This is a genomic window from Sphingomonas sp. 2378 (assembly GCF_038084995.1).
Taxonomy (GTDB): Bacteria; Pseudomonadota; Alphaproteobacteria; order Sphingomonadales; family Sphingomonadaceae; genus Sphingomonas.
In genome coordinates this window covers 1-57671 of the sequence record NZ_JAXCMJ010000015.1, presented here as the reverse complement: position 1 = coordinate 57671, position 57671 = coordinate 1, and the positions used below count along the sequence as shown (strand labels likewise).

At 66.7% G+C, this 57671-nt stretch carries 48 protein-coding genes and 1 pseudogene (1 of these 49 running past the window's edge); 24 read left to right on the top strand and 25 right to left on the bottom strand.

Annotated features, from left to right (window positions below; all coding sequences use genetic code 11):
- A protein-coding gene (locus SM191_RS09765) for a hypothetical protein (protein WP_307000294.1) crosses the window boundary here: on the bottom strand, positions 1–231 show its 5' portion. The gene continues 66 nt to the left of window position 1, outside the view; 231 of the gene's 297 nt are visible here — the first part of the coding sequence; it begins with the start codon at positions 229–231; its stop codon lies beyond the left edge, outside the window.
- A 176-nt stretch (positions 232–407) separates the two neighbouring features.
- Between SM191_RS09765 and SM191_RS09760 the strand changes: the two genes are divergently transcribed.
- From SM191_RS09760 to SM191_RS09750, 3 genes and pseudogenes are all read left to right on the top strand, one after another.
- The gene (locus tag SM191_RS09760; protein ID WP_307000292.1) at positions 408–998 is read left to right on the top strand and encodes a polysaccharide biosynthesis/export family protein; all 591 of its coding nucleotides are present in this window, start codon (positions 408–410) and stop codon (positions 996–998) included.
- Between the two features lie 14 nt (positions 999–1012).
- On the top strand, positions 1013–2557 hold the full coding sequence (locus tag SM191_RS09755; RefSeq protein WP_341506028.1) for an outer membrane beta-barrel protein: 1545 nt from the start codon (positions 1013–1015) through the stop codon (positions 2555–2557).
- Between the two features lie 48 nt (positions 2558–2605).
- Positions 2606–3718: pseudogene (locus tag SM191_RS09750) on the top strand (O-antigen ligase family protein); the annotation flags it as partial.
- Positions 3719–3789: 71 nt separating this feature from the next.
- Here SM191_RS09750 and SM191_RS09745 read toward each other — a convergent pair.
- From SM191_RS09745 to SM191_RS09725, 5 genes are all read right to left on the bottom strand, one after another.
- Positions 3790–5922, bottom strand: coding sequence for an acyltransferase family protein (locus SM191_RS09745; RefSeq protein ID WP_341506027.1), 2133 nt, complete (start codon positions 5920–5922; stop codon positions 3790–3792).
- 278 nt (positions 5923–6200) lie between these two features.
- Positions 6201–8189: a right-handed parallel beta-helix repeat-containing protein gene (locus SM191_RS09740; RefSeq protein WP_341506026.1), complete on the bottom strand. Its 1989-nt coding sequence runs from the start codon at positions 8187–8189 to the stop codon at positions 6201–6203.
- Between the two features lie 302 nt (positions 8190–8491).
- Entirely contained in the window at positions 8492–9232 is a 741-nt protein-coding gene (locus tag SM191_RS09735) for an Ig-like domain-containing protein (RefSeq protein WP_307000280.1), read from the bottom strand.
- Positions 9233–9926: 694 nt separating this feature from the next.
- Positions 9927–11501: a hypothetical protein gene (locus tag SM191_RS09730; protein WP_341506025.1), complete on the bottom strand. Its 1575-nt coding sequence runs from the start codon at positions 11499–11501 to the stop codon at positions 9927–9929.
- Positions 11498–11758, bottom strand: a complete 261-nt coding sequence (locus SM191_RS09725; protein WP_307000276.1) for a spike base protein, RCAP_Rcc01079 family — start codon at positions 11756–11758, stop codon at positions 11498–11500. The genes SM191_RS09730 and SM191_RS09725 overlap by 4 nt, the downstream gene beginning before the upstream one ends.
- A 175-nt stretch (positions 11759–11933) precedes the next feature.
- Here SM191_RS09725 and SM191_RS09720 point away from each other — a divergent pair, with 175 nt between their 5' ends.
- The 5 genes from SM191_RS09720 (at position 11934) to SM191_RS09700 (ending at position 19231) form a co-directional block, all read left to right on the top strand.
- Positions 11934–13424 (top strand): lipopolysaccharide biosynthesis protein, encoded by a 1491-nt coding sequence (locus SM191_RS09720; protein ID WP_341506024.1) that lies wholly within the window; start codon positions 11934–11936, stop codon positions 13422–13424.
- Between the two features lie 267 nt (positions 13425–13691).
- Positions 13692–15404: a type I secretion system permease/ATPase gene (locus SM191_RS09715; RefSeq protein WP_341506023.1), complete on the top strand. Its 1713-nt coding sequence runs from the start codon at positions 13692–13694 to the stop codon at positions 15402–15404.
- Positions 15401–16756, top strand: a complete 1356-nt coding sequence (locus tag SM191_RS09710; protein ID WP_307000271.1) for an HlyD family type I secretion periplasmic adaptor subunit — start codon at positions 15401–15403, stop codon at positions 16754–16756. The genes SM191_RS09715 and SM191_RS09710 overlap by 4 nt, the downstream gene beginning before the upstream one ends.
- A 16-nt stretch (positions 16757–16772) precedes the next feature.
- Positions 16773–18434: a TolC family protein gene (locus SM191_RS09705; RefSeq protein ID WP_341506022.1), complete on the top strand. Its 1662-nt coding sequence runs from the start codon at positions 16773–16775 to the stop codon at positions 18432–18434.
- 41 nt (positions 18435–18475) lie between these two features.
- Positions 18476–19231 carry a glycosyltransferase family 25 protein gene (locus SM191_RS09700; RefSeq protein ID WP_341506021.1) on the top strand — a complete coding sequence of 252 codons (756 nt, stop codon included), beginning with the start codon at positions 18476–18478 and terminating at the stop codon, positions 19229–19231.
- Between the two features lie 6 nt (positions 19232–19237).
- On the opposite strand, the gene SM191_RS09695 is transcribed toward SM191_RS09700, so the two are convergent.
- Positions 19238–20197: an endonuclease/exonuclease/phosphatase family protein gene (locus SM191_RS09695; protein WP_341506020.1), complete on the bottom strand. Its 960-nt coding sequence runs from the start codon at positions 20195–20197 to the stop codon at positions 19238–19240.
- 141 nt (positions 20198–20338) lie between these two features.
- Here SM191_RS09695 and SM191_RS09690 point away from each other — a divergent pair, with 141 nt between their 5' ends.
- The gene (locus tag SM191_RS09690; RefSeq protein ID WP_341506019.1) at positions 20339–22063 is read left to right on the top strand and encodes an ATP-binding cassette domain-containing protein; all 1725 of its coding nucleotides are present in this window, start codon (positions 20339–20341) and stop codon (positions 22061–22063) included.
- Positions 22064–22115: 52 nt separating this feature from the next.
- On the opposite strand, the gene SM191_RS09685 is transcribed toward SM191_RS09690, so the two are convergent.
- Together SM191_RS09685 and SM191_RS09680 are read right to left on the bottom strand one after the other, a co-directional pair.
- On the bottom strand, positions 22116–22556 hold the full coding sequence (locus tag SM191_RS09685; protein ID WP_307000261.1) for a DNA polymerase III subunit chi: 441 nt from the start codon (positions 22554–22556) through the stop codon (positions 22116–22118).
- Positions 22557–22576: 20 nt separating this feature from the next.
- Positions 22577–24043, bottom strand: coding sequence for a leucyl aminopeptidase (locus tag SM191_RS09680; RefSeq protein ID WP_341506018.1), 1467 nt, complete (start codon positions 24041–24043; stop codon positions 22577–22579).
- 183 nt (positions 24044–24226) lie between these two features.
- Here SM191_RS09680 and SM191_RS09675 point away from each other — a divergent pair, with 183 nt between their 5' ends.
- The 4 genes from SM191_RS09675 to rsmA are packed head-to-tail and all read left to right on the top strand — an operon-like array spanning position 24227 to position 29743.
- The gene (locus tag SM191_RS09675) at positions 24227–26467 is read left to right on the top strand and encodes an LPS-assembly protein LptD (RefSeq protein ID WP_341506017.1); all 2241 of its coding nucleotides are present in this window, start codon (positions 24227–24229) and stop codon (positions 26465–26467) included.
- 58 nt (positions 26468–26525) lie between these two features.
- Positions 26526–27908, top strand: a complete 1383-nt coding sequence (locus SM191_RS09670; protein WP_307000254.1) for a peptidylprolyl isomerase — start codon at positions 26526–26528, stop codon at positions 27906–27908.
- A gap of 13 nt (positions 27909–27921) precedes the next feature.
- Positions 27922–28917: a 4-hydroxythreonine-4-phosphate dehydrogenase PdxA gene (pdxA, locus tag SM191_RS09665; protein ID WP_341506016.1), complete on the top strand. Its 996-nt coding sequence runs from the start codon at positions 27922–27924 to the stop codon at positions 28915–28917.
- Between the two features lies 1 nt (position 28918).
- Positions 28919–29743 carry a 16S rRNA (adenine(1518)-N(6)/adenine(1519)-N(6))-dimethyltransferase RsmA gene (gene rsmA, locus SM191_RS09660; RefSeq protein WP_341506015.1) on the top strand — a complete coding sequence of 275 codons (825 nt, stop codon included), beginning with the start codon at positions 28919–28921 and terminating at the stop codon, positions 29741–29743.
- Positions 29744–29879: 136 nt separating this feature from the next.
- Here rsmA and SM191_RS09655 read toward each other — a convergent pair whose 3' ends face one another.
- Genes SM191_RS09655 through guaB form a run of 3 tightly spaced genes read right to left on the bottom strand, consistent with a single transcriptional unit; the run spans position 29880 to position 33079 of the window.
- Positions 29880–30383 carry a tetratricopeptide repeat protein gene (locus SM191_RS09655; protein ID WP_341506014.1) on the bottom strand — a complete coding sequence of 168 codons (504 nt, stop codon included), beginning with the start codon at positions 30381–30383 and terminating at the stop codon, positions 29880–29882.
- Positions 30384–30415: 32 nt separating this feature from the next.
- Positions 30416–31603, bottom strand: a complete 1188-nt coding sequence (locus SM191_RS09650) for an RsmB/NOP family class I SAM-dependent RNA methyltransferase (RefSeq protein ID WP_341506012.1) — start codon at positions 31601–31603, stop codon at positions 30416–30418.
- 18 nt (positions 31604–31621) lie between these two features.
- Entirely contained in the window at positions 31622–33079 is a 1458-nt protein-coding gene (guaB, locus tag SM191_RS09645; RefSeq protein WP_307000243.1) for an IMP dehydrogenase, read from the bottom strand.
- A gap of 124 nt (positions 33080–33203) precedes the next feature.
- On the opposite strand from guaB, the gene SM191_RS09640 reads away from it, so the two are divergent.
- On the top strand, positions 33204–34178 hold the full coding sequence (locus SM191_RS09640) for an SPFH domain-containing protein (protein WP_307000241.1): 975 nt from the start codon (positions 33204–33206) through the stop codon (positions 34176–34178).
- Positions 34175–34621: an NfeD family protein gene (locus tag SM191_RS09635; RefSeq protein WP_341506010.1), complete on the top strand. Its 447-nt coding sequence runs from the start codon at positions 34175–34177 to the stop codon at positions 34619–34621. Before SM191_RS09640 ends, SM191_RS09635 begins: the two co-directional genes overlap by 4 nt.
- A 56-nt stretch (positions 34622–34677) precedes the next feature.
- On the opposite strand, the gene SM191_RS09630 is transcribed toward SM191_RS09635, so the two are convergent.
- On the bottom strand, positions 34678–36285 hold the full coding sequence (locus SM191_RS09630) for a phosphoenolpyruvate carboxykinase (protein WP_341506009.1): 1608 nt from the start codon (positions 36283–36285) through the stop codon (positions 34678–34680).
- A gap of 211 nt (positions 36286–36496) precedes the next feature.
- On the opposite strand from SM191_RS09630, the gene SM191_RS09625 reads away from it, so the two are divergent.
- Genes SM191_RS09625 through SM191_RS09595 form a run of 7 tightly spaced genes read left to right on the top strand, consistent with a single transcriptional unit; the run spans position 36497 to position 41602 of the window.
- A complete protein-coding gene (locus tag SM191_RS09625) occupies positions 36497–37204 on the top strand; it encodes a response regulator transcription factor (RefSeq protein ID WP_341506008.1) in 708 nt (235 codons plus the stop codon).
- Positions 37173–38738 carry a sensor histidine kinase gene (locus tag SM191_RS09620; RefSeq protein WP_341506007.1) on the top strand — a complete coding sequence of 522 codons (1566 nt, stop codon included), beginning with the start codon at positions 37173–37175 and terminating at the stop codon, positions 38736–38738. Before SM191_RS09625 ends, SM191_RS09620 begins: the two co-directional genes overlap by 32 nt.
- The gene (locus tag SM191_RS09615) at positions 38735–39184 is read left to right on the top strand and encodes an HPr kinase/phosphorylase (RefSeq protein ID WP_341506006.1); all 450 of its coding nucleotides are present in this window, start codon (positions 38735–38737) and stop codon (positions 39182–39184) included. Before SM191_RS09620 ends, SM191_RS09615 begins: the two co-directional genes overlap by 4 nt.
- On the top strand, positions 39184–40095 hold the full coding sequence (gene rapZ / locus SM191_RS09610; protein ID WP_341506048.1) for an RNase adapter RapZ: 912 nt from the start codon (positions 39184–39186) through the stop codon (positions 40093–40095). Before SM191_RS09615 ends, rapZ begins: the two co-directional genes overlap by 1 nt.
- A gap of 18 nt (positions 40096–40113) precedes the next feature.
- Positions 40114–40521, top strand: a complete 408-nt coding sequence (locus SM191_RS09605) for a PTS sugar transporter subunit IIA (protein ID WP_267432723.1) — start codon at positions 40114–40116, stop codon at positions 40519–40521.
- Entirely contained in the window at positions 40518–40790 is a 273-nt protein-coding gene (locus tag SM191_RS09600) for an HPr family phosphocarrier protein (RefSeq protein ID WP_341506004.1), read from the top strand. Before SM191_RS09605 ends, SM191_RS09600 begins: the two co-directional genes overlap by 4 nt.
- On the top strand, positions 40790–41602 hold the full coding sequence (locus SM191_RS09595) for a TrmH family RNA methyltransferase (RefSeq protein ID WP_341506002.1): 813 nt from the start codon (positions 40790–40792) through the stop codon (positions 41600–41602). Before SM191_RS09600 ends, SM191_RS09595 begins: the two co-directional genes overlap by 1 nt.
- 309 nt (positions 41603–41911) lie before the next feature.
- Here the strand turns inward: SM191_RS09595 and rmuC are convergent, their stop codons facing one another.
- The 3 genes from rmuC to recR all read right to left on the bottom strand — a co-directional run bounded on the left by rmuC (position 41912) and on the right by recR (position 44641).
- Positions 41912–43378, bottom strand: a complete 1467-nt coding sequence (rmuC, locus tag SM191_RS09590) for a DNA recombination protein RmuC (protein ID WP_341506047.1) — start codon at positions 43376–43378, stop codon at positions 41912–41914.
- A gap of 99 nt (positions 43379–43477) precedes the next feature.
- On the bottom strand, positions 43478–43999 hold the full coding sequence (gene def, locus SM191_RS09585; protein ID WP_307000223.1) for a peptide deformylase: 522 nt from the start codon (positions 43997–43999) through the stop codon (positions 43478–43480).
- Positions 44000–44044: 45 nt separating this feature from the next.
- Positions 44045–44641, bottom strand: a complete 597-nt coding sequence (gene recR / locus SM191_RS09580) for a recombination mediator RecR (protein WP_307000221.1) — start codon at positions 44639–44641, stop codon at positions 44045–44047.
- 54 nt (positions 44642–44695) lie between these two features.
- Here recR and fmt point away from each other — a divergent pair, with 54 nt between their 5' ends.
- The gene (gene fmt, locus SM191_RS09575; protein ID WP_341505999.1) at positions 44696–45601 is read left to right on the top strand and encodes a methionyl-tRNA formyltransferase; all 906 of its coding nucleotides are present in this window, start codon (positions 44696–44698) and stop codon (positions 45599–45601) included.
- Positions 45598–46347, top strand: coding sequence for a tRNA pseudouridine(38-40) synthase TruA (truA, locus tag SM191_RS09570; RefSeq protein ID WP_341505997.1), 750 nt, complete (start codon positions 45598–45600; stop codon positions 46345–46347). The genes fmt and truA overlap by 4 nt, the downstream gene beginning before the upstream one ends.
- Here truA and SM191_RS09565 read toward each other — a convergent pair.
- The 9 genes from SM191_RS09565 to smpB form a co-directional block, all read right to left on the bottom strand.
- Positions 46329–47525, bottom strand: coding sequence for a class I SAM-dependent RNA methyltransferase (locus SM191_RS09565; RefSeq protein WP_341505996.1), 1197 nt, complete (start codon positions 47523–47525; stop codon positions 46329–46331). The genes truA and SM191_RS09565 overlap by 19 nt on opposite strands.
- A gap of 4 nt (positions 47526–47529) precedes the next feature.
- The gene (locus tag SM191_RS09560; protein WP_341505995.1) at positions 47530–48912 is read right to left on the bottom strand and encodes an NAD(P)H-hydrate dehydratase; all 1383 of its coding nucleotides are present in this window, start codon (positions 48910–48912) and stop codon (positions 47530–47532) included.
- Positions 48909–49286: a hypothetical protein gene (locus SM191_RS09555; RefSeq protein WP_341505994.1), complete on the bottom strand. Its 378-nt coding sequence runs from the start codon at positions 49284–49286 to the stop codon at positions 48909–48911. Before SM191_RS09555 ends, SM191_RS09560 begins: the two co-directional genes overlap by 4 nt.
- Positions 49273–50994: a dihydroxy-acid dehydratase gene (ilvD, locus tag SM191_RS09550; protein ID WP_341505993.1), complete on the bottom strand. Its 1722-nt coding sequence runs from the start codon at positions 50992–50994 to the stop codon at positions 49273–49275. Before ilvD ends, SM191_RS09555 begins: the two co-directional genes overlap by 14 nt.
- A gap of 199 nt (positions 50995–51193) precedes the next feature.
- Positions 51194–51556 (bottom strand): response regulator, encoded by a 363-nt coding sequence (locus SM191_RS09545; RefSeq protein WP_445949839.1) that lies wholly within the window; start codon positions 51554–51556, stop codon positions 51194–51196.
- Between the two features lie 31 nt (positions 51557–51587).
- Positions 51588–53993: a hybrid sensor histidine kinase/response regulator gene (locus SM191_RS09540; protein WP_341505992.1), complete on the bottom strand. Its 2406-nt coding sequence runs from the start codon at positions 53991–53993 to the stop codon at positions 51588–51590.
- Positions 53994–54068: 75 nt separating this feature from the next.
- Positions 54069–56126: a M13 family metallopeptidase gene (locus SM191_RS09535; RefSeq protein ID WP_341505991.1), complete on the bottom strand. Its 2058-nt coding sequence runs from the start codon at positions 56124–56126 to the stop codon at positions 54069–54071.
- A 95-nt stretch (positions 56127–56221) separates the two neighbouring features.
- Positions 56222–56797, bottom strand: a complete 576-nt coding sequence (locus SM191_RS09530) for a DUF2062 domain-containing protein (RefSeq protein ID WP_445949838.1) — start codon at positions 56795–56797, stop codon at positions 56222–56224.
- Complete coding sequence (smpB, locus tag SM191_RS09525; protein WP_007403364.1) at positions 56797–57276, bottom strand: SsrA-binding protein SmpB; 480 nt, start codon at positions 57274–57276, stop codon at positions 56797–56799. Before smpB ends, SM191_RS09530 begins: the two co-directional genes overlap by 1 nt.
- Positions 57277–57671: the final 395 nt, after the last annotated feature.

Here is a 57671-nt window from a genome sequence, read left to right as displayed (position 1 = left end):
CAGCGCCGGGGTCATCATCCAGCGGATGCGCGAGGGGGCCACCGCCTGCTTCGCGCTGAAGCTGTCGAAGACCGCCTGCTCGCGCTCGCTATCGAACTCGTTCCACAGCCTTTCCTGCAAGCTATGGACCGGCGAACCCGCAGCCGGACCCTGCCATGCGTCGACGGACGCGCCCGCCTTGGTCGCGGTCGCGGCATCGCCCTTGTTCTTGTAAGCCAGGTTGTTTCGCATGTGGGTTCCCATACGGTACAGTGCACCGAAGACCGATTTACCCCTTGGCGCTTAGATGAGACTTAATCCCGCTGGTTAACGCAAAATTAGGCACGAAAAGGCTCATCCCACAGCGCCTTGTCGAGCCATGGTCTTCTATGCCATTTGCGGATCGGAAACGGATCAAGGGGGATACCATGTCGACCTTTCAGCGGCTTACCCGCCTGCGCCCGGCAATGATCGCGCTGTTGACCGCCAGCGTCGCCCTGTCCGGCTGCGCCTCGACCAACGCACCGCCCCTGCCCGCATCCGAGATCGGCAAGGCGCGCCAGCCCTATACTTTGGGGGTCGGCGACAAGGTGCGTGTTAACGTTTATCGCGAACCCGAGCTGAGCGGCGAATTCGCCGTCGGCGGCGCGGGGTCGATCGCGATGCCGTTGATCGGCGAAGTGCCCGTCAAGGGGCTGACCCGTGCCCAGGTCGAGGCGGAACTGACCAAGCGACTGGGCAATGGCTATGTCCGCAACCCCAGCGTGTCGGTCGAGGTGTATGATTTCCGCACCTTCGCGATTTTGGGCGAGGTGCAGCGTCCCGGTGCCTATCCGGCGCGGGAGGGTACGACCCTGACCTCGGCGGTGGCGCTGGCGGGCGGCTATACCTACCGCGCCAACGAGCATCGGGTGCTGCTCCGCCGGGCCAATGGTCCGACCTTCTACAGCGTCGATCCGGACGCCGATGTCGAGGTGCAGCCGGGCGATACGATCCGGGTGCCCGAGGTTCATTTCTGACAAGGGGTCATCGGGTGGTCCGTTCTCCCCTGGCAGGGTCCGCCACGCTGTTGTTGATGTCGACGCTGGCCATGCCCGCCACGGCGCAGACGACGCAGACGCCCCGCTCCGGCGCTTCGGTGCCGGGGCGACTGACCTTGCCCGCCCAGAGCGATCCGATGGCCACGCGACAGCCCGGCACACCCATGCCGCCTCCCCTGGTCGATCCGCAGACCGGTCGGCCGGTCGATGCGCGCGGACAACCCATGGGCGTCGCGAACACGGCGGTCGATGCCGCGCCGTCGGGCGACGCCATATCCGTCCCGGCCTATATTCCCCTGCCCTCCGGTTCGACCCAGCAGACCGAAGTGCCGACCGCGCGGGTCGCCGATCGCGCGCTCAGCGCCTTGCGGTTGCCGGGCGAGACGGTGCTGACGCGCCGCCGCCCAGGCTATGACGCACCCGGACTTCGTGTGGGGGGGATGGTGGTCCGTCCCTATATCGATGCGGGCCTGGCCTATGACGCCAATGTCTATGCCGAGGAAAATCCGCGGACCGACGTCTTCGCGCATATCCTGGGCGGCTTCGACGCCACCTCGGACTGGGGGCGGCACCGGGCGGTGCTCAGCGGCTTCATCCGTCGTCGCGAATATGCCCGCTATACCTCGGAAAACACGACGACCTACCGGGTGGTGACGGCGGGACGCTATGACGCGACCTCGCATATCTCCTTCACCAGCGAGGCGTCGCACCAGCGCATCCAGTTGGAGCGCAGCGCGGTCGAGGAAGTGTCGAGCCTGGCGCTGCCCAGCATCTACGACCTGACCTCGGGGCAGTTGGGCACGCGCATCGAATATGGTTCGACGCGACTGACCGCCACGGGCGGCGTGGCACGGACCGAGTTTCGGGACAATCGCTCGCTGGCGGGCCAGATCACCGACCAGCGGTTTCGGACCTTCACCGGCTATAGCGGCGAGGCGCGGATCGAACATGACGTGTGGGGCACCCGCGCCGTGTACGGCCAGTTGAATGTCGAGCGTCGCCGCTTCGACCTGGCCGAAGCCAGGCAGCGGAGCAACGCCGACGTCTATACCCTGACCGCCGGTTTGCGCGGCGCGCTGACCCAGTTGATCCGGGGCCATGCGGGCGTGGGCGTCATCCGGGTCGATTTTCAGGAACCGTCCGCGCCGTCCATTACCGGCCTGACCTTCGATACCCAGCTCGACTGGCTCGTGCGCGAGCGGACGACGATATCGCTGTCGGGCTCGCGCGAGGTGCGCACCGCCGCGCAACAGGACGCGCGCGCGGCGCTGTTCACCAATGTGACGCTCAGCGCCAGCGAAGAGGTTCGCCGCAATCTCATCCTGACGCTCGGCCTGCGCCAGCAATGGACGACCTATGTCAACGACATCCGGCGCGCGTCCTTGACGGGCGTGACGCTGGGCGCAAACTGGCTGCTCGACCGGCATTGGACGATCAAGCCGTTGATCAGCTATCTTCGCCGTACCGATCGTGGGTTCAACCTCGATCTGGGGCCGGAGGACGGCCAGGTCGCGGTCAGTGCCACCTATCGGTTCTGATCCCGGTTAACGGGTCCGGATGACGACTGCCTCCCGCCGGGGGCGCGAATGCCTGTGGAGGTGGGATTGACGGATCAAGCACTGGAGGCTGCGGGTCGAGCGACCGCCGCACCCTGGCGTCGGGCGGAGGCGTCGCGCGCCGCGCAGATCGCCCGGTTCGTGCGCCTCTACCTCATCCTGCCCGCCGCGATCATCGCCATCTATCGCAGCACGCAGATGTGGTACGGCTATCCGACGTCCCAGACGGAGAATGCCAGCAACGACCCGTTCCTGATGCAGATGGTGCTCTATTCGCTGGTGCCGTTCATCGCGCTGACGACGATCGCATTGCCCCGCATGGCCGCGCGTGCGGTGCTGCGACTGGGGCCGCTCGTCGGCCTGCTCGGCATATTCCTGATCGGCTCGATCCTGACATCGGCCAACCCGATGAGTTCGCTGCGTGGCTTTATCGCCATGATGCTCATCGTCTTGCCGATGATGTACCTGGCAACCTGTTTCGGTGCGAAAGCCTCTTTCGACATCGTGTGGCGGGTGATGGCGGTGCTGCTGGTCGTCAACTTCACCTACTCCATCCTGTTTCCCGGCATCGCCTTCATGAGCGGATCGCTGAACGGCGCGATGCGGGGCATGTTCGTGCACAAGAACGCCTTCGGGGCCTATTGCGCGCTGACCTTCGTCATGCTGCTGCCGCCCGATTTCGACATTCGGCGCTGGGACCGGCTGCTTCGTCTGGCCCTGTGCGCCGTGGCGGCGGTGGGCGCAAAGCTGTCGCTGTCGTCGACCGCGATCGTCCTGCTGATCGTCGGCACGGGCGTGGTGGTCATCACCGGCTTTATGAGCCGTATCGAGCAACGTACGCTGCGCGCCATCGCCTTCGCCCTGGCGCTGTCTTTGGTCATCGTCCTCGCCAGCGGCGCGGGTGTCGCGCTGCTCGGCGAGGTGGCAGGCAGCTTCGGCAAGGACGTGACCCTGTCGGGCCGCGCGGAAATCTGGGAAGTGCTGTGGCCGGTCGCGCTCGACAAGCCGTGGCTGGGGCATGGCTTCGCGATCTTCCGCCAGACCTCCTATTTCCAGCAGTTCACCAGCACCATCGCTTGGGGTCCGCGCTCGACCCACAACACCTATCTGGAGATCGCGCTGAATTCGGGCTTTCCGGCGCTGTTCACCTGGGTTGCGATCATGCTGGCGGCGATCTTCCGCGGCATCCTGCTGATCGATCCGTCGTCGCCCGACTATCGCCCGATCCAGAAGGCGCTGGCGGCGATCGTCATGGCGCTGCTCGTGTCCACCAGCGAGGCGGGGCAGATGCTGGCCCCGCAGGCGACCTGGCCGATCCTGGTCCTGTCGCTATATTGCATCGCCATTTCCGACGGCACGCGCCGCCTTCGCCGCCCCTCCTCCGATCGGGGGATTTCGAAGGCGGACTGGACACCCGCCAAGCGACGCGCGGTATAAATCGCCCCCGCCGTCGAAAGATGGTGCATATCCGCATAGAAGACCCGGCGCTTTCCGTCCCGAAACAGGCAGCCGGCCGGATCGCAGAGCGGCGGCACCGGATCGAACAGCATGACGCCGGGGCGCTGCGCCACCTGCCGCGCGACGGCCTCCCGCGCGCGATCCGGCATCACGGACTGCCAGGGCATACGGTCCTGCCGCATTTCTCTTTCCCGATCGCCCAGCACGCGCGCGAGGGACGCGCGGACCGGCATGAGATCGTTCAACGCCATGCTATGCGGATCGGCGGAGAAGCGCGGGATGTCCTGCACCACGATGACGGTCCGCTCCAGCTTTCGGAGGGTATCGATCATCCGACCCAGTCCGGCCTCCAGCGCCAGCCTTCGCCTCGCCACATCCTCCCGGCCATCGGCGCTCACCTCCAGCAGCGATGACCAGTAGCCAGCGAGGATGACCGTGCGTATCCGGGGATGCGTCCGAACGATCGCCAGCGCTTCAGCCAGAAACGCCGCGCACTCCGCGCTATGGGTCGGGTGATTGGCGAGGAAATGGTCGTAGCCCAGGATCGGCTGGCACGAGGACTTCGTCATTTGGTACAGGGACAGCGAACGGGCTGAGGCCATATCCGCGATCCCGGCGACCAGCGCGTTGGCGTGGCTGTCCCCGATCAGCGCGACCGCCGCTCCGGTGCCGGATGGAAGGCAGGCGCGCATCGATCGGGGGGCGGTCGCGCCATATGCCACCAGGCAGTCATTGCCGATCGCGCTGCGAACATCGGCGTCGACCTGCCTCACCGAAGCGGCAGCCCAGCGTGCCATTCCGCCACTGATGAAGATCAGGAAGAGCGAGCCGATCCCCGCTGCCCAAAGGGCGACATAGCGCCGCCCCGCGATTCCGCGCTCGCCACCGCCCCGCCGGAACGGAATCTCGACGAAATGATAAGTGGCGATGGCGATCAGCAGCGTGCCGAGGATCAGCCCACCCCTTACGGCGGCACCGACTTCTATCCCCAGGATATGCACCACGGCGACGGGCGACCAATGCCAGAGATACCAGGAATAGGAGACCCGCCCCAACCCGACCATTGGTGCCGAGGCGAGCAGCCCCCGCCCCAAGCCGGAAACGCCCGGCATGACGACCAGTCCGGCGGCAGCGACGGCAAGGACCTGTCGGAGCAGCACCGGCTGGCCCTGCGGGAGGAACAGCGCCAGGCCGAGCAGCAGGGCCGCCGCCGGCAACAGGGCCGCACGCCGCCTGACCAGCCCCCCAAAACTCCCATCGGGCGAGCCCAGCGCGATCAGGGCCCCGGTCCCGATCTCCCACAGGCGGAACGGCATGAGATAGAAGGCCGTCACCGGCCGATAGTGAACGGTCAAGAGGGTGGCGGCGAAGGACAATAACGTCGCGACCAGGACGACTCGCCGCAATCCCTCGCCGCCGCGCCGGAGCCCGAACAGGATGACGGGCGGGATGACGAGATAGAATTGCATCTCGACGGAAAGCGACCATCCCATCAGCAGCAATTGCCGAACGGCCTTGGGTGAGAAATAATCGGTGAATGCCAGAAAGGCGACGTTGGAAACCCCGGTCAGCGTCGCGGTCGCGGTCAGCGCATAGATCTTCAACTCATAGGGCGTCAGGATCAGGCAGGCGAGCAGCGTCGTGACGATGACGACGCAAAACAGCGCAGGGATCAGCCGCCGAACGCGCCGCAGGTAAAAGTCACGATAGCGGAAGCGCCCGGTTTCGATCGAATGCCGGAGGATCGCGGTGATCAGAAAACCGCTGATGACGAAGAATATGTCGACGCCGACATAGCCCGCGGAGAATGGCGGGACCTCATAATGGAACAGGACGACCAACAGGATGGCGATCGCACGAAGTCCGTCGATATCGCGGCGATATGCCACGTCCGCCGCCTTCGGCGCGCTTGCCTGCATTGCTCGACATCCTCTGCAAGCTTCTTACCTGCGCCGATGCTCCTTCCAGAGTGGACCATCCCCGTCCAGCACCCGGGATTATCGGCGATCATGCTATAACCGAAACGATGCACCACTGGGCGCAGTCGCCGCCTCCTAGCGGCTGTCGAAGCCCGAAAAACGATGGGCGGACCGATAGGGATCAGCCCGCCCATCATTTCGTCCGCTGATTGCCGGTCGGGAGACAGGCCCCCCGGCCGACCGCCGGATTACAGCACCAGCATGTCGCCCGCGCTCAGGTGCGGCGTCAGGTCGATGACCAGCGCGCCCTGGTCATAGCTGCCGCCGATTGCCGCCTTGTAGACGAAGCTGTCGCTGGTCTTGTGGTCGGCCACCATCCGCGCATTGGCGTCGGCGTCCAGCGTGTAGGTGAAGGCACCGGTGCCGTCGATGTGCAGCGTGCCATAGGCCCCCTTCAGATCGACCGCGCCCTTGCTCAACTGCTGCCCGCCGACGGTGCGGAGCGACAGGGTGCTGCCGTCCGAGGTCAGGTCGTTGGTCGAGACATTGCCGACCACCGTCTGGGCATTGGCGGCGATCTTGTAGAAATCGTCCACCGCCTTGGCCTTCTCGATCGGCTGACCGGCCTTCAGCGCCGCCTTGGCCGCCGCGCTGCCCGAGTCCTGCGTCCGGATATAGGCCGCCAGATCGATCGTCAGGTTCGACGTGACGACCTTGCCACTGTCATTGGCCTTGTACTGGAAGCTCTCCACCGGAGCGCTGACATTCTTCAGCTTGGCGAGCGCGTTGCTGTCCAGCTCATAAGTGAAGTGGCCCTTCTGATCGATGTGCAGCGTGCCGTAGGTGCCCTTCAGGTCCAGGCCGCTGGTGCCGATCCTGGTCCCGTTGAACGAGCTGAGCGACAGCTTGTTGCCGGCCGCGTTGATGTCGTTGTCCATGATGTTGCCCGACATCTTGGTGCCCGACACGTCCATGGCATAGCGATCGGCGTTGATCCCGACCTTCAGCGCCTTGTTCAGATTCTCGCTATAGCTTTCCTGGAGCAGCTTGGCCGCGGCGGCGTCCGCCTGAGCCTTGGCGATCGCCACGGCCTGCGCCTTGGCGGCGGCGTCGACCTGGGCCTGGACGGCGGCGGCGGCTTCGGCTTGCAGGCCCGAGGGGGCATTGGCCGCCGTCGTCTGGACGTTGCCGACGACATTGAACGCACCGGTCAGGCCGTTGCCCTTGATCTGCGACAGGGTGCTGTCGATGACCACATTGTCGTGGAAGGTGCCGGTCGTCTGCTTGTCGATCTTCAGCGCGGCGGTGGCGACGCTGACGAAAGTGTTCTTGCTGATGTCCATATTCTGGCGCGTGACGTCGCCATCGCGCGACAGACCGGTCAGCGCCACGCCGAAGTTCGATCCGACGATCTCGTTGCCCGAAATCTTGTAGTTGCCCAGGTTGATCCCGGCGCTCGCCATGATTGCCGAGGACCAGCCATATTTGTTCTGGCCGCTGAGCTTGTTGTCCGTGATCTCGACGTCCCAGCCGTTGATCGCAATGCCGAAGCTGCCGCCCTTCACCTCGTTGCCCGACGCGACGACGTTCGACGAATTGTTGACGATGATCCCGCCCTTGGTCGAATCCGGCGAGGTGCTCTGGTCGATGACGTTGCCGGTCATCCGGACGTTGGAGGAGTTGGTCACCTGAATGCCGTCGGCGGTGCCGCCCTTCAGGTTCGTCATGACGTTGTTGACGATCTTCAGGTCGGTCATGTCGACGACATAGATGCCGTCGTTCGACACATTGTCGAACTTGCTGTTCGAGATGGTGACGTTCTTGCTCGTCTTCATCGAGATGCTGCCGGTCCCCGTCCCGGCCCCGGCATTGATCAGCGAGACGTGGTCGATGACCCAATTCTCGGTCTGCGCCGCGTAGATCGCGTTGAAGCTGGTCGAGAAGGTCAGGTCCTTGATGACGATGTTGCTCGTCTTCGTCCCGTAGATACCCTGCTTGCCGACGAAGGTCGGGTCCGTGCCCTGCCCATAAGCGGCGATGGTGATCGGCTGGTCGGTCGTGCCCGAACCGTTGATGGTCAGCATGTCGGCAAAGCTGCTGCCGCGCGCCAGCAAAACCGTGTCGCCGGCCTTGAGCTTCATACTGGAAATCTTGGCGACGGATTGAAACGCCGTGCCCGCACTCGTGCCGCTGTTCTTGTCAGAACCGTTGGCGGCATCGACATAATAGGTCGTCATGTTCCGGCTTCTCCGGGGAAGAGAGCAGAGGTCTTCCCGATGCGGAGCGTGTGGCAGCGACGGTGGAAACGACGGGTTACATCCTAGGGTTAACGTTTCGTACACACTAAAACATTGTCGGAACGTCGTAAATTTCGCGGCAGGCCAAGGCCGTTAACATCTGTCGTCGGCGCGCCAGCTATTGCGGCAAAGGATGTCGGGCAGCCGTGGAGGCCGGACGCACGAACGCCGGCGACCTTGCGGCCACCGGCGTTCGGCGGAGTTCGAAAACGGTCGCCGTGTGGGCGGCGACCGATCGCGAATTAGAGAGCCGGCGCGGCCGAGTTGAACGCGATGTTCAGCAGGGCGTAGTCGGTGTTGTTGCCTTCGCCATTCTGGCCGTCATGCGGCTTGTAGGCGAACTTCTCGACGCCCTGAGCACCGCCCAGCGCGATGGTGTCGGGGTCCGAATAGTCGACCTGGTAGGTGAAGGCGCCGTTGCTGCTGATCGTCAGGGTGCCGTAGACGCCCTTGATCTGCACGTCGGTCATGTCGGTGATGTGATAGTTGGTCTTGGTGGCCAGATCGATCACGCCGCCGACGTGCAGCGTATCGCCATCGGGATCGCTGTCGTTGAAGAGGACGTTGCCGCCCACGATGCCCGAGTTGGTCGACACGAAGTCGTCGACCGCCACCGGCTTGCGGTTGGCTTCGCCACCGATGTCGAACGAGACATAGGCCTGATCGTACATGCCGCTGCTGTCGCGGATCTTGATCTTGAACTCTTCGACCATGGTCTGGCCGTTCTTGATGTTCAGACCGGCGTTCAGCTCATAGGTGTAGGTGCCGTCCTGAGCGATGGTCAGCGTGCCATACTTGCCCTGGAAGACATTGCCGCCCTTGCCGCCACCGATCGTGCCAGCGACATAGCCGTCGTTGACGCGAGCAACGGTGATCGTGTCGCCGTCGGCGTCGGTCGCGTTCTGCAGGATGTTGCCCGAGATGGTGCGGGCGTTCTCGTTGAACGAGATCTTCTGGTTCGGAAGGTCGGGACGACTCGGCATTGTAGGGACTCCCCTGTTTTTCGCTTTAAGTAGCGGTTTGGATTGCAGTGCTGGCCATGCGGCCGGTGTTGATGACCAGATGGTTAGCGCCGTGTTAACCAGAAAACAGCAGAAATGTTTCGTCCCTTTTCGCGACTGTCCCATGATGAGGCGGATATGACGGCGCGAGCAGTCCCGACGCGGCGCACTGTTTCGGTCGACGGAACCAAGTTGACCCTGCCGTGTTCTTCCGGCCTTTTGCCCTTATTCATTGGGCGGGGGACCAAGATCACGAAGCAATGGTCAGTGTAGCAATTGCTCCGACACATCGGTCATTGCGAAAATGGCGGATTTCCGCGATTGCAAACGATATGATATTATAACCATATCGTAACGATCCTTATCTGGGAATATGAACGGTTCCTGTCCGATGGGCGCGGCTTTGGTGCGAATAGGTCATTCAGTCGTCCGAATGACACCGCTCGCCCGTTTGGATGAAAATAAAACTACAAAATCAAGAAAGCGCGATGACTCTCGGCGGCAAGAGGCCGGAATCGCTCTTGGCATTCTGCCGAAGATGAGGCCGCTCCTTGGCGGCCAACGGTTCACCGCTACTGATGCACGTTCTGCCGTAAGCGAAAAACGAATCGGATTCGCGGGAAAGATGGTCCGAGACCCGAATTGCGGTCCCGGACCATGAATTTTCCAAAAGGCTTTACCGTAGCTTGCCCTTGTCCATCTGGGAGACGCGCTCCGCGATCGCCCGGATCATGCGCGGTCGCGGATGGGTGCCGGTCCGCGGGGTGCCTGATCCGTCATTGGCGTTGGGCGCGAAGACCTCTCCTCCGGCGGCGACCACCGTTCGTGCGCCGTTATAGCTGAGCTTGCACGTCCAGGCGCCGGGCTGACCGGTGATCGCGATGACGGATGCGAAGTCGACCGCCCCGCCCGGTATCCATTGCAGGACGTCCCCGAGTTCCGGCGCATCGGCCAGGACGATGCTGTCATAGGTCGCCGTGCCGTCGGTCCCCGCCTGCTGCGCCAGGGTCGTGACGAAGAAGGGTTCTGGCCATTTGCCCTGCGTATCGGCCAGACCGGCGGCGCGCATCACGTCGATATAGCCCGCCAGCGTGCCGTCCATCCCGGCCTCCTTGTCGGCCTCCAACTGGTAGCGGACACCGTTCGGCCATTCGCCGCCGACCTGATATCCCTGGTTCGCAAGCGTCCGGAACCCGTCGGTGGAGTTGGGATGAATGACCTGCCCGACCGCGATGATCGGCGTTCCGGGGTGACGCGCTAGGATACGGTCGTTCAGCGCCTTCCAGTTGGCGCGGGTCGTCGCATAGCTCCCGCTCTCATAATCGTTGCGGCCCATCTGGTTGAGGATGCAGGTGAAGGGCCGCCGCCCGCCGTTCATCGCCACCACCTGATCGACGATATCCCAGCGTTTGGCCGAGTTGGTCGAGATCAGTTCGCGCTTGGACGCCGCGCCCGGCAGGCCGATCATCATGTGCGGAATACGCCCATAGGGGCCGTCCCGATCGAGCCAGCGACGAAGCCATCCCATATTGCGCCGGGTATCGGCGGCCAGCACGCTATCGGACTGCCGCTCGCCGATCGAATCGCACACGACCAGCGGCACCGGACGCCCGTCCCACCCCTTGGCGACCATGAAGTCCGGGCCGTAATAGGCCGGGAAGGATGCCCCTTCGAGCGAGCCGGTGCTGGCCGTGTCCGTGCCGATCAGCGCGATCAGCGCCGCCGCATTGTCCGCACCCCATACCCGCTCGCCGCGCTGGCGCATGATCTGGTGCACCGGGATCTGCTTCTCCCCGGCGGCGGTCGCATAGAGCGTATAGACCGTCACCTGCGCCAGCGGCGGCACCGCGACCGACAGGTCGTCGGTCCACACCCCCAGCGCGCCGCTGGCGATGCTCGTCCCCGCCGCTCCTCCGAAGCTGCACGCCCGCGCTTCGCCGCCGTTCACCGCGATCCAGACGCCATATATAATAGTCGCGTTTCCCGGCAGCACCGTCTCCTGCGGGCTGTTCCCCCCTTCGGTGCAGGCGAAGCCCGAATAATGAAGCCGGAGATGGTCGATCGCATATTGCGGCGAACCGAAGATCAGCTTGGTCATGACGAAGCGCGTGTCGGCCTGCGCGGTGACGAGCGTACCCGAAGGCACCCGCGCGCCGGTCGCCCAGAACATATAGCGGTCCTGATCCGCCAGCATTCGCGGATTGCCGAAGGCCGGGCGATTGCCCGAATAGTCCCCCGCCATATCGCTCACGCCTCCCCGATCAGGTCGGCGGCGGTGGTGCCCGTGGCGCGGACGAAGCCGGGGCGGACATTCAGGTAAACCCCGCTCGCGACATTGCGATAGACGACATCCGCCGCGCCATCGACCCCGCGCAGCGTGATATGGCCGCCGGTGCCGACGAACAGCCGCTTGGGCACCACGGCCAACGGCACGCTATCGCTCGGCGCGATGGCGAAAGGTGCGCGCGACGGCGCGCTCAGGCTGTCGATGTTGAACGGATCGGCCATGGCTCTTCTTCCCCCTGTAAATGCCGCGAACGGGACCGTCCGGGACATTGTTCTTCATATGTTCCTTTTATAGCTGTAGGAAAGCCCCGATGGAGCGGGTATCGGCGGCGCGTCACATCACGGTCGCGCGGGCGGCGGGCGGCCTGAATTTGGGCCGCATCGGGAATAGGATAGCATGAGCAACACAGCCGGAGGTGTCGGAAAGCGGATCGCGAAGGGGAGCATGTGGCTGACGGCGGCGCGGGTCGTCGTCAATCTTTCGGGGATGGTCAGCACGGTCATCCTGGCGCGCCTGCTGGTCCCCGCCGATTTCGGCCTGGTCGCGATCGCGGCGACGCTGATGCAGATCGTCACCTCCATTACCGAAATGTCGCTGTCGCAGGCGCTGATCCGGCTGGACGAGCCGACCGATGCCGATTTCCATTCGGCCTGGACCCTGTCGGCGTTGCGCGGGGTCACGATCGCGGTCGTGCTGTCCGCCTCCTCCCCCTTCGTCGCGCATATCTATGGCGATCAGCGGCTGATCCCGATCCTGATCGTCCTGGGCGGCGGCGCACTGCTGTCCGGGCTCGCCAATCCCTGGCTGGCGGTGTTCCAGCGACGGCTGGTTTTCTGGCAGGAATTCGTCCTGTCCTCCGCATCGAAGATGAGCAACGTCATCGTCGCCGTCGCGGTCGCCTGGTATTTCCAGAGCTATTGGGCGATCGTCGCCGGGATCGTCGCGATGTACGCGTCCAACGTCATCGTCTCCTATTGCATCATGCCCCGCCTGCCCCGCTTCTCGCTGGGAAGCTGGCGGACGCTGTTGTCCTTCTCGGTCTGGACCAGCGCGTCGCAATTGGTGAACGCGCTCAACTGGCGCGCGGACCAGTTGATGGTCGGCAAGATCGCGACGCCCACCGTGCTCGGCTATTATAATGTCGCGTTCAACCTCGCCAATCTGGCGACGCGCGAGACGACGCTGCCGCTGACCAAGACGCTGTTTCCCGCCTTCGCGTCGATCAAGCACGACAAGCCGCGCCTGACCGCCGCCTATATCAAGGCCGACCGGCTGCTGGTCGCGCTGGGCGTGCCGGTGGGCGTCGGCTTCGCGCTGGTCGCCGAACCGATGGTCGCGCTGTTCCTGAACGCCAAATGGCTGCCCGCCGTGCCGATCATCCAGGCGTTCGCGGTGATCTTCGGGCTTCAGGGCGTGGCCGGGCTGGCGACGCCGCTGGGCATGGCGCTGGGTTATGTCCGGTTGCTGTTCATGCGCGATTTGCAGGTCCTGCTCGTCCGCCTGCCGCTGATGGTGCTGGGCGCCATCTTCTTCGGCGTCCCCGGCCTCGTCGCGACGCGCGTTCTGGCGGGGCTGTATCAGGTCAGTGTCGGGATGGTGCTGGCCCGCCGTCTGGCAGGCGTCAGCATCATGCGGCAGATCGCCACGCATATGCCCACCCTGATCGGATGCATCACGATGTCGCTGGGCGTCTGGGCCGTCGCCGATCGCGGCTGGCGGGTCATCGGGGGCTTCGATCTGGCCCAGGAACTGATCCTGCGCGTCATCGTCGGTGGTCTGGTCTATCTGGTGACCCGCTTCGCCATCTGGTTCGCGATGGGCCGCCCCGCAGGGCTGGAACGTGATGCCGCCGCGATGCTGGGGAAGCTGCGCCGAAAGGTCGCATGACGGCCGTCCCCGGTCACGTCCGGCGGGGACGTGTCATTTGGGGACAAAAGTGACGACGGTTTCAATTCCCCGCGTGGTGAAGCGACGCCGAACCTGCAATTATCGTGACATTGCGCCGTGTTGGGGTGGTGCAGCAATGGGCCCGTTAACCAATCGGGCCTATAGCCCACGAACATGACAGCGTCGGGGACCCGGCGCGATGGGACATGTGGCGTAAGGAAGGGCCGGGTTTTGCGTACAGCCGACGGGGGACAAGACGATCTGCGCATGGCGTTGCGCCGGTTTCGATCGGTCTTCGGCATGATCGTGGCGGTCAGCGCCATCCTGAACATATTGCTGCTGGCCGGCTCCATCTACATGATGATGGTCTATGACTCGGTGCTGCCGGGGCGGTCGATCCCGACGCTGGTCGGCCTGCTGATCATGGTCACGCTGGCCTATGCCTTTCAGGGGCTGTTCGAGAATCTGCGTGCCGGGCTGTTGTCCGATGTCGGCAACGGGCTGGACCGTGCGCTGTCGCGGCGGGTGCAGGGCGCGATGGGGCAGATGTCGCTCGACGGTCGGGTGACGCAGGGCGACGGCCTGGGCCCGATGCGCGATCTGGACCAGGTGCGCAGCTTCATCAGCGGCACCGGCCTTGCCACCATGATCGACCTGCCCTGGATCCTGTTCTTCCTGGGCGTGCTGTTCATGCTGCATGTCTGGCTGGGCGTCACGACCCTGATCGGCGCGCTGATCCTGCTGGCGCTGACGCTGGTCACCAACCGGGTGATGAAGAAGCCCTCGTCGGACCTTCACCAGATGTCGTCGGTCCGCAACGCCATGGCCGAATCCAATATGCGCCATGTCGAACTGTTCGCCGCACTCGGCATGCGCGAGCGGATGCGCGACCGGTGGGAGCGGGTGAACAACCAGTATGTCACCCTGTCCAACCGCGTCTCGCGCGAGAGCGCCAAGCTGGGCGGCGTCAGCAAGGTGCTGCGCCTGCTGCTGCAATCGGTGATCCTCAGCGTCGGCGCGCTGCTCGTCATCAACGGCAAGGCCAGCGGTGGGGTGATCTTCGCCTCGTCCATCCTGTCGGGCCGCGCGCTGGCCCCGGTCGATCAGGCGATCGCCAACTGGCGCAATCTGGTCGGCGCGCGTCAGGGCTGGGCGCGGTTGAAGCAACTCTTCACCCGCGTGCCCGTCGCCGATCCCGGCATGACCCGCCTGCCCGCCCCGCACCGGAGCCTGCTGGTCGAAAACCTGGTCGTCGGCCCGCCGGGTACGCAGCGCACCACGCTGCACGGCGTTCAGTTCCGCCTCAACCCCGGCGACGCGCTCGGCCTGATCGGCCCCAGCGGCGCCGGCAAGACGACGCTGGGCCGCGCGCTGATCGGGCTCTGGCCACCCCAGGCGGGCGCGGTTCGGCTGGACGGCGCGGCGCTCGATCAATGGTGGCCCGACGATCTGGGCCGGTCGCTGGGCTATCTGCCGCAGTCGGTCGAACTGGTCGGCGGGACCATCGCGCAGAATATCGCCCGCTTCGACCCCGAGGCCACGTCGGAGGCGATCATCGCGGCCGCGCGCGATGCGGGCGTCCATGCACTGATTACCAGCCTGCCCGCCGGTTACGACACGCAGATCGGCGAGGATGGCCGCGAGCTTTCCGCCGGGCAGCGGCAGCGTATCGGCCTGGCCCGCGCGCTCTATGGCGATCCGTTCCTGATCGTGCTCGACGAACCCAATTCCAATCTCGATGCCGAGGGGGAGGCCGCCCTGGCCGCCGCCATCGGGTCGGTCCGCCAGCGTGGCGGGATCGTCGTGGTCATCGCCCATCGTCCCAGCGTCCTGGGACAAGTCAACAAGATCATGTATTTGCGTGACGGACGTATCGAGCTATTCGGGCCGAGCGATCAGGTCATGGAGCATCTGACGCGCGCGGCGCTGCCCAACGGCACGCCCACGCCCGAGCGTACCCTTGAGGAAAGCAAGTCATGAACGGCATCGTCACCACCGGCGGCCCCGGCACGCGCCTGACCGCGATCGACGAAGGGGCCCCTCTTTACGATCCGCTGCGCAGCGCCAAGCGGCAGTTCCGCATCGCGCTGACCGCGATCCTCGTGCTGGTGCTGGGTTTCGGGCTGGCGGGTGCGCTGATCCCGATCGGCGGCGCGGTGATCGCCCCCGGTCAGGTCGGGGTAAAGAGCCGGATCAAGCGGATCGCGCATCCGGCGGGCGGCGTCATTTCCGAAATCCTGGTCGAGAACGGCCAGCGGGTCCGCAAGGGCCAGGTGCTGATGCGCTTCGACGATCGGGTGACCGACGCCGATGCCCGCTTCTCCAGCCTGAGCGTCGACCAGTTGCTCGCCCAGCGCGCGCGCCTGGAGGCGGAGCGGCTGGGTGCGCCGACCATCACCTTCCCGGCGGAACTGGTGAATGGCGGCGAGGGTGCGCAGCGCGCCATGGCCGACGAGCGCAAGCTGTTCACCATCCGCAAGACCGAGCAGTCGGGCCTGATCGCCCAGCTGGAATCGCGGGTGCGGCAATATGAGCAGCAGATCGGCGCCTATCGCGCGCAGATCAACGCGCTGGAACAACAGACCGCGCTCATCAATCCCGAGCGTCAGGGCGTGAAGGACCTGTGGGAAAAGGGGCTGGTCACGATCAGCCGCCGCAACCAGCTCGAACGCACCGCCGCCGATCTTCAGGGCAATGTCGGCGCGCTCCAGGCCAATATCGCTTCCACCCAGGCGCGCATCACCGAGGCGCGCGAACAGATCATCCAGCTGGGCGAGACGCGCCGTTCGGAAGCGGGCACGCGGCTGGCCGAGATCAACAATACGCTGAACCAGCAACAGGTGCGCAGTGTCTCGGCGGTCGATGCCCAGGATCGCAGCGTGCTTCGCGCGCCCTATGACGGGGTGGTGGACAAGCTGGCCTTCAACACCATCGGCGGCGTCGTGCGCGGGGCCGAGGTCATCATGGAGATCGTGCCCGACAGCGACGAGTTGATGGTCGAGGCGGGCGTGTCGCCGCTCGACATCGATCAGGTGCGGGTCGGCCAGCAGGCACGCATCCGCTTCAGCGGGCTCAATTCGACCGCGACGCCCGAAATCCATGGCCGCGTCGTGACCGTGGCCGCCGACCGCTCGACCGATCCGGAGGGCAAGCAGGCCTTCTATCCGGTGCGCGTCGCGATCGAGGAGGCCGAGTTGCGCCGCTATCCCGAAATCCAGCTTCGCCCCGGCGTTCCGGCCGAGGTGTTCATCGAAACCGGCCACCGGACGATGATCTCTTACATTACGAAGCCGCTCCGCGATCAGTTCGAGCGGGCTTTCCGAGACAATTAAGATACGGAGTGGGGCGATGATGGTGAACAGGGGGAAGGCGCTGGGGGTATGCGCCGGATTGACGATCCTGGCCCTGATGGGGTCGGCATCGGGCGTGGCGCTGGCGCAGGTTCCGACCGCCGCCGGCATGCCGCAGCCGCTGGAGCCGCAACTGCCGCGCGAGACGCCGGAAGGCACGCTGGCCGCCAATGCGACGCCGACGCTGACCACGCTGGAGGCCGCGATCGCGCGCGCCTATTGGAGCAACCCGACGCTGGTGGCGGAGCGTTCGACGTTGAAGTCGGTCGACACGCTCTACCCGTTGGCGCGCGCCAATTACGGCCCGCAGGTCACGCTCCAGGGCTCGCACCAGTTCACCCGTACCCGCAGCGAGATCTTCCCCGGCCTGTTCAACCGGCCCGAGGGGTTTTCCAGCACCGCACAGATCATCTTCTCGCAGCCGGTCCTGTCCTTCGGTCGCCGCGCCTCGCAGGAGCAGAACGCACTGGCCCAGATCGCGCTGGAGCGCGAACAGTTGCGACTGGTCGAGGCATCGACGATGTTCGACGTCATCTCCGCCTATGTCGGCGTGATCCGCGACCGCAACATCGTGGAACTGGCTCGGCAGAACCTCGCGCTGCTCGAACGCCAATTTAGCGACGGGCGCGCGCGTTTCGCGGTCCGCGACATCACCTCCAGCGACTTGCAGCAGGTGCAGACGCGCGTCGAATTCGGCCGGGCGCAGTTGCTGAACGCGCAAGGACAATTGGGGGCGAGCCAGGCGCTCTTCCTTCAGGCGACGGGCGGTCTTCCGGGCGAACTCACCGCGCCGCCGCAAATCGCACTAGGCGTCGGTTCGCTCGAAGCGGCCTATGGCATCGCGGAGAATGGCAGCCCGATCATCCGCGGCGCCCAGTCGCGCGAAAAGGCGTCGCGCGCCGCCGTCGCCGCCGCCAAGGCCGAGCGCAACCCGAACGTGTCGCTGGAGAGCAGCGGCACCTATGGTCCCACCAACCTCTATCAGAACCAGCTTCGCACGACCGACCTGCGCTCCTCGGTGGTCGTCACCATGCCGCTGATCGATTCGGGCGTGCGCCGCCTGTCGATCGAGCGGGCGCGGCAACAGAATGACGCCGATTGGCGCCTGGTCGACGCCGCCTTGCGCGAGACGCGGCAGTCGGTGGCGCAGGCCTGGGACGCGCATCGCGCCGCGCTCGCCTCGCTCGAACATCTGCGTGCCGCGTCGGCGGCGGCGCAGGCGGCCTATGACGGCGCGGTCATCCAGGAAAAGGCGGGCGACCGCACCACGCTCGACGTGCTCGACCTGGCGCGCGACCTGCTCAACATCCGCACCAGCTATGCCACCGCCGAGGCGAGCGAATATATCGCCCGCGCACAGCTTCTGTCGGCGATGGGCAATCTGGAAGCGCCCAAGCTGATTACCGGCCTGCCCGCCTATGACACCAACGCCAATTTCGATCGCGTGAAGCGGCGCGGCGACGTGCCGTTGCTGACCCCGCTGCTGTCAGGGGCGGACAATCTGGTCAGCGGCAACGTCATCCGCGACGAACGCCCGATCCGCGATCCGTCCGGCGCGCTGCGCGTCGACACGGCGGTCGTTCCGCTGGAGGTGCCGCCCGCTCCCCCGGTGACGACGCCCGCCAGCCCCGCTATCGTGAAACCACGGACGGGGCGCTGATCGCACCGCGCCCGTCGATCGCCAGACGAAAAGGATAGCCTGTGGCCAAGACCGATGCGCGTACGGAAAGCGCCATGACGACGCCGATCCACGTCATCAGCCTGACGAGCGCCATCGATCGGCGGGAGGCCTTCTCCCGCTCGATCGAGGGGGAGGACCTGGACTGGCGGTTCTTCGATGCGCATCGCGAGCCGGTCGGCATCCATTATGACGAGGCCGCCGCGATCCGCCATCATGGCCGTCCGCTGCAACCCGGCGAGATCGGCGTCTATTCCAGCCATGCCGCACTCTGGCGGCAATTGGTGGCGGACCCGACGACCAACCAGTATCTGATCCTGGAGGACGATGTCATCGCCGACTGGGCGGCCATCCGGATGCTCTGCGCGATCGACTATGCCGCCGAGGGGATGGAGTATCTGAAGCTCTTTTACAAACTCCCCTCGCCACATCTGCCCGATCGTCGCAACTGGCCGGTCCCGGGCTTTTACGTCGTGCGCCTCTACGGCAAGCCTTATGGTGCGCAGGGCTATTTCATCACCAAGAAGGCCGCTGCGCGCTTCTTGGAACTCTACAACGACGCGGTCCGCCCGATCGACGATCAGACGGATCGCTTCTGGGAGAACGGCATTCCCAATCGCTGCCTCTTCCCCTTCCCCATCATGGAGGCCTATCGCCCCTCCACCATCGGTCCGGCGCGTTTTGCGGGGAAACAGACGCGCGCCGCCAAGATGCGTCTGCGGACGGACCGGATGCGCCGCAAGATCGCCTTCATGATGGACCGCGCGCTCCGGCGCTGATCGCGGTCAGGCCGGGTCTGGCAGGACGTAGAGCTCGGCCCGCACCGCACGATGGTCCGAGCCGGTATGGGGCAGCGTGTCGACCCGTCCGGCGATGACCCCGCGCCCGACGAAAATCTGATCGATCGGCAGCAGCGGCAACGGCCAATCCCGTCCGCCGACCCGCGCGGGGAAGCTGAACAGCGCGCGCGTCACCCGCGTCATCGGTCGCAGCCCATCGTCCAGCATCGCCATGCCCTGCCCCCAGGGGGTCAGGTTGAAGTCGCCCGTCAGCACCAGATGATCGCTCGCCCCCTGTCGAACGGCATCGATCAGCGACGATCGGAACCGCGCCTGCGGTCCCGGCGGGAAGGGCCATGGCGCATGGACGGTCGCGACGGTCAACGTACCGACCCGATCGAGCGGGATCTCTGCCCTGAAGAGCGCGGGGCCGACCAGTCCGCCCCCACGCGCGGGCAGCCGCCAGCGAACCGGCCCCATCGGCAGACGTGAGAGAATCGCCAACTGGCAACCGCGACACGCGCTGCGATAGGGGAAGGTCCGCGACAAGCGCTCGAACAAGGGCTCGGCCCCGGTCGCTTCCTGAAGTAGCAGCACGTCCGCGCCGCTCTCGATCAGCACCCGCGCGGCGCGATCCGGACTGGTCCGCCCGCCGTGCAGATTGTGGGTCACCAGAACGATCCGCGTCGCCCCGGCCGGGATTGTGCCCACAGATGGCCTCTCGGAGACTTCGCTGACGATCGGCCACGCGATCAACAGCAACGCCCCGGCCGCCGGTGCCAGGAACACCGCCCGCCGACGATGCGGCGATATCGCGAATGCCGCGACTAGCGGCACCAGCGCCAGCGGCAGGAAGGAGGCGAAGGCATCCGCCAGCGGCCAGACCCGCCCCACCACCGGGCAAAGCGCCAACCCCCATGCCAGGGCCAGAAGCATCCAGCCGACCATCAGCGCGAGCCGTTTCAATCATTGCCCCCTTGCCAATCGCTTGCGCGCTATAGAAGGGCCGCAAACCGTGTCAAACCGAGCCGTCTTCGCCGCCCGCCGCCGCTGTCGGAGTGCAGGACGCCGTGTTACAGCCGGGCCACTATAGGGGACCAAATACGCATGGCACGAGTCATCTGGGGTGAGAGTACATCGGCCTTGTCGGCCGCACCGGACGACCGCGCGGTCCTGTCCTCGACCTTGCGGCGCGGGGTGATCGCGGCGGTGGCGATCGGCGTCGTGCTGCAACTCATGCTGATGTTCGGTGCGCTGCTGGTCGGCGTGCTGGCCGATGCGGCGGTGCCGGGACGCAATGTCGCCACCCTTTGGGGTCTGCTGTTGCTGGGTGTCGTGCTGTACGGCGTGTTCGGGCTGCTCGATACCTTGCGGGCGCGGCTGCTCTTCGACGTGGCGGGCGCGGTGGATCAGCAGCTTGCGCCGCGCGTCCATGACGGCGTCGCCTTCGTCGCGCGGACCGGCGTGCTGGAGGGCGATGGCCTGGGCCCCGTCCATGACGCCGACCGGTTGCGCCATTTCCTGACCGGCCCCATGCCCGCCGCGCTGATCGACCTGTGCGTCGCGCCGATCGCGCTCATCATGTTGTTCGCGCTCCATGTCTGGCTGGGCGTTGCGGGTCTGGCCGCGATGATCGTGACCGGGCTGGTCGGCTGGGCGATGGGCGGATCGGCGGGGCGGCGGGCCGAATGGCTGGCCGAGATGCGCCCGCTGCGGTGGCTGTCGGCGGAGGAAGGGCGTCGCCACGCGCTGACCGCACGCGCCATGGGGATGGAAAGCCGCCTGCGCCAGCGCTGGCTGGGCATGGCGCAGGACACCATCCTGACCGAACGGGCGCTGCACCGGCGTTCGGTCGGGCTGGCGGGCGCGGCGCGCGGCGTTCGCCTGATGCTGTTCATCGTCCTGTTGTCCATCGGTGCCGGTCTGGCGTTCAGCGACCGGGCGGCCTGGAGCACCGCCCTGATCGCCGCGCTGCTGCTCTATCAGTTGCTCGCGCCGCTCGATCAGGTGGTCAGCGGATGGGGCGAGGTGAAGACGGCACGCGGGGCGCTCGATCGCCTCAACATCCTGCTCGGCCAGTTGCCCTTGCGCGACGTCACCACGCTGCTGCCCCGTCCCCAGGCGGAGATGTCGACCGACCAGCTTTTCGTCGTCGCCCCCGGCGCCCAGCGTCCGGTGGTCAGCAATATCGGCATCATCCTGAACACCGGGGACTCACTGGGCATCATGGGCGTCACGGGCTCGGGCAAGACCGCGTTGCTCCATGCGCTGGCCGGGGTCTGGCCGGCGGCGCGCGGCGTGATCCGCCTCGACGGTGCGTCGCTCGATCAATGGGATACCGAGGAACTCGGCAAATATATCGGCTATGTGCCGCAGCATATCGAGCTGATCGACGGTACCGTGGCGCAGAATATCGCGCGCTTCGATGCGGCTGCCTCCACCGACGCGATCATCGCCGCCGCCCGGCGTGCAGGGGTGCACGACCTGATCCTGCGCCTGCCCGAAGGCTATGAGACCATCGTCGGTCGCGACGGACTGACCCTGCCCGCCGGTATGCGCCAGCGTATCGCGGTGGCGCGTGCGGTCTTCGGCAAACCGTTCCTGCTGCTGCTCGACGATCCGACCTCCAACATGGACGGCGATGGCGAGCAGATGCTGGCCGAGCTGATCGCCGATATGTGCGACGAGGGCAGCATCGTGATCGTGGTCACCCACCGCCCGCCGCTGCTCAACCGGGTCGACCATATCATGCACATGCAGAACGGCACGATCGGCGCGTTCGGGCCGCGCGGGCAAATCCTGCAATTGCTGGAGGATCAGCGACCGGCGTGAGGGTAGGTCGCGGGCCGGAGCTTTCCGGCCCGCACCGCCTGCCCGGACAGGGTCAGGCCGCCTGTTCCCAGCGGCCTTGGTCGTTCTGTTTCCAGTAACGGCGCTCCACCCCCTCCCGATCGGCGAGCGTGCGCCAGGCGGTGCGTGCCTCGCCGATCCGGTCGCCGTCGAAGAAGTGGAAGGCCCGGTCGAAGTCCAGCGCCTCGTCGCGCCATATCCCATCGGCCAGCGCCACATGCCGCGCGCCGTTCGTCGCCTTCGTGTCGGGGGCGATCAGCACCGGCTGCGCGGCATCGTCGCCCTCGCCCGCCTGCGCATGGGGCAGGAAGCCGTCCGGCGGGATCGTCCACAATTGCCGGTCGAGCGCAGCGCGCTGGCCCGCATCGGCGCTGACGATCAGCAGGCGGTTGCCCCCCGCCATCACCCGCTCGGCAATGACGGGCAACAACCGGTCGAGCGGCGCGATCGTCAGATGATAGAAGTCGACCTGCATGACCGCGCCGCCCCCGTCGGTCAGGCCTCGAACCGGTCGGCGACGAACCGGTCGAGCAGACGCACGCCATAGCCGGTCGCGCCCTTGTCATGGTTGACGCCCGGCTTGTCCGACCAGACCATGCCCGCGATATCGAGATGCGCCCAGGCGACGCCCTCATTGATATAGCGCTTCAGGAACTGCGCCGCCGTGATCGAGCCGCCACCGCGCGGGCCGACATTCTTCATGTCCGCGATCTGGCTGTCGATCAGCTTGTCATAGGCATCCGCCAGCGGGAAGCGCCACAGCTTCTCGCCCGTCTCGCGACCCGCCGCCAGCAGTGCGTCGGCCAGCGAGTCGTCGTTGGCGAACAGGCCGCCATGCTCGCTGCCCAGACTGATGATCATCGCACCGGTCAGCGTCGCGAGATCGACGATGGTCGAGGGCGCATGCACCTTTTGGACCCAGGTCAGCGCATCGCACAGCACCAGGCGACCTTCCGCGTCGGTGTTGATGACCTCGATCGTCTGGCCCGACATCGAGGTGACGACGTCACCGGGACGCTGCGCATTGCCGTCGGGCATATTCTCGACCAGCCCCATGACGCCGACGACATTGGCCTTGGCCTTGCGCGCGGCGATCGCCTTCATCGCGCCCGCCACGGCACCCGCGCCGCCCATGTCCCACTTCATGTCTTCCATGCCCGCGGCGGGCTTGATCGAGATGCCGCCGGTGTCGAAGGTCACGCCCTTGCCGACCAGCGCCAGCGTCTCGGCACCCACATCGCCGCCATTCCACTTGAGGACCAGCAGCCGCCCCTCGCGGACCGAACCCTGGCTGACGCCCAGCAGCGCGCCCATGCCCAGGTCGCGCATCTGCACCTCGTCCAGGACGGTGACTTCCAGGCCGAGCCCGTCGACATCGGCCAGCACGCGTTCGACGAAGGTTTCGGGGTAGAGCTTGTTCGGCGGCTCGGACACCAAGGTCCGGGTCAGCTCCAGCCCGCCATTGACCGCATGGACGCGGGCGAAGGCCGCTTCGGCATCCGCCCCGGCATCGACGATCGCAATCCGGGTCAGGGTCGGCTTGGACGTTTCGGGCAGCTTGGTCCGGTACACGTCATGACGCCAGCCGCGCTGGACCGCCGCACCCGCAAATTCCGCGATCGCATCGGCCGAAGGCTTGGTGCCCAGCCCGGTCAGCAGCACCGTAGCCGAGCCGGCGCTGGTCAGCAGCTTGGCGGTCAGCGCGCCGCCCGCCTTGCGCCATTCGGCGTCCTTGCCCTCGCCGATACCCAGCATCACGACGCGGCGCACGGCACCGTCGATGGGCACATAGACCTCGACCAGCGATCCCGCCTCGCCCTTGAACTTCGCCGCCTCGGCTGCGGCCTTGCCGATCGCCGCCATATTCTCCCCCCCCGCCGGTCCGGTAAACCCGCCGTCCTTCGAGATCGGGACGACGAGGACGTCGCTGGCGTCGACGGTGGAAGTAAAGGCGATCTGCATGGGAACCCTCTGATGAACTCGTAACAGTTGCTATCATCTAGGCTCTTGGTCCGTGGTGGCAAGCGCGCGATTGCAGCAAGCCGCCGGTGATGCGATAGGCGGGCGTTCAGCGGCGTCGCCCCGCCCCGGGGCGGCTTTCTCTTCGTGTCGGCAAGGATCGGACCAGATATCATCGTGTTGCGAATGACGCTTCTGACCGGCAGCGCCCTGCCCTTCACCCTGTCCCTGGCCTTGCTGGCGGCCGCGCCCGCCGCCGCGCAGGACCTTCAGGACCGCGCCGTCTCGCCGCCGCCATCGGAAGGGGCCGCGCCCGAAGACCCCAATCAGGTGCGGTTCAGCGCCAACCAGCTTGAATATGACCTCAACGCCGACATCGTCACCGCCACGGGCGAGGTGCGCATGTTCCGCGAGGGCGAGCGGCTGCGCGCCGACAAGGTCACCTGGAACCGCAAGACGGGCAAGGTGCTGGCGACCGGCAACATCGCCATCACCAATCCCGAAGGCGACATCGCCTATGGCGACCAGATCGAGCTGACCGATTCGCTGAAGGACGGCGTGGTCGACAATATGCTGGTCGTGCTGGAACAGGGCGGACGCCTGGCCGCCGACCGGGGCACGCGGCAACAGGACGGCACCGTCAATCTGGAACGCGCGGCCTATACCCCCTGCGCCGTCGAAACCTCCGAAGGCTGCCCCAAGGAGCCGTCATGGAAGATCACGGCGGTCCGCGTCACCTATCGCCCCGACCGTCAGCGCGTCTATTTCAACGGCGCGCGGCTGAACCTGTTCGGCCTGCCCACCATCCCGCTGCCGCGTCTGTCCGCGCCGGTCGGACCGGGCGGCGACAGCGGCTTTCTGACCCCCGATATCCGGCTGGACCGGGTCAACGGCGTCGAGGTCGCCGTCCCCTATTACTGGCGGCTGGCGCCCAACAGGGGGCTGACCGTCACGCCCCATGTCTTCACCGCCGTTCTGCCGATGCTGGAGGCGCAATATGAGGCGCTGAGCACCAAGGGCGCGTTCCGGGTCACCGGCTATGGCACCGCCAGCCGCCGCAGCGACGACCTGAACACGCTGAACCCGACCGACACGACCCAGGCGTTTCGCGGTTATCTGGACGCGGTCGGGCGCTACCAATTCTCGCCCGAATGGAGCCTGTCGGGGTCGATGCGGATCACCACCGACCGCACCTTCCTGCGCCGCTACGACATTTCGCGCGACGACCGGCTGCGCACCACCGCCAGCCTCGAACATATCGACAAGGACAGCTATTTCTCGCTGACCGGCTGGTATGTCGAAACGCTGCGCGTCAACGATCCGCAGGGTCAGCAGCCGATCGCCCTGCCAGAGATCGACTATCGCCGCCGCTTCGACGACGGCCTGCTCGGCGGCAAGTTCGAGATGCAGCTCAACACGCTGGCGATCAGCCGCACGGCGGGCCAGGATACGCAGCGCGCCTTCGCCAGCCTGCGCTGGGACCTGCGCCGCCTGACCAACTGGGGCCAGGAGGTGACCTTCACCGCCTATGGCCGTGGCGATGCCTATAATTCCAACAACATCGTCTCCACCCCGCTCGTCTATCAGGGGCTGGAAGGTTTTCAGGGGCGCGCGATCGGCGCGGTCGCGGTCGATGTGAAATGGCCGTTCGTCGGTGAGCTTTGGGGCGGCAGCCAGCGCTTCACCCCGCGCGTGCAGATCGTCGCCAGCCCCAAGATCAAGAATGTCGAAATCCCGAACGAGGATGCCCGCTCGGTCGATCTGGAGGACTCGAACCTCTTCGCGCTGAACCGCTTCCCCGGTTACGACCGATTCGAGGATTCGACCCGCATCACCTATGGCGCGCAATGGGCGCTGACCCTGCCGGGCTTCACCTTCGACACGATCGTCGGGCAGAGTTTTCGCCTGAACGACCGCCCGACCATCCTCTATCCGGGCACCGGCCTGTCGGATCGGTGGTCGGATATCGTCGGGCGGACCGAGCTGCGGTTCCGCGATTTCGTCTCGCTGACCCACCGCTTCCGCCTGGACAAGGACAGCTTCGCGGTTCGCCGGAACGAGATCGACGCGACGGTGGGCTCCCGCTCCACCTATTTCCAGGCGGGCTATCTGCGGTTGAATCGTAACATCTTCACATCGATCGAGGATTTGCAGGATCGCGAGGAAGTCCGGCTGGCCGGGCGGGTGCAGTTCGCGCGCTTCTGGTCGGCCTTCGGATCGACCGTGATCGACCTGACCGACCGCGCCGAGGACGCGCTTTCGCTGTCCAACGGCTTCGATCCGATTCGCCACCGGCTGGGCGTGCAATATGAGGATGACTGCCTCCGCCTGGGCTTCACCTGGCGGCGGGACTATGTGAACACGGGCGACGCGCGGGCGGGCAACAGCTTCCTGTTGACGCTGGCGTTCACCAATCTCGGTCGCTAAGCCGGTATTCAGCATGGTCGAGCCATATCGCGACGGTTACGCGCCCCATTCAGGCGCGATGAGGATCACAGACACGGTGAAGAACGACATTCGTACCAAGGGCCGCTTTCTTCGCGCGGGCGTGACGATGATGATGGCTGCCGCGGCCGCCGGCACGCTGGCGCAGACCGTGCCCGATCAGGCGGTGCCGGATACGGGCGGGCTGAACATCCCCTCCAACCTGCAACTCTTCGGCAAGCTGGACCCCAATGTCCGCAAGCCGACCGCCATCGTCAATGAGACGGTGCTGACCCAGACCGACATCGACCAGCGCATGGCGCTGGCCATGGCGCTGAACAACGTCACCAACCTGTCGCCCGAGGATCGCGACCGCCTGCGCATGCAGATCCTGCGTCAGTTGATCGACGAGACGTTGCAGATTCAGGAGGCGAAGACCGCCGACATCACGGTCACGCCGGACGAGATCAACCAGGCCTATGCCCGTTTCTCGCAACAGTTCGGCAAGACGCCGACCGCGATGACGACCTTCCTGCGCTCGGTCGGTTCGTCCGATCGATCGATGCGCCGCCAGATCGAGGGTGAGCTGGCCTGGAGCCGCTACCTTCGCAAGCGCGTGGAGCCGTTCGTCAATGTCGGCGACGAAGAGGTGAATGCGATCCGCGCCCGCCTGGAAGCCGCCAAGGGTACCGAGGAATATAACCTCAAGGAAATCTTCCTTTCGGCCAATGAGGCGACGCAGCAGCAGGTCTTCGCCAATGCGCGCCAGATCATCGCCGAAATCCAGAAGGGGCAGCAGCCCTTCGAATATTTCGCGCGCAGCTTTTCCGAGGCGTCGACCCGCGCGGTCAATGGCGACCTGGGCTGGGTCCGCGCCGCGCAACTGCCGCCCGAGCTTCAGTCGGCGGCGCAGCAGATGGAGGTCGGCCAGGTCGCCGGACCGATCCAGATTCCGGGCGGCTTCTCGATCCTGTATCTGACCGACAAGCGCCAGGTGCTGACCGCCGATCCGCGCGATTCGCGCCTGTCGCTCAAGCAGTTGACCGTCAAGTTCCCGGCGGGCACGACCCAGGCCCAGGCCAGCGCGCGGGCCGCCGAATTCGCCAAGGCGACGCAGGCGATCCGGGGCTGTGGCGACGTGCAGCGCGTGGCGACGACCTTGAAGGCCGAGGTGGTCGACAACGACCAGGTCACCATCCGCCAGTTGCCGGCGCCGCTTCAGGAAATCCTGTTGAAGCTCCAGATCGGCCAGGCGACGCCGCCCTTCGGTTCGCCGGAACAGGGTGTCCGCTCGCTGGTGCTGTGCGACCGTGAGGAGCCGCGTTCGGGCAATCTGCCGACCAGCGACCAGATCCAGAACCAGGTCGAACAACAGCGGGTCAACCTGCGCGCGAACCAGAAGATGCGCGATCTTCGGCGCGACGCGGTGATCGAATATCGCTGATGGGACCGAAGCGATGATCCGGCCACTCGCGATCTCGATGGGCGACCCGGCGGGGATCGGGCCGGAGATCATCGCCAAGGCCTGGGCCGCGCGGGCCGATGCCGGACTGCCGCCCTTCCTGGCGGTCGGCGACGCACGCGCGATCGAGCGGGTGTGGAGCGGTCCCACCGTCCGGGTGTCGGACATGGCGGCCGCCGTCGCCGCATTCGACCAAGCACTGCCCATCCTGTCCGTCGACGATGGGGGCGAGATTCGACCGGGCCAGCCGGATGTCGAGGGCGCGCGCTGTGCGCTCCATGCGCTGGAACTGGCGGTCGGGCTGGTCCGCTCGGAGGCGGCGAGTGCGCTGGTCACGGGACCGGTCAGCAAGGCGCAACTCTACGGCATCGGCTTCAGCCATCCCGGCCAGACCGAATTCGTGGCGGAGCGTTGCGGGGTCGCGGGCGAAAATGCAGTGATGATGCTGGCGGGGCCGTCCTTGCGGGTCGTGCCGATTACCACCCATGTCCCGCTCGCCGCCGTATCGGGGCTGTTGTCCATTGATCTGATCGTCGCCAAGGGGCGCGCGACCGCGCGCGGGCTGTGCAAGAATTTCGGGATCAAGACGCCGCGCCTCGCCTTTGCCGGGATCAACCCCCATGCGGGCGAGAGCGGCGCGATCGGGCGCGAGGAAATCGAGCTGATCGAACCCGCCATCGCACAGCTTCGCGCCGAGGGGATCGACGCGACGGGGCCCTTCGCCGCCGACACGCTGTTCCACCCGCGCGCGCGTGCCGCCTATGACGCGGCACTGTGCTGCTATCACGACCAGGCGCTGGTGCCGATCAAGACCCTCCATTTCGATGAAGGCGTGAACATCACGCTGGGCCTGCCGATCGTGCGGACCTCGCCCGATCACGGGACCGCCTTCGGTATCGCGGGGCAAGACCGCGCGCATCCCGGCGCGATGATCGCCGCCATCGCCATGGCGGGCGATGCCGCCAAACGCCGGGCCGAAGCCGCCGCCTGACATGGACCCCGTCACGCCCCTGCCCCCCTTGCGCGAGGTGATCGCGCGTCATGGCCTGTCGGCGGCCAAGTCGCTGGGCCAGAATTTCCTGTTCGACGGCCAGTTGCTGGCCCGGATCGCCGCCATTCCGGGCGATCTGACCGACCAGGAGGTGCTGGAGATCGGCCCCGGTCCCGGTGGCCTGACCCGCGCGCTGCTGATGGCGGGCGGACGCGTGACCGCGATCGAGCGCGACCGCCGCTGCATCCCCGCCCTCGCCGAACTGGCGGAGGCCTTTCCGGGGCGGTTGAAGGTGATCGAGGGCGATGCCCTGCGCATCGACGCGCCGGAATTGTTCGAGAGCAAACCGCACATCGTCTCCAACCTGCCCTATAATGTCGGGACGCCGCTGCTGGTCGGCTGGCTGTCGGGGGCGTGGCTGCCCTGGTGGCAGTCCTGCACGCTGATGTTTCAGAAGGAAGTGGCGGAGCGGATCGTCGCCGCGCCCGACCAGTCGGCCTATGGTCGCCTGGCGGTGCTGACCCAGTGGCGCAGCGAATCGCGGATTGCGATGCCGGTCCACCGCTCCGCCTTCACCCCGCCGCCCAAGGTGATGTCGGCGGTGGTCCACATCACGCCCAAGCCCGCGCCGGAGGGGGTGAGTTTCCGCACGCTGGAACGCCTGACCGCCGCCGCCTTCGGCCAGCGTCGCAAGATGTTGCGCCAGAGTTTGAAGCCGGTCGCCGGTGCGGTCGAGGCGATGGAATCGATCGGGATCGACCCCGCACGTCGGGCGGAAACGCTGTCGGTGGAAGAGTTCATCGCCCTGGCCCGCGCGCTGGCGTGAACATCCTCCCCGCGCGCGGGGAGGGGGACCGCCGCGAAGCGGTGGTGGAGGGGGCGTCCGGCATAGGACATGCTGTGCGGAAGCCCCCCTCCGTCAGGGCTCCGCCCTGCCACCTCCCCGTTCGCGGGGAGGATCGTTACTGCTTCGTCTGACCCTTGGTATCGACCTGCGCGGTCGTCACCGGTGCGGGCGGGCCCTTGGCGATCTGCGCGGCGAGCGCGGTCGCGTCGGCGCAGTCGGATTTGCAGAGCGTCTTGATCTTGGCGAGATTATCCTTCGCGCGCGCGACCGCGCCGCGCTGCACCAGCGCCTCGCCCTGCCCGCGCAATGCCTTCAGGTCGTTGGGATCGAGCAACAGCGCCTCGCGATAAAGCCGGATCGCCTTGCCCGGCAGCCCGCGCGCATCCGCGACCTCGGCCAGCAGGACGAAGGCGGCGCGGTTGCGCGGATCGACCGTCACCGCGGTTTCCAGCACGTCGGTCGCACCGTCCAGATTGCCCGCCGCCTTCAGGCTGCGTCCCTGCTCCAGCAGTTGCAGCGACCGAGCGTCGATCTGGCTGTCGGGGCGCTGGCCGCTGAGCGAGGTGGAAACCGATACCATCGCCAGGGCGACGGCGGCGGCCAGGGACGTCAAACGCATGAGGAACTCCGGACTGGGCACTGAGCCGAATGCTAGCATGGGGCCCGGAGGCAGGCGACAAAAAAGCCGTCGGTGCCGTGGCTGGCGGGATCGAGCCGATGGCCCAGGCCATGCCGTGCACCGACCGCCGGTTCGACCGGCTCGGTCGACCAGCCGGGATGGCTCGCCAGGAACGCCGCGACCTGCTCCGTCCCCTCGGCATCGAGCAGCGAGCAGACGATATAGATCATCCGCCCGCCCGGCTTGACCAGCCCGGCCCCGACCGACAACACCTGCTCCTGCATCACGCGCAGGCGCGCCAGGCGATCGGGGGTCAGCCGCCAGCGCGCCTCCGGGTTGCGACGCCAGGTGCCGGTGCCCGAACAGGGCGCGTCGATCAGCACCCCGTCCGCTTTGCCCGCCCAGTCGGACAGCATCTCCGCCTCACGACCGGGATTGAGCAAGCGGCTCTCGATGATCGTCGCGCCCGCGCGTTCGGCACGCGGTGGCAGCTTCTGCAACCGCGCCCGGTCGATATCGCAGGCGAGCAGCGCTCCGCGATTGTCCATGGCGGCGGCGATCTGGAGCGTCTTGCCGCCTGCCCCGGCGCACAGATCGACCAGCCATTCGCCGGGTTGCGCCGCCAGTGCGGCCCCGACCAACTGGCTGCCCTCGTCCTGTACCTCGACCAGACCGGCACGATAGAGATCGGATTGCTCGATCGGCGTCCCGCTCACGAGGCGAATCCCCAGCGGTGCGAGCGGCGTGGGGGTCGCGTCAGGCAGTTGCTCCAGCACCGCCTGCCGTGTCGTGGCAAGGCTGTTCACCCGGACGTCCAGCGGCGCGCGATCGACCAGCGCCGCCTGCTGCGTTTCGTCCAACCCGGACGCGGTCAGCGCCTCGACCAGCCAATCGGGTGCGATGCCCCCCTCGGCGCGGGGTTCGTCCGGGGTAATTGGCGCGGGCCCATGCCCCTGTCCGTCAAAGGTCGCGGCGAGCGCCGGATCACGGTCCGCCATCGCGACCATCGCCGCGCGGCCCGAGACAGGCACCGGCCCAGCCTGACGGATGGCGGCGTAGACCAGCTCGCGCACCGCTCGCCGATCCTTCGATCCGGCATAGCGGCGAGTCGCGAAATAGCGCGCGATCAGCGTGTCGGCCGCCGCCCCGCCGCTCGCCGCAGCGGCAAGGATCTCGTCGAGCAACTCGATCGCGGCTTGGGTGCGTGCGGCAGGCGTCATGCGGACAGCCCCTTCAGGTCAGCGGGTCGGGTAATTGGGAGCTTCCCGCGTGATCGTCACGTCATGGACATGGCTTTCCTTCAGGCCTGCCCCCGTGATCTGGACGAACTGCGCCCGCTCGCGGAGGTCCTTGAGCGTCGCCGAGCCGGTATAGCCCATCGCCGCCTTGATGCCGCCGACCAACTGGTGGATGACGTCGCGCGCCGGGCCCTTATAGGCGACCTGACCCTCGATGCCCTCGGGTACCAGCTTCATCTGGTCCTTGATATCGCCCTGGAAATAGCGATCCGCCGAGCCCCGGCCCATCGCCCCGACCGAGCCCATGCCACGATAGGATTTATAAGCACGACCTTGATACAGGAACGTCTCGCCCGGCGCTTCCTCGGTGCCCGCCAGCAGCGAACCGACCATGCACGCCCCCGCGCCCGCCGCCAGCGCCTTGGCGAGATCGCCCGAGGTGCGCAGACCGCCATCGGCGATCACCGGGACGCCCGACTTCCAGCCTTCCTCGGCGCAGTCCATCACGGCGGTCAACTGCGGTACGCCCACGCCCGCGACGACGCGGGTGGTGCAGATCGAGCCCGGCCCAATCCCGACCTTCACCGCATCCGCACCCGCGTCGATCAGCGCACGGGTGGCGGCGGCGGTGGCGACGTTGCCCGCGATCACCTGCACCGTGTCGGACAGCTTCTTGGCCGCCTCGACCGCACGCGCCACGTCGCGGTTATGGCCGTGCGCGGTGTCGATGATGACGCAGTCCACCTCCGCTTCGATCAGCGCGCGGGTCCGCTCGAAACCCTTCTCCCCCACCGTCGAGGCGGCGGCGACGCGCAGGCGACCGGCGGCGTCCTTGGTCGCCGACGGATAGGTGACCGCTTTTTCGATGTCCTTGACGGTAATCAGGCCGACGCAGCGATAGCTTTCATCGACGACCAGCAGCTTCTCGATCCGCCGCCCATGGAGCAGGCGGCGCGCTTCGTCCTGGCCGACCCCGACCTTGACGGTCGCCAGGTCCTCATGCGTCATCAGTTCGGAGACGGGCTGTTGCGGGTTCTCGGCGAAGCGCACATCGCGGTTGGTCAGGATGCCGACCAGACGCCCGTCGAACTCGACGACGGGAATGCCGCTGATCCGGTGGCGCGCCATCAGCGCCTGCGCCTCGGCGAGCGTCGCGGTGGGCGAGATGGTGATCGGGTTGACCACCATGCCGCTCTCGAACCGCTTGACCTGGCGGACAGCAGCGACCTGCTGTTCAAGCGTGAGGTTGCGGTGCAGCACGCCCATGCCGCCAAGCTGCGCCATGACGATCGCCATGTCGGCCTCGGTCACGGTATCCATCGCCGCCGACAGGACGGGGATGTTGAGCGCGATCGAGCGGGTCAGTTGCGTGCGCGTGTCGGCGGTGCTCGGCAGAACGTCGGACTCCTGGGGCACGAGGAGCACGTCGTCGAAGGTGAGGCCGAGGCGGATATCCATGGGGCTGCCAATCCTGCGGAGGGAACAAGTGGCGGGCCATGTAACCAAAGCGAACCGTTCCCGCTAGGCCCTTGCTGCACCGCCATGCTAGAATGCCGATCAGACAGATATGGGGGAGCCGTCCATGGGCCTGATCATCGCCGCACTCGCGGTCCTGCTGGTGCTGATGTACCTGATGATGTCGATCAAGATCGTCCGCCAGGGTTACCAATACACGATCGAGCATTTCGGCCGCTATACCGGCACCGCCATCCCCGGTTTCAACTTCTACCCCGCCTTTTTCTACCGCGTGGGGCGCAAGGTGAACATGATGGAGCAGGTGATCGATATTCCGGGGCAGGAAATCATCACCAAGGACAATGCGATGATCTCCACCGACGGGGTCGTCTTCTTCCAGGTGCTGGACGCGCCCAAGGCGGCCTATGAGGTGTCGGACCTGTATGTCGCCTTGTTGAACCTCGTCACCACCAATTTGCGCACCGTCATGGGATCGATGGATCTGGATGAAACCCTATCCAAGCGCGACGAGATCAATGCGCGGCTGCTCAATGTGGTCGATCACGCGACCACGCCATGGGGCGTGAAGATCACCCGCGTCGAAATCAAGGACATCCGTCCGCCGGTCGACATCGTCAACGCCATGGCCCGCCAGATGAAGGCCGAACGCGAGAAACGCGCCAATATCCTCGAGGCGGAAGGCTCGCGCGCGTCGGAGATTCTGCGCGCCGAGGGGCAGAAGCAGGCGCGCATTCTGGAAGCCGAGGGTCGCCGCGAGTCGGCCTATCGCGACTCCGAAGCCCGCGAACGCGCCGCCGAGGCCGAAGCCAAGGCGACCCGCGTCGTGTCCGAAGCGATCGAGTCGGGCGGGACACAGGCGATCAACTATTTCATCGCGCAGAAATATGTCGAGGCGGTCGGCAAGTTCGCGACCAGCCCCAATGCCAAGACGATCCTGTTCCCGGTCGAGGCGACCCAGTTGATCGGCACGCTGGGCGGGATCGGCGAACTGGCCAAGGAAGCGCTTGGCAATAACAAGTCCGACACCGCCACCCCGCGCGTGACCACCAAGCCGGGGCCGTTCGACCAGTCGCCGTCGTGACGATCGGAGAACTCGACCCTGCCGCATTGTGGCTGGCGGCGGGCCTGGCGCTCGGTATCGCCGAGCTGCTGGTGCCGGGGGTATTCCTGATCTTCCTTGCCGTCGCCGCGGGGGTGACGGCGCTGACCACATGGGCGCTGCCGGACCTGCCGATCGGACTGCAACTCGCCGATTTCGCGGTGTGGAGCGTCGTTTGCGTGGTGATCGGGCGGCGCTGGTATCGGGATTTTCCGGTGGAAAGCGACGCGCCGGTCTTGAATGCGCCCGCGCTGCGACTGCGGGGGCAGGTCGTTACCGTCACGACGCCGATCGTCGGGGGCGAGGGTCGGGCGCGGTTGGGCGATAGCGAGTGGCCGGTGCGTGGGCCGGACGCGGAAAGCGGAACCCGGTTGCGCGTCGCGCATATCGATGGCGGGGTTTTGTTGGTCGAGCCTTTAGACTGAGGCTGGCGGTGGGCCAAGGGAGGACGCCAACCACAAGCGCCCTCCCCTACGACAAATTACGCCGCCACCGTCACCTTCGGCGCCGCCGCGCGAACGCCTTCGTCGACATGGCTTGCGAACTGCTGAAAATTCTCGTTGAACAGATCGACCAGCTTGGCCGCCGTCGCGTCATAGGCGGCCTTGTCGGCCCAGGTGTCGCGCGGGTTCAGGATCGCCGGATCGACGCCCGGCACCGCAACCGGCACCTGGAAACCGAAATTCGGATCGATGCGGAACTCGGCCTGGTTCAGGCTGCCGTCGAGCGCGGCGTTGAGCAGCGCGCGGGTCGCCTTGATCGGCATGCGGTTGCCGACGCCGTATTTGCCGCCGGTCCAGCCGGTATTGACCAGCCAGCAATCCACGCCGCCCTTCGCGATCCGCTCCTTCAACAGATTGCCATAGACCGACGGATGACGCGGCATGAACGGCGCACCGAAGCAGGTGGAGAAGGTCGCATCCGGCTCGGTCACGCCGATCTCGGTGCCCGCGACGCGCGCGGTATAGCCAGACAGGAAGTGATACATCGCCTGTTCGGGGGTCAGCTTCGCGATCGGCGGCAGGATGCCATAAGCGTCCGCCGTCAGCATCACGATGTTGCGCGGCACGCCCCCCATATTGTCCTTCGACGCATTGGGGATGAAGTCGATCGGGTACGCCCCCCGGCTGTTCTCGGCCAGGCTGTTGTCGTTCAGGTCGAGTTGGCGCGTGACCGGGTCCATGACGACATTCTCCAGCACCGTGCCGAAGCGCTTGGTCGTCGCGAAGATTTCCGGCTCCGCCTCGGGCGACAGGCGGATCATCTTGGCATAGCAGCCGCCCTCGAAATTGAAGACCGCCGTGTCCGACCACCCATGCTCGTCGTCACCGATCAGCGTACGGCTGGCATCCGCCGACAGCGTCGTCTTGCCGGTGCCCGACAGGCCGAAGAACACCGCCGTCGACCCGTCCGCGCCCATGTTGGCCGAACAGTGCATCGGCATCACGCCCGTCGCCGGCAGAAGATAGTTGAGCAGGCCGAAGACCGACTTCTTCATCTCGCCCGCATAGCGGGTGCCGCCGATCAGGATCAGCTTCTCGGTCATGTTGACCGCGATGACGGTCGAGGAACGACAGCCATGACGCGCGGGGTCGGCGCGGAAGCTGGGCAGGTCGATGATCGTATAGTCGGCGACGAACTTGCGCAGTTCATGCTCTTCCGGGCGGACCAGCATCGTGCGGATGAACAGATTATGCCAGGCCAGCTCGTTGATGACGCGCACGCGCACCCGGTGCTCGGGCTGCGATCCGCCATAGAGATCCTGGACGAACAGATTTTCCTTCTGGCCGAGCGCGGCGAAGAAATCGGCCTTCAGCGCGGCGAAGTCGTCGGGGCTCATCGGCTTGTTGGTCTTGCCCCACCAGACGGTGTCGCGGGTCTCGTCGTCGCGGACCATGAACTTGTCCTGCGCCGAACGCCCGGTGTGCTCGCCCGTCTCGACCACCAGCGGGCCGTCCGCCGACAGCTTGCCCTCACCACGCGCCACGGCGGTCTCGATCAGCCGCGCGGTGACCAGGTTCCAGTGGAGCGTCGCGCGGGTCTCGATCCCCTGCGCCTGCAAACCGATTTCCGGAATCCGTTCGTCCATAAGAGCTTCCTCGTTCCCCAGGGCGCCGGTCGCGATGGGCCGGGCGCCGTTTCTCACCGCATGCGAATACGTATGCGCTGCACGATCCATAGCGCGTTTGTTTAACACGTCAAACAGGTGGATACGCAAAGACGGTTGAGCCGTGTCCCGCTTTGGCTTAACCGAGGCGCATGGCGGTTCCTTCGCATGACAATGGTCCGGGGTTGATCGCATGACGGCGACGATCGCACTGGTCGATGACGACCGTAACATCCTGACATCCGTATCGATCGCGCTTCAGGCAGAGGGGTTCGTCACGCGAATCTATGCCGATGGCGAAGCGGCGTTGAAGGCGCTGATCGACAATCCCCCCGATCTGGCCATCTTCGACATCAAGATGCCGCGCATGGACGGGCTGGAACTGCTCCGCCGCCTGCGCGAGAAGAGCCAGATCCCGGTGATCTTCCTGACCAGCAAGGATGACGAGCTGGACGAGGCGCTGGGCCTGGCGATGGGCGCGGACGATTATATCGCCAAGCCCTTCTCGCAGCGGCTGCTGATCGCGCGCATCCGCGCGATCCTGCGCCGGTCGGAATATGTCGGCACGCCGCAAGGGACGCCTGCCACCGACGCACAGGGGCCGCTGACCCGTGGCGCGCTGGCGATGGACCCGGCGCGGCACCGGGTGACGTGGAAGGGCGAACCCGTCACCCTGACCGTCACCGAATTCCTGATCCTGGAGACGCTGGCCCAGCGCCCCGGCATCGTGCGCACCCGCAACCAGTTGATGGATGCGGCCTATCAGGACGACATCTATGTCGACGACCGCACGATCGACAGCCATATCAAGCGCCTGCGCCGCAAGTTCCGACAGGTAGACCCCGAATTCGACGCCATCGAGACGCTCTATGGCGCCGGCTACCGATTCTCCGAGGAGTGAAGCCCCCGACCTGGCGTTGCGCTGGTCGGGCCAGATTTCGCTGACCCAGCGGATTCTGGCGATCAACATCTTCGCCCTGTTGTTGCTCGCCGGTGGCTTCTTCTATCTCGACTCCTACCGCGCGAGACTGCTCGACAATCGCGTCGCCCAGTCGTTGCGTGAGGTTCGCCTGATGGGCGAGGCGTTGACCTCGGTACGGAGCGAGGAGCGCGACCGGCTGGTCACGCGGCTGGCGCGGGATACGGGCGCGCGGGTCCGGTTGTTCGACGCCCGCGGACGGCTGGTCGGCGACAGTCGCGCGCTGGGCATCCGCAATGTCGTGCTGCGCGATCCCGACAAGCAGGACCTGGGGCAGTCGATCGCGCGCTTCCTCGACGCCGGGATCGATACCGTCGTCGGCGCCGCCCGCCCCCCGCTCTACCGCGAGCGGCGCCAAGGCGCGGAATGGCCCGATGTCCGCGCGGCGCGGGCGGGGCGCATCTCCGCCTCGGTCTGGCGCGCACCCGACCGGACCCCCGTCATCACCGCCGCCGCACCCCTGCCCAGCGGCGGCGCGATCATGGCGACCGAGAATGCGCGCTTCATCACCGAGACGGTGCGGATCGAGCGGTTCCGGTTGAGCGTCCTCCTCGCGCTGGTCGCACTGATCTCGGTGCTGTTGTCGCTGTTCCTCGCGCGTACCATCGTCCGTCCGTTGCGGCGACTGGCGCGCGCCGCCGTCCGCGTCCGGCTGGGGCGCGCGCGGGAGGTCGTGGTACCCCGCCTGCCGGATCGTCGCGACGAACTGGGAATGCTCGCCCGCGCGCTGTCCGACATGAGCCTGGCCCTGCGCGCCCGGATCGACGCGACCGAGGCCTTCGCCGCCGACGTCACACATGAGCTCAAGAACCCCCTCGCCTCGCTCCGCTCCGCCGTCGACACGCTGGAGACGGTCCACGACCCCGATCTCCAGGCACAGTTGCTGGCGATCGTCCGCGACGATGTGCGGCGGCTCGACCGGCTGATCACCGACATATCCGATGCCTCGCGGCTGGACGCCCAGTTGAGCCGAGCAAAGTTCGATCCGGTCGATCTCCACGCCCTGCTCGCCGGGCTGATCGACCAGCGCGAGGCGCGTGGGGTCGAGCGTGGCATCCGCCTGCGCTTCGACGCCACCGAACCCGGCCCAGCGATCATCGCGGGCGAGGGCGCGCGGCTGGAGCGGGTGTTCGAGAATCTGATCTCCAACGCCCTGTCCTTTTCCCCCGACGAAGCGGTCGTCGCAATCAGCCTGTCGCGCGAACAGGACGATCTGGTCGTCCGGGTCGAGGATGAAGGCCCCGGCGTTCCGGAAGAGGCGCGCGAGGCGATCTTCCGCCGTTTCCACTCGATCCGCCCCAGTTCGGAAGGGTTCGGCCAGCATTCGGGGCTGGGCTTGGCCATCGCGCGCACCATCGTCGAGGCGCATCAGGGCCGCATCCATGTCGAATCGCGCGAAGACCGGTTGAGCGGCGCGCGCTTCGTCGTCCGCCTGCCGCTCGCCCCCGTCCTGTGATCGGGGACGCGCCATCCGCCGGAGCGGGCGAACTGGTCCACGCGACCTGCATCGCGATCGGCGATGTCGGGTTGTTGCTGTGCGGACGATCGGGCGCGGGCAAGTCGGATCTTGCCCTGCGTCTCATCGATCGGGGGGCAATCCTGGTCGGCGACGACTATGTCCGGGTCGATGCTCTGAACGGACGCCTTCACGCGACCGTCCCGGATACGATCGCCGGACTGATCGAGGTTCGCGGCGTCGGGATCGTCACCTTGGCGCATCGCCGTGCGACCACCATATCCTTCGTGATCGACCTGAGCGCCGAGGCCGAAGACCGCTTGCCCGAGCCCGCCCAAAGGGTCATCGCAGGCGTCACACTTCCGCTCTACAGGCTGAACCCCTTCCCCGCTTCGGCCCCGATCAAGGTCGAATTACTGGCCAAGCGTCACAAGGACCGTCCGTGATGGATCGCAAACGCATATTGTTGGTCACCGGCATGTCCGGCGCCGGCACCTCCACCACGCTGAAGACGCTGGAGGATCTGGGGTGGGAGGTGGTCGACAACCTGCCGCTCTTCCTGCTCGACGGTCTGCTGGAAGCCGCACCGCCGCGCGGCATGGAGGGCAAGAACCGTCCGCTTGCGATCAGCATCGGCGTGCGCACCCGCGACTTCGCGCCCGAGCACATCGCCCAGAGCATCCGCCGCCTGAACGAGAGCCCCAGTCTGGCGATCGAGACGCTGTTCCTCAATTGCGGCGGTGAGGAACTGAAGCGCCGTTATGCCGAGACGCGCCACCGCCACCCGCTGGCGATGGACCGCGCCGCCGATGACGGGATCGCGCATGAGCGCACCCTGCTCGCTCCCTTGCGCGACATGGCCGACCGGCTGCTCGACACGACCAACATGACCAGCAACGATCTGGGCCAGTGGATCCGCGCCAACTACGCGGTCGAAGGGCTGAGCGAGCCCGTGTTGACCGTCATGTCCTTCGGCTTTTCCAAGGGGCTTCCGCGCAACGCCGACCTGGTGTTCGACATGCGCTTCCTGCGCAATCCGCACTGGTCCGCCGAGCTGCGTCCCGGCACCGGGCGGGATCAGGGCGTGATCGACTATATCCGCCAGGACCCCGCCTATGAAACCACGCTCGGCCAGATCGAGGCGTTGCTGGAAACGCTGGTCCCCCGCTACATCGCGTCGGGCAAGTCCTATATCACCATCGCGATCGGGTGTACCGGAGGGAGACACCGCTCCGTCCATGTCGCCGAACGGATCGCGGGACGGTTGCGCCGGGACGGTTTTTCCCCCACGGTGGTACATCGTGATTTGAGTGCCGTGCCGAAAGACTCACTGGAAGCCGGGCCGGCCAAGCAATGATGGATATGCGTGTCTGACATGATCGGTCTGGTTCTGGTGACGCACGGGCGGCTCGCCGATGAGTTCGTGACCGCGATGATTCATGTGGTCGGCCCACAGGAACGGATCGCGACCATCGCGATCGGGCCCGAGGACGATATGGAGGAACGCCGCGCCGACATCGCCGCCGCCATCGGCACGGTCGATGCGGGGCGCGGCGTGATCGTGCTGACCGACCTGTTCGGCGGCACGCCCTCCAACCTCGCCATCTCGCTGATGGAGCGGGGCCGGGTCGAGGTGATCGCGGGGATGAACCTGCCGATGCTGATCCGCCTGGGTTCGGCGCGCAAGTCGATGCAGGTGGTCGACGCCGTCGCCGCCGCGCGCGAGGCGGGGCGCAAATATATCTCGGTCGCCTCGGAAGTGCTGGGCGAGGCCGCCGCATGACGGAGCAGACGCGGACCGTCGTCATCACCAACCGCCGCGGCCTTCATGCCCGCGCCAGCGCCAAGTTCGTCACCCTCGCCTCCAGCCAGCCCTGCGAAGTGCGGGTCGGCAAGGACGGCAGCATGGTGACGGGCACCTCGATCATGGGCCTGATGATGCTGGGCGCCGCGATGGGCGACACCATCACGATCAGCGCCGAAGGCGACGGCGCCGGTGAGACGGTCGAGGCGCTGGTCGCGCTCGTGGAAGCGAAGTTCGGCGAAGACTGATGCCCCGCGAGATTACCGCTTATTCCAACCCGCTGATCAAGTGGGCCCGCGACCTGCGCGACAAGCGCCACCGCAAGCAGTCGCGCCAGTTCCTCGCCGAGGGCCTGCGCATCCTGACTGAGGCGCGTGAGACGGGGCGCCTGCCCACACTGCTGTTCTATGCCAAGCCGTCAGCGGGCCATCCGCTGGTGCGCGAACTGATCGACGCGGTCGAAGCGTCGGAGGGCGAGGCGATCGAGACGACGCCCGACATCCTGTCCAAGCTGTCCGGCAAGGACAATCCGCAGGCGGTCGTCGGGGTGTTCGAGGAACTCGCGGTCACGCTCGACGCGCTGGACCGGTCGTCCTCGGGCATCTGGCTGGTGGCCGAACGCTTACGCGATCCGGGCAATCTGGGGACCATATTGCGCACCGGGGATGCGGTCGGCGCGGGCGGCCTGATCCTGATCGGCGAATGCGTCGACCCCTTCTCGGTCGAGGCGGTGCGCGCCAGCATGGGGGCGCTGTTCACCGTGCCGATCGTGCGTTGTGAATGGCGGGCTTTCCTCGACTGGCTGCGCCAGGGGCCGGGGCAATTGGTCGGCCTGAGCCTCGACACCGATTCGGATTACCGGGCGGCGCGTTATGCGGCTCCGACGTTCCTGCTGACCGGTAACGAGGCACAGGGGATGCCGGACGACTATGCCGCCGCCTGCGATACGCTGGTCAAGATCCCGATGCTCGGCAAGGCGGACAGCCTCAACGCGGCGGTCGCGACGGCGGTGATGGCCTATGAGGTGCTGGCCCAACAGGGTGGCGCAAAGGCGGGCTGACCGCCATTCCCGACTTCCGTGCGGTCGAAGCGAAGCCGAAGGCCGCGCCCTGCCCTAACCGCGACCGCAATCCCATGCACTTCGACTTCGCTCAGTGCGAACGGCGGTTGGGGAATGCCGGGCATTTCGAGTGTGGCGACCGGACGATGCGAAAGCCCGTGTAGCCATCCCCCACCCCCCGTTCAGCCTGAGCGAAGTCGAAGGCCGCGCCCCGCCCTGACCGCAGGCGCAATTTCGTGCCCTTCGACTTCGCGCATGCGACCGGCGGTCGCTATCGCGGACCCGAGCCCCCCGAACCGTCGACGGAGGTCAGGAAACCTCCGCCCCCTCGCCGCCATCCGTCAATTCGGCGACCGGCATCAGCTTGGTCAGCGGGCGCGTCGCCTGTTCACCGATCGGGGGCTGTTCGATACTCTTGCCGCCAGTGTCGATGTTCAAGGCCTCGAACCGCCGCGCGCTGGTCAGCACCTGACTCTCCAGGCTGCCGACAAAGGCGTTATAGGCCGTCATCGCCGTGTCGAGATTCTTGCCCAGTTTCGACACATGCCCGCCCATCACCGCGAGCCGCGCGTAAAGCTCCTTGCCCAGCGCGCCGATCTGCCGCGCTTCCTGCGCCAGCTTTTCCTGCCGCCACACCGCCGCGACCGTGCGGGCGATGGCGATCAGGTTGGTCGGGGTCGCCAGCAGCACCCGCTTGTCGAACGCGAAGTCCCACAGGGTCGGGTCATGCTCCAGCGCCGCCGACAGGAAATGCTCGCCGGGGACGAACATGATGACATAGTCGGGAGCGTCCTCAAACTGGTTCCAATAGCTCTTATTGCCCAGGCCGTTGACATGCGCGCGCATCGCGGCGGCGTGGCGCGACAGGCCCGCCAGCCGCTCGACCTCGTCGACCGCGCCGAAGGCATCCTGATAATCGTTGAGCGACACCTTGGCATCGATGACCAGCGCCTTGCCGCCCGGCACGCGCACGATCGCATCGGGGCGGAGCCGCCCGCCCTCGCCGTCCGCCACGCTGACCTCGGTCTGAAAATCGGCATGTTCCGACAGGCCGCAGCTTTCCAGCACGTTGCGCAACTGCTGCTCGCCCCAGCGGCCCCGCGCCTTGGGCGCATTGCGCAGCGCGTTGACCAGCTTGGCCGCTTCCCCCGAGACGCGCTCCTGCCCGATCCGCATCGCCTCGATCTGGCCCTTCAACTCGCCGAAGGCGTCGCGGCGTTCGTCCTCGACCTTGCGCACACCCTCCTCATAGCGTTGCAGCCGCTGATGGACCGGGTCGAGCAGTGCCTTGAGCGTTTGCCCCGACGCTTCCTCCGACTGGCGGAACCGCGCCTCGGCACGTTCGAGGAACTGGCGCTGCGCGACTTCCAGCGCCCGCGCCGCCGCTTCGCCGAATTGCGTGTTGATCTGTTCGCGCGCCTTGCCCAGCGCCTCCAGCGTCAGGGCATGCGCCGCCTCGCGTTCCTGCGCGCGCGCCTGTAATTCCGCCAGTTCGCGCAGCGCGGCGTTGCGCTCCGCCTCGACCGCGTCGCGCGCCGCCCGGATCACATCCAGATCGGCGGCGCGGCCCCGCAATTCGGCCAGTGCCTGTAACGCCTCGCTCTTGTCGCGCTCGGCGACATCGCGGGCGGCTCGCAGCGGATCGACCTCCGCCGCGCGGGCCTTCGCGGCGGCCAGTTCGGCGGCGAGGCTATCGGCGGCACGCTTCGCGGCCAGCCAGCCGGCCAGCCCCCCGACCAGGAGCGCCAGAAGCGCGACGACGATCAATTCGGGCATCATGTAAACCTGTCAGAACCAAGGACAGGTCGGAACATAGAACGAACGATCGGCATCGAACAGGGGCAATCGCCCCTGCCCCGATCATCCCATCGGGGATCAGCCCTTGCGCAGCTTGGTCAGCTTGCGCATCAGCATGTCGCGCTTCAACCGGCTGACATGATCGATGAACAGCACGCCGTTCAGATGGTCGATCTCATGCTGCATGCAGGTGGCGAGCAGGCCATCGAGCTCGGCCTCATGTGCCTCGCCCTTTTCGTCCAGCCACTTGACCTGGCACTTGGCCGGGCGCTTCACCTCGGCATATTGCTCGGGGATCGACAGGCAGCCCTCGTTATAGGTTGATAGCTCTTCGCTGACCGACAGGATTTCGGGGTTGATATAGGCGCGCGGGTTCTTGACCGGCTTGCCCTCCTCATCCTCTTCCTCCTGAAGATCGATAACCAGCACGCGCTTGTCGACGCCCACCTGGATCGCGGCCAGCCCGATGCCGTGCGCGTCGTACATGGTGTCGATCATGTCGGTGACGAGCTGACGGATCGAGTCATCGACCGCCTCCACGGGCTTGGAGACGAGACGCAGGCGGGGGTCGGGAACTTCGACGATCGGAAGAATGGCCATGACGGTTTCGCTACGGTGCGGGCCGTGGACCGTCAAGACGGCGCATCAGACCACCGGACGCCGCGCCCGCAACGCCTGTGCCAGCGTCCCTTCGTCCAGATAGTCGAGTTCGCCCCCGACCGGCAGGCCGTGCGCGAGTTGAGTCACACGGACCGGAAAGCGTTCGATCCGCTCGGCGATGTAATGCGCGGTGGTCTGGCCCTCCAGCGTGGCGTTCATGGCGAGCACGACCTCGTCGATCCCGCCTTCCTCGATCCGGCGGACCAGCGCGTCGATCGCCAGATCCTCGGGCCGGATGCCCTCGAGAGCCGACAACCGTCCGCCCAGCACATGGAAGCGCCCTGGAAACAGCCGCGACCGCTCCAGCGCCCACAGGTCAGCCACCTCCTCGACGACGCACAGCGCGCCCGCGTCGCGCCGGGGATCGACACAGATGGCGCAAGGATTGGCGGTGTCGATATTGCCGCATACGGCACAGGTTTCCAGCCGCTCCTCCACCGCCGCCAGCGCCGTCAGCAACGGGGTCAACGCCGCCTCGCGCTTCTTGAGCAGGTGCAGAACCGCGCGCCGGGCCGAGCGGGGGCCAAGGCCGGGAATACGCGCCAGCGCCTGGGTCAGCGCCTCGATCTCGGGGGATGCCATGACGAACAGATAGGGGGTTGCGCGCCGTCCCGCCAGCGAAGAGAGACATGCGCCATGCGGATCATCTTCATGGGTACGCCGGGCTTCGCCGTCCCGGTTCTGGAAGCGCTGGCACGGGCCGGACACGAGATCGTCGCCAGCTATAGCCAACCGCCACGCCCCGGCGGGCGACGCGGGCGGCAATTGGTGGCGTCGCCCGTGCAGCAGGCGGCGGAGGCGCTGGGCATTCCGGTCCTGACCCCGGTCAGCTTGCGCTCATCCGAGGAACAGGAGCGTTTTGCGGCGTTCGGGGCCGATGTCGCGGTCGTGGCGGCCTATGGCCTGATCCTGCCGCCGCCGATCCTGGCCGCGCCGCACCTGGGGTGCCTGAACGTCCATGGCTCGCTGTTGCCCCGGTGGCGTGGCGCGGCGCCGATCCAGCGGGCGATATTGGCGGGCGATGCGGTGACCGGCGTCGGGATCATGCAGATGGAGGCGGGGCTCGACACCGGTCCGGTGCGGCTGGAGGGATCGACTCCGATCGGGAACAAGACCACCGGTGAACTGATCGAAGAACTCGCCGCCATGGGGGCCGAACTGATGGTCCGCGTGCTTGCCGATCCGGAGCGCTATCCGCCCCGCCCCCAGCCGGTCGAGGGCGTCACCTATGCCAGCAAGATCGACAAGGCCGAGACGCGGTTCGACTTTACCCGAAGCGCGGTCGAACTGGAGCGACAGGTCCGCGCCTTCCACCCCGCCCCCGGCGCGTGGCTGGAATATCAGGGGGAGCGGATCAAGGTCTTGTCCGCCGAGGTCGAGGACGGGGCGGGCCCCGCTGGTGAGGTGCTGGACGACCGGTTGGCCATCGCCTGTGGCGACGGTGCGATCCGCCCCGTCACCGTCCAGCGTGCCGGGCGCGGCGTGTCGAGCGCGGAGGATCTGCTGCGCGGCTTTCCGATCCCGGCGGGCACCCGGCTTTGACGCGCTTCGCCCTGACGGTGGAATATGACGGGCGGCCCTTCATGGGCTGGCAACGCCAGTCCCACGGGCCCAGCGTGCAGCAGACGCTGGAGGACGCGATCCATGCCGTGACGGGCGAGCGGACCACCGTCCATGCGGCGGGCCGGACCGATGCGGGGGTCCATGGGCTGGCGATGCGCGCGCATGTCGATATCGCCAAGCCGATCGCGCCCTTTCGGCTGATGGAGGCGATCAACGCCCGCGCCCGGCCTGCGCCGGTGGCAGTCTTGAATTGTGTCGAGGTCGCGGACGACTGGCACGCGCGCTTCTCGTGCATCCGCCGGTCCTATGAATATCGCATCGTCAACCGCCGCGCACCGCTGACCTTCGAGGCGGGGCTGGCGTGGCAGGTGCCTCAGCCGCTGGACGAGGCCGCGATGGCTCAGGCCGCTGTGCATCTGGTCGGGCGGCACGACTTCACCACCTTCCGCTCGGTCCATTGCCAGGCGGACAGCCCGGTGCGCACGCTCGACCTGTTGTCGGTCGAGCGGGACGGCGCGCGCCTTTATATCCGCGCCGCCGCCCGCTCCTTCCTGCATCATCAGGTGCGGTCGATGGTCGGATGCCTGGCGCTGGTCGGCATGGGCCGCTGGTCGCCCGACGATGTCGCGACGGCGCTGGCGGCGCGCGACCGCGCGCAACTGGGGCTCAATGCGCCGTCCGACGGGCTGTTCTTCGTGGCGGCGGATTACCCGGACGCGGGCTGACGCACGAAGCTGGCCGCCAGTTCGACATGGGTCGACCAGCGGAACTGCCCCACCGGCTGCACCCATTGCAGTTGCCAGCCCTGATCGACCATCGCCTTGGCATCGCGGGCGAAGCTCGCCGGGTTGCACGAGACATAGGCGACGGAACGGACATCGGCGCTGGCCAGCGCATCCGCCTGATCCCGCGCGCCCGCACGCGGCGGGTCGAGGACGATCGCGTCGAACCGGTCCAACTCCGCCTTGGTGAGCGGGCGACGATACAGGTCGCGATGCTCGGCGAAGACCGGGCGGTGCTGCGCATTGGCCGCACCCTTCAGCGACAGGATCGCGTCCCGCGCGCCCTCCGCCGCATAGACCTTGCCCGGCAGCGCGAGCGCGAAGGTGCCCAGCCCGGCGAACAGATCGGCGGTGGTGCGTGGCTGGCCCACCGCTTCGCGCACGGCGGCGACCAGGGCCGCCTCGCCATCGGGCGTCGCCTGAAGGAACGCACCGGGCGGCAGGGGAACGGCGACTCCGCCCAGGGTGATGGTCACCGGCTCCGGCTCCCACCGCGTCTCCGCACCCAGCCCGTCATCGACCGAGAAGCGCGCGACGCCGTGCCGCTCGCAAAAGCCGATGATCGTCTCCGCCGCTTCCAGCCCATCGGGCGAGAAATTGGTGACGAGCACGTCCGCGCCCTGATCGGCCAGCGCCAGATGAACATCACCCCGCCGCTTGAACCCCAGACGCTGCAACAGCCCCCGCAAGGGTGCCACCAGCGCGAACAGTTGGGGATCGAGGATATGGCATTCGGCGATATCGACGATCGCGTGGCTCTTCTCTTCCGAAAAGCCGATCAGCACGCGCCCCCCCTTGGCCTCGGCATGCAGTGTCGCCCGCCTGCGACTGCGCGGCGGCGAAAGATGCGCCGGGCGAAGCGGGGCGGTCAGCCCTTGCGCGTCCAGCGCGGCGGCGATGCGGTCGGTGACGAAGCCCGCATAGCTTTCGTTGTCCAGATGCTGGAGCTGACACCCGCCACAGCGGGGGAAATGGCCGCAAGGCGGCGTCTGGTGATGCGGGCCGGGGATGACCGCGCCGTCCGCCGACAAGGTATCGCCGGGCGCGGCAAAAGCGGCATGTCGACCATTCTCGGTCACGCCATCGCCTCGGGCGGCGACGCGGATGATGATATCGTTCATGCGATCAGCCTCTGACGGCGGAAAGCGCTTCTGCCAAGTCGTCCGCGATGAAAGCCGCGCTACAGGCCCGCGCCGCCTGCGCATGAAGCCACACCCCCGCCTCCGCCGCCGCGAGCGGCTCCAGCCCCGCCGCCAGCATCGCGCCGACCGCCCCGGCCAGCACATCGCCGGTCCCGGCGGTCGATAGCCAGGGGCTCGCCTCGGGGCAGAGGATCGCGCGGCCATCGGGGGCGGCGATGACGGTATCGGCGCCCTTATGGACAATGACCGCCCCGCTGCGTTCGGCAGCGCGCAAAGTGGCGGTCAGCTTACCCTCGGGCATCTCGCCGAACAGATGCGCGAATTCGCCGCCATGGGGGGTCAGGATCTTGGGGCCGTCATGCCGGTGCAGCGCCTCGATATCGACCAGCCGCAGCGCATCGCCGTCGATCACCAAAGGCCGCCCGCTCGCCAACGCGGTCTCCAGCCGTTCCTGTGCATCCTCATCCCGGCCCAGCCCCGGCCCGATCACCACCGCCCCGATCCGATTCTCACCCAGTGCATCGCGGGTAAAGGCCCGACGGACAATAGCATGCGGATGCGCGGAGCCACTCGGCGGATCGGAGGACAGATGCAGGACATAGCCCGCCCCGGCGCGCAACGCCGCCATCGCGGCCAGTTCGGATGCGCCCGACATGCTGCCCGCCACGATCGCCACCATCCCGCGACTATATTTGTGCGAAGCGGCGTCGGGCCGGGGCAAATCGGGCTTCCTCATCACGCGGATTTTCGCATCCACCGCGACGCCGATCTCGATCAACCGAACCTGCCCCATCAGCGCGGCGGCGGGCTGGAGCAGGTGCGAGGGTTTGACCGCGCCCAGCGCCAGCGTCACGTCGAAGCCGGGCACATCGCCCAACGGCGTGCCATCGTCGCTGGCGACCCCGCTCGGCAGGTCGACCGCGATGGATAGCCACGCCGCCGATACCAGTCGGCGTAAGGCCGCCTGAACCACCGCATCGGGAGCGCGCGACAGCCCGGTCCCGAACACCGCGTCCACCACCACGGGCGCGGGTTCGGCATCGGCCATGGCTTCGACGGTACCGTTCCAGACCGCCCTGGCACGACGCGCGCCGTCGCTGCGCGGCTCTCCGCTCGCAGCCACCCGGACGCTCAAGCCCTGCCGCTGCAATGCCGCCGCCGCGATATAGCCGTCCCCGCCATTATTGCCGGGGCCGCAGAGGATCAGTGTCTCACGTCCCGCCGCCAGCCGCGCCACCGCGCGGGCTATCCCTTCCCCGGCGCGCTGCATCAGGTCCGCCTCGGACACACCCCCGGCCATGGTCCGGCCTTCGGCCGCGCGCATCTGTGCAGCGGTCAGGACGGGTGCGCCGTCGACCGGGATCATCGCGCGCCGACCGTCGCGGGGAGGCGGTATCGGTCGTCACCGACCCTAACCTCGATCTGATCGCTGCCCGCAACGCCGACCTCGGCGGGCAGTGCGCCATCGGCACTGGCCACACCGTTCCCGTCCTGCGTCACCCGCAGCCGCCGAAACCCGCCATCGGCATGACGCAGCGTCAGGATCACGCCCGCCCCCGCGGCGGACTGCTCGACGGTGCAATCCCGGCGAAAGGCCTGAGCCCCCGCCAGCGCGCAATCGATCGACAGGCCGGGCTTCTCGGCGGCGGCAGGGGTGTCGGACTGCTCCCCCCCCTGCCCACCCGAACAGCCGGCCAGCGCCAGGGCACCGGCCAGCCAGCGGGGATCAGATATCCGCATAGACATGGCGCTCGCACTTGGCGCCGGGATGGGTGACCGCGCCCTGATGCGCGGGGCCGACATTCTGGGCATAGCGCCACAACACGCCCGACTGGTAATCGTTCACGCGCGGGGTCCAGCGGGCGCGGCGCTCGTCCAGCACCGAGGGTTCGACTTCCAGGTCGATCGTCCCGGCTTCGGCATCGATGCGGATGAGATCGCCATTCTCGACCAGCGCGATCGGGCCGCAATCCGCCGCCTCGGGGCCGACATGGCCGATGCAGAAGCCGCGCGTGGCACCCGAGAAACGACCATCGGTGATGAGCGCGACCTTCTCGCCCAGCCCCTGTCCATAAAGTGCGGCGGTGGTCGACAGCATCTCGCGCATGCCGGGGCCGCCCTTGGGCCCTTCATAGCGGATGATGATGACCGAACCCTCGGCGATGTCGCGCGCCTCGACGGCGGCGAAGGCCTCTTCCTCGCAATCGAAGACGCGGGCGACGCCCTCGAACTGGAGGCGCTTCATGCCCGCCACCTTCACGATCGCCCCCTCGGGCGCCAAGCTGCCGCGAAGACCCACCACGCCGCCGGTCGGCGACAGCGGCGTCTTCACGTCATAGATGACCTTCTGGTCGGGGTTCCAGGTGATCTCGTCGATATTCTCGGCCAGCGTCTTGCCGGTCACGGTCATGCAGTCGCCGTGCAGGAAGCCCCCCGCCAACAGCGTCTTCATCAGCATATAGACGCCGCCCGCCTCGTACATGTCCTTGGCGACATAGCGGCCACCGGGCTTCAGGTCGGCGATATAGGGGGTGGTCTTGAAGATCTCGGCCACGTCGAACAGGTCGAAGTCGATTCCCGCCTCGTTCGCCATCGCGGGCAGGTGAAGCCCCGCATTGGTCGAGCCGCCCGTCGCCGCCACGACACGCGCGGCGTTTTCAAAGGCTTGGCGGGTGCAGATGTCACGAGGGCGCAGGTTGCGCGCGACCAGTTCCATCACCTGCTCGCCCGCCGCCTCGGCAATGCCGTGACGGTCGAGGAAGGGCGCGGGCATCATGTTGCTGTTGGGCAGCGACAGGCCGATCGCCTCGCCGACGCACGCCATGGTGTTGGCGGTGAACTGGCCACCGCAGGCACCGTGGCCGGGGCAGGCGACCTTTTCGAGCGCAATGAGGTCGTGGAGCGGACAATTGCCCGCCGCATGCTGGCCCACCGCCTCGAACACGTCGACCACGGTGACGTCGCGGTCATGGTGCCGACCGGGCAGGATCGAACCGCCATAGACGAAGATCGACGGCACGTTCAGTCGCAGCATCGCCATCATCATGCCGGGCAACGACTTGTCGCACCCGGCAAAGCCGACCAGCGCGTCATAGCAATGGCCGCGCACCGACAGTTCGACCGAATCGGCGATGACCTCGCGGCTGACCAGCGAGGACTTCATGCCCTGATGGCCCATGGCGATGCCGTCGGTCACGGTGATGGTGTTGAAGCGGCGCGGCATGCCGCCGCCCCGGATCACCCCGCCCTGCGCGGCATCGGCCTGCGCATCCAGCGTCGTGTTGCAGGGCGCGGAATTGTTGCCCGCACTCGCCAGCGCGACGAAGGGCTTGGCGATATCCTCTTCCTGGATACCCATAGCATAATAATAGCTGCGATGCGGCGCACGCTCCGGGCCCACGGAAACGTGGCGGGACGGCAGGCGGGACTTGTCGAATTGGCGTGTCATGACGCAGGCCTATGTCGCGAGACGGCCCTTTGACGCAAGCAAATTTCGTCGCAATAGGTTTCGACGGTCCTGCCCGGTAGGTCGGTAACAGGCCGAAGGTTTGGCAAAGGGGGCTTCCTCAGCGGAGCCCTTTGTGGCGACGCCCCTCCACCACCGCTTCGCGGCGGTCCCCCTCCCCATCGATGATGGGGAGGATTTTTTAGAGGGAACCCAGCGCCTTGGCCACGCCGTCCATGGTGAACGGCTTTTGCAGGCGCGGGCGGTCACGAAAGCGTTCGTCGACCGATTCATCCGATCCGCCGGTGGCGAAGACGAAGGGTACGCCACGTTCCGCCAACGCTTCGGCGACCGGGGTGCTCTTCTGGCCGCCGCGCAGGTTGACGTCGAGGATGGCCGCGTCGATACCGCCCTGAGCCACCCGGGCCAGCGCGTCATCGACGCTGTCGACGGTGCCCGCGACCTGTTTGTCGAGGACGTCCAGGAAATCCTCGAGCATCATGGCGATAAGGGGTTCGTCCTCGACGATGAGGATCTGCACGGGCTCTGTCATCGGCACCGCCATATCATGCTTTGCGCCATCCGCCAGCCGCTTGTTACGATCCGCCGTCCCGCGAGAGCGCGGCCTGCGTCGCCTCGGCCAGTTGCTGGACCGAGAAGGGCTTGGGCAGGAAGCCGACATTGGGCAACGTGATCGACTTGCGAAGCTGCTCCTCGGCATAGCCCGACATGAACAGCACGGCGAGGTCGGGATAGCGTTTGCGGACGAGACCGACCATGGTCGGGCCGTCCATCGTCGGCATCACCACGTCGGAGATCAGCAGATCGGGCTTGCCATGCTTGTCGAGCATCTCCAGCGCCGCTTCGCCATTTTCTGCCGCGATCACCGTATAGCCCTGGCGCGACAAGGCCCGCTCCGCAACGGCGCGGACCATATCCTCATCCTCGACCAGCAATATGGTCCCCGACCCCCATGGCGTCGTCGCGCGCGCCGCCGGTTTTTCCGGGATCGCCCTGGCAGTCGGCATGGCGGGCGCGGCATGGACGGGCAGGTATATCGAGAATTTGGCACCCCCACCCGGCGGCGAATCGGCGAAGATATAGCCGCCCGACTGTTTGATGATGCCATAGACGGTCGACAGGCCCAGCCCGGTGCCCTTGCCCAGTTCCTTCGTGGTGAAGAAGGGCTCGAAGATCTTGGGCAGGATTTCGGGCGGTATGCCCGTCCCGTTGTCGCTGATGATCAGCGCGGTGTAATCGGCGGCGGGCAGGATGTCGTTGTTCAGCGCGCGCGCATCCGCCATCGACACCGCCCGCGTCTGGATGGTCAGGATACCGCCGCCCGCCGGCTCATTCTCCAGGATCGCGTCGCGCGCATTGACCGCCAGATTGACGACGACCTGCTCCAGCTGCCCCGGATCGGCGCGCACCGGCCCCAGATTGCGGCCATGGGTGACATCCAGCCGCACCCGCTCGCCAAGCAGTCGCTTGAGCAGGTTCGATACCTCGGAGACGACATCGGGCAGTTGCAGGATCTGGGGGCGCAGCGTCTGTTGCCGTGAGAAGGCCAGCAACTGCCGCGTCAGGCTGGCCGCACGGTTTGAATTGGTGCGGATCTGCTGGATATCGTCATAGTCGCTGTCGCCGGGCGCATGGCGCATCAGCATCAGGTCGCAATGCCCGATGATCGCGGTCAGGATATTATTGAAGTCGTGCGCGACGCCGCCCGCGAGCTGGCCGACCGCCTGCATCTTGGTCGCCTGTGCCACTTCGCGCTTCAGGCGGCTCTCCTCCGAATTGTCCTTGAGGCTCAGCAACACCGCCGCATCGCCCAGCCCCCGCGCGCCCGCGATGGTCAGCGCCACCGGCTCCTCGGGATGGTCCTTCAGGCGGACCGCCATGTCGGCGCTGTGGGTCGCGCCCCCGGCGAAGCGCCGGATCGCATCGGCGACCGCCGCCTTGTCCTCGCGCACCACCAGATCGCCGGGATAGAGCGGCGGGGTCGTTCCCTTCACCCCGGCGGCGCGCATGAAGGCGGAGTTCATCTGGATGAAGCGCCCGTCCCGATCGACCAGGGCGATGCCGAAGGGCATCAGCGAGACGAGCCCCCGCACATGGCTGCCCGCACTGGCCCCGGCGGGAGCCACGAGCTGCTCCTCCTCGTCGAGCAGCACGACCAGCATCGGCGCGCCCTCCCCCTCGACGAAGGGGATTTGCAGGATGCGCAAGCGACGACCGTCGCCCTTGCCCAGTTCGGCGGCGAAGCGAACCTGCCCGCCGGGATCGTGCATCAGGAAGGTCGCGAAGTCGCGGCCGACGATCGACATCATCTCGCCGCCCATGGCGCGGGCGCACAGCACGCGGTTGGCGGCACGCACCCGGCCATCGGGGGCGATCAGCGCCGCCATGATCCCCGCCGCGCCCAGCCGGTCACCCTGGATACCGCCGATCAGCCGCTCGACCGTCTCGGCCAGATCCTGTTCCTGCGCGACCGCGAAACGCCAGACGAGCAGGTCGGCCTCGTCGCCTGCCCGCGTCACCAGCACCGACAATTCGGTCCCCATCACCGCGATCCGGTCCGCCCGGCCCAGCCCGTCGCGCCACGCCGCCCGACCGGCCCGTGCCAGCGCCTCCACCGAGGGCGCGTCCAGCGGCACGCCGGGCGGCGTCGGCATCATCGGGAAGAGCGAGGCATAGGCGTCGTTGGCGCAGACCAGCCGCCCGGCCCGGTCGGTCACCGCGATCGCATCATGGCTGGCATCGGCAACGACCCGCGCGAAATCCCAGTCGACGCTCCGCCGCGTCTGCTCGACCCTGGGGGTCAGGATGCGCCAGACGAGGACCAGTCCGAAGGCTAGCAGGGCGGCGGCGAGGAAACCCGCCGCGACGATCCAGTTGCCGATCGCCAGGAAGAGCAGAGCCGCCGCCCCCACCCCGCTGACCAACGAGACGAGGCCCGCGATACGGACCGGGGTAAATCTTTCGGGAGACGCGATCGCCATGATGAAACTCTTCATCCGGCGACCCGGCATGGGTCAAGCGCGATCCTGCGCCCGAACGCGTCTCCCGACAGGACTTTACCAGATCCGCACGCGTTGCTCGGGGGTCAGCGCCATCTTGTCGGTCGGCTGGACCTTGAAGGCGGCATACCAGGGATCGAGGTTGCGGACCGTCAGCACCCGCTGATGCCCCGGCGAGTGCGGATCGGACAGCAGAGCCTGTTGCAGCGCGGGTTCGCGCCACTTGGTCCGCCACACCTGCGCCCAGCCATAATAGAAGCGCTGGTCGCCGGTCGTGCCGTCGATCACCGGTGCGGGCTTGCCGCCCAGCGACTTGTGATAGGCATCGAGCGCCACCGTCAGCCCCGCCAGATCGGCGATATTCTCGCCCAGCGTCAGGCCGCCCTGGACATGCTGGCCGGGCAGCGGCTCGTAACCGTCATATTGCTTCACCAGCGCATCGGTAAAGGTCTTGAACCGCGCCACGTCCTGCTCGGTCCACCAGTCGGTCAGCTTGCCGGTCGCATCATATTTGCGGCCCTGATCGTCGAAGTGATGGCTGATCTCATGCCCGATCACCGCGCCGATACCGCCATAGTTCACCGCCGGATCGGCCTTGGGATCGAAGAAGGGCGGCTGGAGGATCGCCGCCGGGAACACGATCTCGTTCATCGGCGGGTTGGCATAGGCGTTGATCGTCATCGGCGTCATGAACCATTCGCCGCGATCGATCGGCTGTCCCAGCTTGTTCAGGTCACGCTGGAACTCGAAGGCATTGGCGCGGGCGACATTGCCGACCAGATCGCCGCGCTGGATGGTCAGCGCGGAATAATCCTTCCACTTGTCGGGATAGCCGATCTTGGGGGTGAAGGCGGCGAGCTTCGCCAGCGCCTTCTGCTTGGTCTCGGGCGCCATCCATTCCAGGTTACGCAGCCGGTCGCCCATCGCCGCGATCAGGTTCTTGACCAGCGCGTCGGCGGCGGCCTTCGATTCCGGCGGGAAATATTTGGCGACATATTGCTTGCCGACTTCCTCGCCCAGCCCTTCGGAAACCAGGCCCACGCCGCGCTTCCACCGGGCCTGCTGCTGCGGCGTGCCCGACAGGGTGGTGCCGTAAAAGGCGAAGTTGGTCTTGTCGAAATCGCTGGACAGATAGCTGGCATAGCTGCGCAGCACCTTGAGCATCGCATAGTCCTGAAGGACGTTCAGCGGCGTCTCGCTATAGATCTTGGCCTCGCCGGTGATCGCGCTGGGCTGCGACACCAGATAGGCCGGGCGGCCCGCGACGCCCAGCGTCTCCATATATCGCGCCCAGGGAAAGCCGGGCGCCTTGGCGGTGAAGTCCGCCGCCAGCCACTTGTTATAGGTCTTGTCCGCGTCGCGGCTTTCGATCCGGGTCCAGTGGACGTTCGCCAGCGCCTTTTCGAAGTTGAACACGGCGGCGGCACGCGCCTCGGCATTCTGTTCGCCCGCCAGCGTCAGCATCCGGGCGAGATAGGCCTGATAGGCGGTGCGGATCGTCGCCAGCTTGGCGTCGTCCTTCAGATAATAGTCGCGATCGGGCAGGCCCAGGCCGCTCTGGCCGAAATTGGGAATATAGGTGTCGGGCGCCTTGTCGTCCTGGCCGATATAGACACCGAAGGGCGAACCGACGCCCTGACGCTGAAGCTTGGCGATTTCGATCGCCAGCGCGTCGCGATCCCTGGTCGCGCGAAGCTGGTCGAGCCAGGGCTTGACCGGGGTCACACCCTTCGCATTGACCGCCGCCTCGTCCATGAAGCTGGCGTAGAAGTCCCCGGCCTTGTTCCCCGGCTGCTTTGCCGCGGCATCCAGGATGGTGCGGGTCTGCTCCAGCGAGCGGTCCTGAAGGACGTGGAACATGCCATAGGAGGAACGGTCGGCGGGGATCGTCGTCGCCTTGTACCAGGTGCCGTTCGAATAATCGAAAAAGTCGTCGCCCGGCTTCACCGCGGTATCGCGACCCGCCATGTCGAAGCCGAAGTCCCCGATCTCGGGGCCGGTCTTGGCATTGGGCTTGACCGGACCGACGGCGGCCTTGTCGACCGGGTTCTTCGTTTGGGCGATGGCGGGGGAAATGGCGGTCGTGAGGAGTGCGGCGATCAGCAGAGAGCGCATCGGAATTCCCGAAAAGGATATGGATGACGCTGTTGTAGCGAGCCGATACGCCCAGTCAAACCGTTAGAAACACGCGTCGAAGCGCGATACCGCTATCAAATCGCAGGCGATCTCAGACGGTTACGCCACTTGCGCGCGATCCACAGCCGCCAGCCGAGCGCCGAGGCCGCATAGCCGACCACCGCGCATCCGCCGGTCAGGACGCAGAGGCCCAGGCCGAAGGCCGGGCCCTGCTCCCACAACCAGTGAAAGGCGCTGAACGCCCATTGCAGCCAGCCGGTCGCCGCCTCGGCCACGGGCTGGGTGTTGAGCGGCGTCTCGCTGCGGAGCAGGAAGGTGCCGATGCGATAGGCGATCAGCCACAGGATCGGCGTGGTCAGCGGATTGGTGATGAAGGTGGTCAACGCCGCGACCGGCACATTGGCGCGGAACGGCAGCGCGAAGACGGCGGCGATGGCGATCTGCGCCACCGGAAACAGGAAGCCCGCCACGACGCCCAGCGCCACGCCGCGCGGCACCGACCGCCGGGTGAAGCGCCACAGCTCGGGCGCGAGCACGCGGTGCGCGACCGGCCGGAGCAGCCGGTTCTTCTCCATCGAATCGCGGGTCGGCATGTTGCGCCGGACCCAGGCCATGGATCGGCCCCACAGGGTGGGCACGGCCGAGGCCATCAGCCGCGATCGCGCAGGATACGGCCCTGCTCACGCTTCCAATCGCGTTCCTTGATCGAGTCGCGCTTGTCGTGCGCCTTCTTGCCCTTCGCCAACGCCAGCTCCACCTTCGCGCGACCGCGCGAGTTGAAATAGATCATCAGTGGCACCAGGGTCATACCCTCGCGCGCCACCGCACCGTGCAGCTTGTTTATTTCGCGCTCATGAAGGAGCAATTTACGCGGGCGCTTCGCTTCGTGGTTGAAGCGGTTGCCATGGCTGAATTCGGGCACGTTGGAATTGACCAGCCACACCTCCTCGCCGCGCACCTCGGCATAGGATTCGGCGATCGAGCCCTCGCCGAAGCGGAGCGACTTCACCTCGGTCCCGGTCAGGGCGATACCGGCCTCATAGGTCGTCTCGATGGCATAATCGAAGCGGGCGCGCCGGTTCTCGGCGACGATCTTCTTCTTGTCGAATGTCTGGGGTTTCGGGCGCATGGATGGGCCGATGTAGGCGCTCGAACCGAACATGAAAAGCCGCTGTTCGGCCTTTGTCTCGTTTCCGGAATGGAACGGTCAGCGCTTGCGACGACCGCCCAGCGGAATCTTCAGCCGGATCATCGCCCGGTTGCGGGGACCAATAGACATTCAGGCGGCACAATCTTTGTTCCTCCCCTGCAAGGGGAGGGGGACCATGCGAAGCATGGTGGAGGGGTGTAACCAGCCGTGAGTTTGGTCCACCTCTCCAACGGGGACACCCCTCCGTCAGACCTTCGGCCTGCCACCTCCCCTTCCAGGATTCCTCTGCGAAACGTCTGGCAATGAGGATGGTTGAGTGATTCACTGTGCGGGCAGGAGGGCATGGTGATGGTCGAGCAGCGATTGCTGGTGGA

Bases quoted from the DNA above. Each gene is read 5' to 3' on its own strand.
- SM191_RS09725 (WP_307000276.1), bottom strand. From the start codon at position 11,758: ATGGCCGATCCGTTCAACATCGACAGCCTGAGCGCGCCGTCGCGCGCA.
- def (WP_307000223.1), bottom strand. From the start codon at position 43,999: ATGGCCATTCTTCCGATCGTCGAAGTTCCCGACCCCCGCCTGCGTCTC.
- SM191_RS09620 (WP_341506007.1), top strand. From the start codon at position 37,173: ATGGCGCCGGCTACCGATTCTCCGAGGAGTGAAGCCCCCGACCTGGCG.
- recR (WP_307000221.1), bottom strand. From the start codon at position 44,641: ATGGCATCCCCCGAGATCGAGGCGCTGACCCAGGCGCTGGCGCGTATT.
- SM191_RS09605 (WP_267432723.1), top strand. From the start codon at position 40,114: ATGATCGGTCTGGTTCTGGTGACGCACGGGCGGCTCGCCGATGAGTTC.
- rmuC (WP_341506047.1), bottom strand. From the start codon at position 43,378: ATGCCCGAATTGATCGTCGTCGCGCTTCTGGCGCTCCTGGTCGGGGGG.
- SM191_RS09560 (WP_341505995.1), bottom strand. From the start codon at position 48,912: ATGATCCCGGTCGACGGCGCACCCGTCCTGACCGCTGCACAGATGCGC.
- SM191_RS09555 (WP_341505994.1), bottom strand. From the start codon at position 49,286: ATGCGGATATCTGATCCCCGCTGGCTGGCCGGTGCCCTGGCGCTGGCC.
- SM191_RS09630 (WP_341506009.1), bottom strand. From the start codon at position 36,285: ATGGACGAACGGATTCCGGAAATCGGTTTGCAGGCGCAGGGGATCGAG.
- SM191_RS09600 (WP_341506004.1), top strand. From the start codon at position 40,518: ATGACGGAGCAGACGCGGACCGTCGTCATCACCAACCGCCGCGGCCTT.
- SM191_RS09740 (WP_341506026.1), bottom strand. From the start codon at position 8,189: ATGACGACCTATTATGTCGATGCCGCCAACGGTTCTGACAAGAACAGC.
- SM191_RS09640 (WP_307000241.1), top strand. From the start codon at position 33,204: ATGGGCCTGATCATCGCCGCACTCGCGGTCCTGCTGGTGCTGATGTAC.
- SM191_RS09705 (WP_341506022.1), top strand. From the start codon at position 16,773: ATGATGGTGAACAGGGGGAAGGCGCTGGGGGTATGCGCCGGATTGACG.
- rsmA (WP_341506015.1), top strand. From the start codon at position 28,919: ATGGACCCCGTCACGCCCCTGCCCCCCTTGCGCGAGGTGATCGCGCGT.
- guaB (WP_307000243.1), bottom strand. From the start codon at position 33,079: ATGGATATCCGCCTCGGCCTCACCTTCGACGACGTGCTCCTCGTGCCC.
- SM191_RS09545 (WP_445949839.1), bottom strand. From the start codon at position 51,556: ATGGCGGTGCCGATGACAGAGCCCGTGCAGATCCTCATCGTCGAGGAC.
- SM191_RS09535 (WP_341505991.1), bottom strand. From the start codon at position 56,126: ATGCGCTCTCTGCTGATCGCCGCACTCCTCACGACCGCCATTTCCCCC.
- SM191_RS09625 (WP_341506008.1), top strand. From the start codon at position 36,497: ATGACGGCGACGATCGCACTGGTCGATGACGACCGTAACATCCTGACA.
- SM191_RS09670 (WP_307000254.1), top strand. From the start codon at position 26,526: ATGAGGATCACAGACACGGTGAAGAACGACATTCGTACCAAGGGCCGC.
- SM191_RS09760 (WP_307000292.1), top strand. From the start codon at position 408: ATGTCGACCTTTCAGCGGCTTACCCGCCTGCGCCCGGCAATGATCGCG.
- SM191_RS09715 (WP_341506023.1), top strand. From the start codon at position 13,692: ATGGCGTTGCGCCGGTTTCGATCGGTCTTCGGCATGATCGTGGCGGTC.
- SM191_RS09710 (WP_307000271.1), top strand. From the start codon at position 15,401: ATGAACGGCATCGTCACCACCGGCGGCCCCGGCACGCGCCTGACCGCG.
- SM191_RS09650 (WP_341506012.1), bottom strand. From the start codon at position 31,603: ATGACGCCTGCCGCACGCACCCAAGCCGCGATCGAGTTGCTCGACGAG.
- SM191_RS09690 (WP_341506019.1), top strand. From the start codon at position 20,339: ATGGCACGAGTCATCTGGGGTGAGAGTACATCGGCCTTGTCGGCCGCA.
- SM191_RS09540 (WP_341505992.1), bottom strand. From the start codon at position 53,993: ATGGCGATCGCGTCTCCCGAAAGATTTACCCCGGTCCGTATCGCGGGC.
- ilvD (WP_341505993.1), bottom strand. From the start codon at position 50,994: ATGACACGCCAATTCGACAAGTCCCGCCTGCCGTCCCGCCACGTTTCC.
- rapZ (WP_341506048.1), top strand. From the start codon at position 39,184: ATGGATCGCAAACGCATATTGTTGGTCACCGGCATGTCCGGCGCCGGC.
- SM191_RS09735 (WP_307000280.1), bottom strand. From the start codon at position 9,232: ATGCCGAGTCGTCCCGACCTTCCGAACCAGAAGATCTCGTTCAACGAG.
- SM191_RS09675 (WP_341506017.1), top strand. From the start codon at position 24,227: ATGACGCTTCTGACCGGCAGCGCCCTGCCCTTCACCCTGTCCCTGGCC.
- SM191_RS09680 (WP_341506018.1), bottom strand. From the start codon at position 24,043: ATGCAGATCGCCTTTACTTCCACCGTCGACGCCAGCGACGTCCTCGTC.
- fmt (WP_341505999.1), top strand. From the start codon at position 44,696: ATGCGGATCATCTTCATGGGTACGCCGGGCTTCGCCGTCCCGGTTCTG.
- SM191_RS09530 (WP_445949838.1), bottom strand. From the start codon at position 56,797: ATGGCCTCGGCCGTGCCCACCCTGTGGGGCCGATCCATGGCCTGGGTC.
- smpB (WP_007403364.1), bottom strand. From the start codon at position 57,276: ATGCGCCCGAAACCCCAGACATTCGACAAGAAGAAGATCGTCGCCGAG.
- SM191_RS09565 (WP_341505996.1), bottom strand. From the start codon at position 47,525: ATGAACGATATCATCATCCGCGTCGCCGCCCGAGGCGATGGCGTGACC.
- SM191_RS09685 (WP_307000261.1), bottom strand. From the start codon at position 22,556: ATGCAGGTCGACTTCTATCATCTGACGATCGCGCCGCTCGACCGGTTG.
- SM191_RS09720 (WP_341506024.1), top strand. From the start codon at position 11,934: ATGAGCAACACAGCCGGAGGTGTCGGAAAGCGGATCGCGAAGGGGAGC.
- SM191_RS09655 (WP_341506014.1), bottom strand. From the start codon at position 30,383: ATGCGTTTGACGTCCCTGGCCGCCGCCGTCGCCCTGGCGATGGTATCG.
- SM191_RS09595 (WP_341506002.1), top strand. From the start codon at position 40,790: ATGCCCCGCGAGATTACCGCTTATTCCAACCCGCTGATCAAGTGGGCC.
- pdxA (WP_341506016.1), top strand. From the start codon at position 27,922: ATGATCCGGCCACTCGCGATCTCGATGGGCGACCCGGCGGGGATCGGG.